Here is a 56480-nt window from a genome sequence, read left to right as displayed (position 1 = left end):
TCGGCATCGGAACCGAGGTCACGGGAGGAGCGGGAGAGGCGGAAACCGAGCGAGGCGACGACGGCGAGGGTGATGACGGCGACCGCGCACACCAGGGCGGTGTCGACGGCGGCGCTGAACATGGCACCACAGTAGCGTCCGGGGCACGGACGGCCTCGACCGTTCGGCGCGCCCTGTAACCGTTCACCGCACCTCGCCGCTCACTCACCGACGCGTCCGCGCGGTTCGCTGGTGGGGCCCGACGACGTCGTCCACAGTGATGGGTGTCACACCGACGTGCCTCCCTGCGCGGCAAGGATGCCGCCGTCGCGGTCGGTGGGGCGCCCGAGAAGGAGGAACCATGGGTTCGCACCCAGTAGAGCCGGACGCCGGTTCCGGTGCTGCCGTCGACTTCACCGAAGTCCAGCAGACCGAGCAGTTCAAGGAACTGCGCAAGCGCCACCGCAGTTTCGTCTTCCCCATGGCAGTGTTCTTCCTGCTCTGGTACTTCGCCTACGTGCTGCTGGCCGACTACGCCCACGAGTTCATGGCCACGCCCGTGTTCGGCAACATCAACGTGGGCATCATCCTGGGCCTGCTGCAGTTCGTCAGTACGTTCGCCATCACCATGTGGTACGTGAGCTACGCCAACCGCCGCCTCGACCCCATCGCCGCGAACCTGCGGCATGAACTCGAGGAAGCAGCCCCCGAGGTATTCGTCGACCCGTCAGGTGGAAAGAAATGAGCACCATCACCGCCGGGGGCATCCACGTCCCCCTGCAGACCGCCGAGGTCACCACCGTCGGCTCGCCGGTCCTGAACATCGCCATCTTCGGCCTCTTCGTCGCGATCACGCTCGTGATCGTGCTCCGGGCGAGCCGCAACAACAAGACCGCGGCCGACTACTATGCCGCCGGACGCTCGTTCACGGGTGGCCAGAACGGTACGGCCATCGCCGGTGACTACCTCTCGGCGGCGTCCTTCCTCGGGATCGTCGGAGCGATCGCCATCAACGGGTACGACGGCTTCCTCTATTCGATCGGCTTCCTCGTCGCCTGGCTGGTGGCCCTGCTCCTCGTCGCGGAGCTGCTCCGCAACACGGGCAAGTTCACCATGGCCGACGTCCTGTCCTTCCGGCTCAAGCAGCGTCCCGTGCGCATCGCGGCGGCGATCACCACGCTCGCGGTCTGCTTCTTCTACCTGCTGGCCCAGATGGCCGGTGCCGGTGGGCTCGTGTCGCTGCTCCTCGGCATCAACGACCGTCTCGGCCAGTCGATCGTCATCACGGTCGTGGGCGTCCTCATGATCATGTACGTGCTGATCGGCGGCATGAAGGGCACCACCTGGGTGCAGATCATCAAGGCCTGCCTCCTGATCGCCGGTGCGTTCATCATGACCATCTGGGTCCTCGCGCTGCATGGCTTCAACCTGTCCACCCTGCTGGGTGCGGCGATCGAGACCTCGGGCAACGCAGCGATCACGAGCCCCGGCCTGCAGTACGGGCTGACGTCGATCACGCGCCTCGACTTCCTGTCCCTGGCGCTCGCGCTGGTCCTCGGCACCGCCGCCCTCCCGCACGTGCTCATGCGCTTCTACACCGTCCCCACGGCGAAGGAGGCCCGACGCTCGGTGGTCTGGGCCATCTGGCTCATCGGCGCGTTCTACCTCTTCACGCTGATCCTCGGCTACGGCGCCAGCGCGCTGATCGGCTCTGAGCGGATCCTCGGCGCCCCGGGCGGGGTGAACTCGGCGGCACCGTTGCTGGCGTACGAGCTCGGCGGGTCGATCCTCCTCGGACTCATCTCGGCCGTCGCCTTCGCGACCATCCTGGCGGTGGTCGCAGGTCTCACCATCACCGCCGCTGCATCGTTCGCGCACGACATCTACGCCAGCGTCATCCGCAAGGACAGGGTCGATCCGGACGGCGAGGTCAAGGTGGCACGCCGCACGGTGGTCGTGATCGGTCTCGTCTCGATCGCGGGTGGAATCGGGGCGCAGGGTCAGAACGTGGCGTTCCTCGTGGCCCTCGCCTTCGCGGTGGCGGCCAGCGCGAACCTGCCGACCATCCTCTACTCGCTGTTCTGGAAGCGGTTCAACACCCAGGGCGCCATCTGGAGCATGTACGGCGGCCTCGGCTCGGCCATCCTGCTGATCGCCCTCTCGCCCGTCGTCTCCGGTGGCGAGAAGTCGATGATCCAGGGTGCCGACTTCTCCGTCTTCCCGCTCAGCAATCCCGGGATCGTCTCGATCCCGCTGGCCTTCTTCCTCGGCTGGCTCGGGACGGTCCTCTCCCGCACCACGGAGGACCCGATGAAGCAGGCGGAGATGGAGGTCCGCTCGCTGACCGGCGTCGGAGCCGAGAAGGCCACCGACCACTAGGCCCACGACGCGTAGGACCGACGAGGCCGCCCCACCCGCTGGTGGGGCGGCCTCGTCCGTCCGGTGATCCCGCGCTTTCAGGGGCAGGCGGGGCCGGGCGGGACACGAGGGGGTCCTGACGGGCGTGGAGGCCGGAGGTCGGCCCGTGTCTCCTCACCCCAGCGCATCGCCGAGGCACTGCAGCCAGGTCCGGAAGTGCTCGGGACCGTCGAAGTGGGAGCCCGGCACCGCCGCGACCTCCGGTGCCGCGTCGGCTCCGTCGACGACGAGGCAGTGGCCGCCGGCGGCGGCCGCCGCTGCGAAGGCGGGCAGGTCGCCCCGGTCGTCGCCGGCGTAGGCCTCGACGACCAGACCATGCCGCCGGATGATCGACCGCAGGGCGGTGCCCTTGTCCTGGTCCACGGGCATGCGGAGTTCCTCGACCATCTTCCCGGGCTCACGCCTCAACCCGAAGGTCTCCGTCGCCCGACGGAGGACGGGCGTGATGCGGCTGATCGCAGCTTCCTGGTCCGGGGCGCGCCGCCAGTGGACGGCGACGGCGAGGGACTTGTCCTCGACGTGGATGCCCTCGATGCCGTCGAACTCCTCGTGCAGGAGCGCGGTGGCCTGCGCCACGGCGTCGTTCCACCGATCCGCCTCCGGCACCTGCTCGACGCCGCCGGCCGTCAGGCGCTCGAGGCCGTAGGAGCCGTGGAGCTCCACGCCGGGGATGCCTGCACGGTCCGCGAGGAAACGCACGGGCCGGCCGGAGAGCAGGGCGACGAGGGGGAGTCTCGTGGCGAGATGCGCGAGGATGGCCGCTGTGTCCGGCAGGAGGTCACTCGCTGCGGGATCATCGGTGATGGGGGAGAGGACCCCGTCGAAATCCATCACCAGCCCGGCCTTCGGTCCGCTCGTCAGTGCGCTGATGACCTGGTTCGCTGATTCCATGCATCGACCCTAGCGGGACGTGCGAGGCAGCGGTCGGCGTCGTGTGCGACCGGTGCGCCCCACGCCGTCGCCGCACCGGGCGCGCCCGTGCCGCCGGCGTCGGCCGCGCCGCTGCCTCCCGGTCAGGACGCCTGCTGCGGTCCGCGCGCGAGGAGGGGCTCCACCCGAAAGGGGATGAGCTCGCCCATCGCCAGGGACGTGTCGCAGCGCTCCACGCCGTCGCAGGCCAGGATCTTGCCGTTGATGCGGAAGAGGTCCTCGGCATCGACGGCGACCACGCGCACCAGGATGTCCGCCTGGCCCGTCACGCCGAAGGCCTCGATGACCTCGGGCACGGCCGCGATGCTCCGCGTGATTGCTGCCAGCTTCTGCTGCTGGACGTGCACGTGGATGAAGGCGGTCAGCGGGTAGCCCAGCGACACCGTGTTGATACGCCGCTCGAAGGACAGGAAGACGGACTTCTTCTCGAGCTGCGCCATCCTCGCCTGCACCGTGTTGCGCGAGAGCCCGAGCTTCTGGGCGAGCGCGACGACGGTGCGCCGAGGGTCCTTCGCCATGGCCTGCAGGAGGCGCGTGTCGGTGAGGTCGAGGGGTTGCATAGTGCGCAACGCTAACACGGCCGCTGCGCCCGGAATAGTGCACTCTGCTCAGTCGATCAGGAATCGGTTGTGCCTCCTGTGCTGTGTGAGTAGGGTCACAACCACTCCGGGTAAAGGCGCCCGGAGCCCTTCCATCTGCTGATCGCGGGGGGAGGGTCTGTCTGCCAACGCGGAGGTAGCGTGCAATGACCGAGGACTCCACGCAGCCGGGAGCAGGACCCGACAGCGGGTCCGACCCGCAGGGGGCGGCGCCGTCGGGTATCGGCGGAACGGTCCATCCGGGACCGGGCCGCGAGGGTGCGGACGACCTCGTGCGGCTGGTCGACCACCACGGCGTGCGCCACCCGAACCGCCACTACGACGCGCTCGTCGCGGACGTCGACGGCGCCGCGCTGCAGAAACTCTACGAGGACATGGTGGTGGTGCGGCGCATCGACGCCGAGGCCACGGCCCTGCAGCGCCAGGGCGAACTCGCGCTCTGGCCGCCGCTGCTCGGCCAGGAGGCCGCGCAGATCGGCTCCGGGCGTGCGCTCCGCTCCGACGACTTCGTGTTCTCCAGCTACCGGGAGAACGCCGTCGCCTACTGCCGCGGCGTGGACCTCGCCGACATCCTGCGCGTCTGGCGGGGCAACGCGTCCTCGGGGTGGGACCCCTACACGATCAACATGGCCACCCCGCAGGTCATCATCGGTGCGCAGACGCTGCATGCCACCGGCTATGCGATGGGCATCATCAACGACGGCGCCGATTCCGTGGCCGTCACCTACTTCGGCGACGGCGCCACGAGCCAGGGCGACGTCAACGAGGCCATGGTGTTCGCCGCCAGCTACCAGGCGCCCGTCATCTTCTTCTGCCAGAACAACCACTGGGCCATCTCCGAACCGGTGGGACTGCAGGCCCACGTGCCGATCGCCCGGCGGGCGCCCGGGTTCGGCATCCCCTCGGTCCGGGTGGACGGCAACGACGTCCTCGCCTGCCTCGCCGTCACGCGCGAGGCGCTGGCGCGGGCCCGTTCCGGCGGTGGCCCCACCTTCATCGAGGCCGTGACCTACCGGATGGGCCCGCACACGACGGCCGATGATCCGACCCGCTACCGCGACGCCAACGAGCTCGAGGACTGGGCGGCCCGCGACCCGCTGGCCAGGATCGCCACGCTGCTCGACTCGCTCGGACTGCTCGGTGCGGACTACTCGGACGCGGTGAAGGCGAAGGCCGACGCCGTCGCCGCCGAACTGCGCGAGGGGTGCCTGTCCATGCCGGAACCGGCGCCGTCGGACGTCTTCCGGCACGTCTACAGCGAACCGAACTCCTGGCTGGAGCGCCAGCAGGACCACTACGAGCGCTACCTCGCCTCCTTCGCCCCGGCACCCCAGGAAGGGACCCGCTGATGTCCACCATGACCTTCGGCCGCGCGATCAACGCCGGCCTCCGCCGTGCCATGGACGAGGACCCGAAGGTGATCCTCATGGGGGAGGACATCGGCAAGCTCGGCGGTGTCTTCCGCATCACCGACGGCCTGCAGAAGGACTTCGGGGCCCACCGGGTCCTCGACAGCCCGCTGGCCGAGGCGGCCATCATGGGTACCGCCGTCGGGATGGCCTACCGGGGGTACCGGCCGGTCGTGGAGATCCAGTTCGACGGCTTCATCTACCCGGCCTTCGACCAGATCGTCTGCCAGGTGGCGAAGCTGCACTACCGCACGCAGGGCGCCGTCAGGATGCCCATCACCATCCGCGTGCCCTTCGGGGGTGGCATCGGTTCGCCCGAGCACCACTCGGAGTCGCCCGAGGCCTACTTCACGCACACCTCCGGCCTGCGGGTCGTCAGCGTCTCGAACCCGCAGGACGCCTACACGATGATCCAGCAGGCCATCCGGTCCGACGACCCCGTCCTGTACTTCGAGCCCAAGAGGCGCTACCACGTCAAGGGCGAGGTGGACGAGGCGGTCGATCCGGCGTCGTCGGACATGGGCGCGGCGCACGTGGTGACCCGCGGGACCGACGTCACCCTCGTGACCTACGGCCCGCTCGTGCCCACCGCGCGTGACGCCGCGATCGCGGCGTCCGACGACGGCGTCTCCATCGAGGTCATCGACCTGCGGTCCCTGGCGCCCATCGACTTCGCGACGGTCGAGGCGTCGGTGCGCAGGACCGGCCGCCTGGTGGTCACGCACGAGGCGGCGCAGTCCGGCGGGCTCGGCGCGGAGATCGCCGCGAGCATCACGGAGCGCTGCTTCGACTTCCTCGAGCACGCACCCGTCCGCGTCACCGGATTCGACATCCCGTACCCCTACTCGAAGCTCGAGTTCCACCACCTCCCGGACCTCGACCGGATCCTCGACGGCGTGGACCGGGTGCTCCGCCGACCGAACTCCCTGAGCGGACCCGCAACCGAAGGGGCGGCACTGTGAGCGCACCCGCGACCGACGCGTCGCCGACCACCGTCCGGGAGTTCCGGCTACCCGACCTCGGGGAGGGGCTGACCGAGTCCGAGATCGTGCAGTGGCACGTCACCGAGGGTGACACGGTGGAACTCAACCAGATCATCGCGGACGTCGAGACCGCCAAGGCCGTCGTCGAGCTGCCGTCGCCGTACGCGGGCGTCGTCGTCCGCCTGCACGAGCCCGCGGGCACCGTGGTGGACGTCGGAGCGCCGATCGTCTCGTTCCGGATCGCCGGTGAGCCCGAGGCCGTCGTCCGTCCGGTTCCCGAGGACGAGGTCCCGGCCCGGCGTGAGCCCAACCTCGTGGGGTACGGGGCCGCTGTCGAGAAGGGCGGACGGCCGCAGCGGCGGAGCCGATCGACCGTTCCTGCCGCGGGAGCCCCCGTCCCGCAGGTGCCGGCGCTCGAGGCGACCGTCCTCCCCGCAGCGATCCCTGCGCCGACCTCGGCCCCGGAGCGAAGGCCGGCCCCTGTCCAGACCCCCGCGCAGGCCCGGACCGCGGTTCCCAGTGCGGCCCTCGCGCCCGGCCGGCCGCACCCGGCCGTTCACGACGTGTCCGCGGCGTCGTCGCGGACGGTCGTCGCACCCACCGACGAGCGGCCGCGCTCCACTCCGCCCGTGCGGAAGCTCGCACGGGACCTCGGGATCGCACTCGAGGACCTCGCGGGAACCGGTCCGGGAGCACTCATCACCCGGGCGGACGTGCTGGCCGCGCTCGCAGGCGCAGCCGGGCCCGCCGCGGCAGCGCTCGACGCGGGCACGGCACCCGTCGGTTCCCCCGAGCCGGCGCGGGCCGAGCGAGCGGCGGCGGCGCCGGGAGAGATCCGCACACCCATCAAGGGGATGCGGAAGCACACCGCGGCGGCCATGGTGGCCAGTGCCTTCACCGCGCCGCACGTCACGGAGTTCCTCACCATCGACGTCACGCCGACCATGGAGCTGCTGGCGGAGCTCAAGGGTTCCAGGGCGTTCGAGGGTACGAAGGTGACGCCGCTGACCCTGGTGGCCAAGGCCGTGTGCATCGCGGTGGCACGCAACCCCACCCTGAACTCGTCGTGGGACGAGGCGGCGCAGGAGATCGTGCAGTACTCCGCGGTGAATCTCGGCATCGCGGCGGCGACGCCGCGTGGCCTGCTCGTGCCGAACATCAAGGGCGCCCAGGGGCTTGCCCTGGTCGAGCTCGCCCGCGCGCTCAACGGCCTGACCGAGACGGCCCGTGCGGGCCGGACCCCACCGGCGGATCTTGCGGGCGGCACCCTCTCGATCACCAACATCGGTGTGTTCGGGATCGATGCGGGGACGCCGATCCTGAACCCGGGGGAGGCGGCGATCCTCGCGATGGGCGCAGTGCGCAGCATGCCCTGGGAGTACCAGGGCACGGTGGCCCTGCGGTCCGTCATGACGCTCAGCCTGTCCTTCGACCACCGGTTGGTGGACGGTGAGCAGGGCTCGCGCTTCCTGGCCGACGTCGGCACCATCCTCCGGAACCCGGCGATGGTCCTGACCATGGTGTAGCAGGAGGTCCGGGACTCCAGGAGGTCCGGGACTCCGGGACGTCCCGCTCGGACGTGTCGGGCGGTCCGACCGGTTGCCCGCCCTGTCGGATGTATCAGGGCGGGTGCCTCGCGGTCGGCGGCGGCGGTCAGACCAGTTCGAGGATGAGTTCCCGGACCACGGCGCCGCGCGCGGGTGCGAAACCCTGTGCCTCGCCGACCTGCTGGAAACCCCACCGCTCCAAAATGCGGATGGAGCTCACGTTGTCCGCGACGGCCCGCGCGCGGATCGGCCGCTCGGTCACCTCGTTCAGGAACTGCCCGACGGCGGCCGTGGTGATGCCCTGACCCCAGCGTGACCGGTCGATCCAGTAGCTGATCTCCGGGGCGTCACCGTCGTTGTACGCGAGGATGCTGCCCACCACCTGGCCGTCGGACAGGATGGTCCGCACCGTGATCCTCGAGTCGTTCAGGATGTCCTGCCAGTGGTGGTCGAAGACGCCGCGATCCGACGGGTTCTTCGCGCCGAAGGCCGCCATGTGGTTGGCGCTGGGGTCCAGCTGGTGCGAGAAGAACTCGTCGAGGTCGGTGGCTTCCACGGGACGTAGCGTGATCACGGCGGTACTTTCAGTTGTGGGCGACCCCGGCCGCTCCGCGCGACCGGGACTTCTCGTGGTTCAGCGTACTAGGCGGCCGGGCCGGCCGCTGGGCACAGCTGCGCTGCCCCGGCCCGGTGTCCGGCCCGGACGTCAGACGGTCAGCGCGGCCCACGCCATGTCCTGCAGCAGCTCCCGCAGGGCGCCGAGTTCGCGGCCCGTCCCCGTGCCGTGCGCCGTGTGGGGGGTCGAGTTGATGAGTCCGAACACGGCGTGGACCCGGCGGCGCAGCAGCGACCGCTCGGAGTCCGGCCGGTACGCGGCGAGCTCGTCCACCCAGACCTGGACGTAGCTCCGCTGGAGCGACCGCACGGCGCGTTCGTCGTCGTGGGCCAGTGAGCCGAGATCACGGTCCTGGACCCTGATGACGTCCGCGTGCCTGAGGGCGAACTCGACCTGGAAACGGATCAGTCCCCGCAGCGCCTCCTCGTGCGAGGGGGCGGAGTCGGCGACGGCCCTGCCTCCCTCGAGGAGGTCCTCGCTCACCCCGGTGAGCAGGGACGAGAGCACGGAGGGCTTGCCGGTGAAATGCCGGTAGACGGCCGGACCGCTGACGCCCGCGGCGGCGCCGAGGTCCTCGATGGACACGCCGTTGTAGCCGCGTTCCGCGAACAGCTGCGCCGCTGCGTCGAGCAGGGCTGCGCGTCGGGTGGCCTTCGCGATGCTCCGGCCGGTCACGCGGTCCTCGGTGGGCAGTGCCTCCATGCATTCCTCATCATCCCGGGGGTCTTCCCCTCATTCTGATGGACATTCAGGTTAATGACCACTAACCTGATCTCGGTTAGCGAATGCTAACTGAACACTGCGCGAGGAAGTAGTCGATGGAGACACTGACGTCGAAGGTCGACCCGCTCTCACCGGTCTTCGCGGCCAACGCTGCCGCGCAGCGGGAGCTCGTCACCGATCTCCGCTCCCGGCTCGCCACGGCGGCCCTCGGCGGCCCCGAGCGCTCCCGTGAGCGGCATGTGGCCCGCGGCAAGCTGCTTCCGCGCGAGCGCATCGACCAGCTGCTCGACGACGGCAGCCCCTTCCTCGAGATCGCACCCCTGGCGGCGAACGGCATGTACGACGACGAGTGCCCGGGTGCCGGGGTGATCGCAGGCATCGGCCTGGTGCACGGGCGCCACGTCCTCGTCATCTCCAACGACGCCACCGTCAAGGGCGGCACCTACTACCCGATGACCGTGAAGAAGCACCTGCGTGCGCAGGAGATCGCCCTCGAGAACAACCTGCCGTGCGTGTACCTCGTCGACTCCGGCGGTGCGTTCCTCCCGCGGCAGGACGAGGTGTTCCCGGACCGGGACCACTTCGGCCGTATCTTCTACAACCAGGCCTCCATGTCCGCCCGCAGGATCCCGCAGATCGCCGCGGTCCTGGGCAGTTGCACCGCCGGTGGCGCCTACGTGCCGGCGATGAGCGACGAGACCGTGATCGTCCGCAACCAGGGCACCATCTTCCTCGGCGGACCGCCCCTGGTGAAGGCCGCGATCGGCGAGGTGGTCACGGCCGAGGAGCTCGGGGGCGGCGACGTCCACTCCCGCGTCTCCGGCGTCACCGACCACCTCGCCGAGAATGACCAGCACGCCCTCGAGATCGTCCGGGACATCATCGCCACACTGCCGCCGGACCCGCACGCGGGCGTGCCGAAGGTGGCGGAAGCCGCGGAGCCCGCCGAGCCAGCCGTCGCCCCCGACGAGCTCTACGGCGCCGTGCCCACCGACGTGAACGCCGCCTACGACGCGCGGGAGGTGATCGCGCGGATCGTCGACGGCTCGCTCTTCCACGAGTTCAAGCGCGAGTACGGCACCACGCTGGTCACGGGCTTCGCGACGATCCACGGGCACCGGGTCGGCATCGTCGCCAACAACGGCGTGCTGTTCAGCGAGTCGGCGCTGAAGGGCGCGCACTTCATCGAACTCTGCGACCAGCGGGGCATCCCGCTCGTGTTCCTGCAGAACCTCTCGGGCTTCATGGTCGGCAAGGACTACGAGGCGGGGGGCATCGCGAAGAACGGCGCCAAGATGGTGACCGCGGTCGCCACGTGCCGCGTCCCCAAGCTGACCGTGGTGATCGGTGGATCCTTCGGCGCGGGGAACTACTCGATGTGCGGCCGGGCCTACTCGCCGCGGTTCCTCTGGATGTGGCCCGCGAGCCGGATCTCGGTGATGGGCGGCAACCAGGCCTCGTCGGTCCTCGCGACGGTCAAGCGCGACCAGCTCGAGGGTCGGGGCGAGGAGTGGTCCACTGCGGCCGAGGAGGCCTTCCGTGCGCCGATCCGCGACCAGTACGAGGCGCAGGGCAACCCCTACTACTCCACGGCGCGCCTGTGGGACGACGGCGTGATCGACCCCGCCGACACCCGGACCGTCCTCGGGCTGGCCCTGGACGTGTGCGCCGGTGTGCCCCTGCCCGACTCCTCCTTCGGCCTCTTCCGGATGTGACCCGATGACCCTCTCCTCCCACACACCCAGCGTCCCCGCGGCAGACGACTCCACCGGCGTCCCGGACCGGCCCTTCGACACGGTCCTCGTCGCCAACCGCGGCGAGATCGCCTGCCGCGTGATCCGGTCGGTCCGCGCCCTGGGTCTGCGTTCCGTCGCGGTCTACAGCGACGCCGACGCCGGAGCACGCCACGTGCTCGAGGCCGACGTCGCCGTGCGCATCGGGGGAGCAGCGCCCTCCGCGAGCTACCTCTCCATCCCCGCCGTCGTCGAGGCCTGCCGGCGCACGGGCGCGGGCGCCGTCCACCCCGGCTACGGCTTCCTGAGCGAGAACGCGGCCTTCGCCGAGGCACTCGAGGAGGCGGGGATCGTCTTCATCGGACCGTCCGTGCACGCACTCGGGATCATGGGTGACAAGATCCGCTCCAAGAACCACGTCGCCGGCTTCCAGGTGCCGATCGTGCCCGGGATCGCCGAGCCCGGACTCACCGACGAGGCACTCCTCGCCGCCGCGGACGACGTCGGTTTCCCCCTGCTGATCAAGCCCTCCGCAGGCGGTGGCGGCAAGGGCATGCACGCCGTCCACCGCTCCGAGGACCTCCCCGAGGTGCTCGTCACGGCGCGCCGTGTCGCCGCCCGTGCCTTCGGGGACGACACCCTGTTCCTCGAGCGGCTGATCGAACGCCCCCGCCACATCGAGGTGCAGGTCCTCGCGGACGGCCACGGCAACGTCATCCACCTCGGCGAACGCGAGTGCTCCCTGCAGCGCAGGCACCAGAAGGTCATCGAGGAAGCGCCCTCCGCGCTGCTCGACGCCGCGACGCGACACCGCATCGGCGAGGCGGCCTGCAACGCCGCCCGCAGTGTCGACTACACGGGGGCCGGCACGGTCGAGTTCCTCGTCTCCGACGCCGCCCCCGACGAGTTCTTCTTCATGGAGATGAACACGCGGCTCCAGGTGGAGCACCCCGTCACGGAGCTGGTCACCGGGGTGGACCTCGTCGCGTGGCAGATCCGCATCGCCGCCGGTGAGGAGCTGTCCCTCAGGCAGGAGGACATCGTCCTCACCGGACATGCCGTCGAGGCACGGGTCTACGCGGAGGACCCCGAGGCCGGCTTCCTGCCCTCCACCGGCACCGTCGTCGCGCTCGGCGAGCCGACGGGAGAGGGCATCCGGGTGGACAGTTCGCTCCTGCCCGGCGGGACCGTCTCGTCGTCGTACGACCCGATGCTCGCCAAGGTCATCGCCTGGGGCACGGACCGGCGCGAGGCGCTCGACCGCCTCGACGCCGCGCTCGCGGACACCGTGGTGCTCGGGGTGGACACCAACATCGAGTACCTGCGCCTGCTGGTCACGGACGACGACGTCCGCGCCGGACGGCTCGACACCACGATGATCGAGCGGAAGCTCCCGGACCTCTCCTTCCGGCGCGTCGCGCGCGAGGAGCTCGCGTTCGCCGCCGTCCTCCTCGTCGAGGCGGAGCCCGTCATCCCGGGTGGCTCGCCGTGGCATCGCGCCGACGGCTTCCGCCTCGGCACCCCGAGGCCCCGCGCCGTCACGCTCGAGGTCGGGAGCGTCACGGAGACCGTCCTGCTGCAGCGAGCCGAGCACGGCTGGATCGCGACGGTCGGGGAGACCCGCGTCCACCTCGAGGTCGTGGGGAACGGGGTGATCCTCGACGGGATCCGTTCGCCACGGTCCTTCGCCGTCGACGGCGACACCGTGTGGCTGGGCGACGCCGGCTGGTCCGCCAGCGTGCGGCGTCCCTCGCGCCGGGAGCTGCTGGATGCCGCCCTCGCCCGCATCAGCCGCGAGGACGGTGCGGCGGACCCGCTCGTCCGCAGCCCCATGCCCGGCACGGTCGTGTCCGTGTCGGTGGAGGACGGCGCATCCGTGCAGGTCGGCGACGTCCTGCTCGCCGTCGAGGCCATGAAGATGGAGCACCAGCTCACCGCCGCCGTCGCCGGCGTCGTCCGCCTGTCCCTGAAACCCGGGGACCTCGTCAGGGCGCAGCAGGTCGTCGCGAGCATCGACGCCGCCGACGCGGCACCCGATCAGACAGCCAGTCCCGCAGAACAGCCCACGGAAGGGAACGCAGCATGAATTTCGAACTGAGCGAGGAGTACCAGGACCTCGTCGACACCGTCCGCGAGTTCGCGGACGAGGTCGTGGCCCCGGTGTCCGCCAAGCACGACGCCGAGCACAGCTTCCCCTACGAGGTCGTCAAGCAGATGGGCGACATGGGCCTCTTCGGCCTGCCGTTCCCCGAGGAGTACGGGGGAATGGGCGGCGACTACTTCGCCCTGTGCCTCGCGCTCGAGCAGCTGGCCCGCGTGGACCAGTCCGTGGCGATCACCCTCGAGGCCGGGGTGTCCCTCGGCGCCATGCCCGTCTACCGCTTCGGCACCGAGGAGCAGAAGCAGCAGTGGCTGCCCTCCCTCGCCTCCGGTGCGGCGCTCGGCGGCTTCGGCCTCACGGAGTCCGAGGCCGGTTCCGACGCCTCGGGGACCAAGACGACGGCGAAGCTCGAGGACGGCGCCGGCGGATCCGAGTGGGTCATCAACGGCACCAAGGAGTTCATCACCAACTCCGGCACCGACATCACCTCGCTCGTGACGGTCACCGCCGTGACCGGGACGAGCGAGCGCCCGGACGGCACGGTGAAGAAGGAGATCTCCACCCTCCTCGTCCCGTCCGACACGCCGGGCTTCACCGCCGAGAAGGCCTACAACAAGGTGGGCTGGAACGCCTCGGACACGCATCCGCTGACGCTCAAGGACGTCCGGGTCCCCGAGGCGAACCTCCTCGGCACCCGCGGTCGCGGCTACGCCAACTTCCTGCAGATCCTCGACGAGGGCCGCATCGCCATCGCCGCGCTCGCCACGGGCGCCGCCCAGGGCTGTGTCGAGCAGTCCGTCCGGTACGCGGGGGAGCGCATGGCCTTCGGCAGCACCATCGGCGCCTACCAGGCCATCCAGTTCAAGATCGCCCGCATGCAGGTCCGTGCCCATACCGCGCGCCTGGCCTACTACGACGCCGCCGCGCGGATGCTCGCCGGGAAGCCCTTCAAGACCCAGGCCTCGATCGCGAAGCTCGTCGCGGGTGAGGCGGCCATGGACAACGCCCGGGATGCGACACAGATCTTCGGCGGCTACGGGTTCATCAACGAGTTCGTGGTGTCCAGGCACTACCGTGACTCCAAGATCCTCGAGATCGGCGAGGGGACCACGGAGGTCCAGCTCATGCTCATCGCGAGGGACCTCGGACTCTGACCGCAGCGCGGACGGCGACGGCGACGTGAAGGAGAAGCAGTGATCAACAAGGTGGTCGGCAGTGCGGCGGAGGCCGTGGCGGACATCCCGGACGGCGCCTCGCTCGCCGTCGGCGGGTTCGGTCTGTGCGGGATCCCGGTGACGCTCATCGATGCCCTGCACGCGCAGGGGACGGCGGAGCTCGAGACGGTCAGCAACAACTGCGGCGTGGACGGCTGGGGCCTCGGGATCCTCCTGTCCGATCACCGCATCCGACGGACCATCAGCTCCTACGTCGGCGAGAACAAGGAGTTCGCGCGCCAGTACCTCTCGGGCGAGCTCGAGGTGGAGCTGACGCCGCAGGGCACGCTCGCCGAGAAGCTCCGGGCGGGCGGCGCGGGCATCCCCGCCTTCTACACGACGGCGGGGGTCGGCACGCAGGTCAGCGAGGGCGGCCTGCCGCAGCGGTACGACGCCGAGGGGAACATCGCCGTCGCCTCCCAGGCCAAGGAGGTGCGGTCCTTCGACGGCGTCGACTACGTGCTGGAGGAGTCGCTGCGGCCCGACTACGCCATGGTGCACGCCTGGAAGGGGGACCGGCACGGCAACCTCGTCTTCCACGCGACCGCGATGAACTTCAACCCGCTCTGCGCGCAGGCCGGGCGGATCACCATCGCGGAGGTCGAGGAACTCGTCGAGCCGGGCGAGCTGGACCCCGCACAGGTCCACACACCCGGTATCTTCGTGCAGCGCGTCGTCGTCGCCGGCGATGTTCAGAAGCGCGTCGAGAAGCGGACCGTCTCGATCGCCGGCAGCCCCGATCCGCAGGCCGGCCTCAACGCACCCGAAGGAGCATGACGATGGCGCTCACCCGCAACGACCTCGCCGCGAGGGTCGCCCTGGAGCTCGAGAACGGCCAGTACGTCAATCTCGGCATCGGCATGCCCACGCTCATCCCGAACTACATCCCCGACGGCGTCGAGGTGGTGCTGCACTCGGAGAACGGCATCCTCGGCGTGGGACCCTACCCCGCGGAGGACGCCGTCGATCCCGACCTCATCAACGCCGGCAAGGAGACCGTCACCGCGAACGCCGGTGCCGCCTACTTCGACTCGGCCGCGTCCTTCGGCATGATCCGCGGTGGCCACGTGGACGTCGCCGTGCTCGGCGCGATGGAGGTCGCCCGGAACGGCGACCTCGCGAACTGGATGGTGCCGGGGAAGATGGTCAAGGGCATGGGCGGTGCCATGGATCTCGTGTTCGGTGCCAAGCGGGTGATCGTCATGATGGAGCACGTCGACCGTGCCGGACGCCCCAAGATCGTCGAGGCGTGCTCCCTCCCGCTGACGGGCAAGGGCTGCGTGAACCGCATCGTCACCGACCTCGCCGTGATCGACGTCGAGGCGGACGGCCTCGTGCTGCGCGAGACGGCGCCCGGTGTCACGGTCGACGACGTGGTGGCGGCCACGGGCGCACCGCTGCGGATCGCCCTCACGGACGCCGCGGCGTGACCGCTCCCGCCGCCCCGTCGGGCGACACCGACGGGACAGCCCCCGACCGCCGCGTCATCGAGCAGCGTGGTCTCTACCTCGACGAGCTCGACGTGGGTGCCGTCTACGCCCACCGGCCGGGCCGTACCCTCACCGAGGCGGACAACGTCCTGTTCACGACCCTCACCATGAACACCCAGGCCCTGCACCTCGACGCCGCCTGGTCCGAGGGCCAGCCGTTCGGCCAGCGGCTCGTCAACTCGATGCTGACCCTCGCGACGCTCGTCGGCCAGTCGGTCTCGCAGCTGACGCAGGGCACCATCGTGGCGCAGCTGGGCCTGACCGACGTCGCCTTCCCGAAGCCGCTCTTCCACGGGGACACCCTGTACACGGAGACGGAGGTCACCGGTGTCCGCGCGTCCTCGTCCCGCCCCGGCCAGGGCATCGCGACCATGACCCACACCGGACGCAACCAGCACGGCGACGTCGTCGCCACCGCCACCCGCTCGGTGCTCATGTGGTCCTCGGCGGCGGCCCCGACCACAGCACGGACGACGGCCCCGACGACGGTCGCGCAGGAGCGAGTATGAGCGGCATCCAGCTCGGACCCGCACTCCTCTTCTGCCCGGCCGATCGCCCCGAGCGCTACGCGAAGGCGGCCGAGCGGTCGGACACGGTCATCCTCGACCTCGAGGACGCCGTCGCTCCCGCCGCGAAGCCGGCCGCCCGGCAGGCGCTCGCCGCCTCGTCGCTCGATCCCGCCCGGACCGTGGTCCGCCTGAACGCCGTCGGCACGGCCGACTTCGCCCTCGACTGCGAGGCCGTCCGCGGCACGCCGTACCGGACGGTCATGCTGGCCAAGACCGAATCACCGGAGGACGTCGACGCCGTCCGCTCGGCCCTCGGCGAGGTCGACGTCATCGCCCTCTGCGAGACCGCGCGCGGCGTCGTGAACGCCGTGGGGATCGCCCGCGCGGAGGGTGTCACCGCGCTCATGTGGGGCGCGGAGGACCTGGTCGCCTCCCTCGGCGGCACGTCCAGCCGGTCGCCGGACGGCATGTACCGCGCCGTGGCCCTGCACGCGCGCTCGCAGGTGCTGCTCGCCGCCGGGTCGGCGGGCCGCACCGCCATCGACGCCGTGTACGTGGACATCGCCGATGCCCGCGGCTTGGGCCTGGAGGCGGAGGATGCCGTCGCCTCGGGCTTCGGCGCCAAGGCCTGCATCCACCCGGGCCAGGTCGCAGCCGTGCGCACGGCATTCGCGCCCGCCGCCGCCGACGTCGAGCACGCGCGGGCGCTGCTCGCCGCCGCCGAGCACGAGCGCGGGGTCTTCACCCACGAGGGGCGCATGGTCGACGAGCCCATCCTCCGGCACGCCCGGAGCGTGCTGGCCAGGGCCCGCGCCTGACGGTCGGGCTCCTGCGGGATACTGGTCCCATGGATTTCAGCAACCCGACGCGGGAGCACCGGCGCGTCACCATCCTCGGTTCCACCGGCTCCATCGGCACGCAGGCCCTCGACGTCATCGCCGCCGCACCGGACCGGTTCAGCGTCGCCGGGATCAGCGCGGGCGGGCGGGATCCGGAGCTCCTCGCACGCCAGGCCGTCGCCGTCCGGGCCCCGGCGGTCGGCGTCGCCACCGGCAGCGAGGCCGTGCTCGAGCAGGCCATCGGCACGGCAGCGGACGAGGCCGGCGTGTCCGGCTACGCACCCCGGCTCTTCGTGGGGGACCGGGCGGCCTCGGACGTCGCGGCGTGGCCCGACGCGGACGTCGTCCTCAACGGCATCACCGGGTCCATCGGCCTGGAGCCGACGCTGGCGGCGCTGGGTGCCGGGCACCTCCTCGCGCTCGCCAACAAGGAATCGCTGATCGCCGGGGGAGCCCTCGTGCGCGCGGCGGCCGCCCCCGGCCAGCTCGTCCCCGTGGACTCCGAGCACTCCGCCATCGCGCAGGCCCTGCGCGGCGGGACTGCGGACGAGGTGGACCGGCTCGTGCTGACGGCGTCCGGCGGTCCGTTCCGCGGCATGACGCGGGCACAGTTGCAGGACGTCACGCCGGCGCAGGCCGTCGCCCACCCCACCTGGGACATGGGCCGCGTGATCAGCACCAACTCCGCGTCGATGGTGAACAAGGCCCTCGAGGTCATCGAGGCGCACCTGCTGTTCGACATCCCGCTCGAGCGCATCGACGTCGTCGTGCACCCGCAGTCCATGATCCACTCCATGGTCCAGTTCATCGACGGATCCACGCTCGCCCAGGCATCGCCGCCGGACATGCGCCTGCCCATCGCCCTCGGCATCGGCTGGCCGTTCCGCGTGGCCGGGTCCGCCCGCGCCTGCGATTGGAGCCGGCCGTCGGAGTGGACGTTCGAGCCGCTCGACGAGCAGGCCTTCCCCGCGATCGTGGAGGCCAAGCGGGCGGCAGCCGAGGGCGGCACGCGCATGGCGGTGTTCAACGCCGCGAACGAGGAGGCCGTCGAGGCGTTCCACCAGGGAGCCATCGGCTTCACGGACATCGTGGACATCGTGTCCGCCGTCGTCGACGAGCAGCGCCGCCTGGACGCGGATGCAGGAACTGCGCTGACCCTGGCTGCCGTGCTCGAGGCGGAGCGCTGGGCACGTACGCGGGCGCGGATCCGTTGTGGGGTGGTGGAACCAGCGGCCGGGGCGGCCGCTGCCGAAGACCTGAAGGACACGTTATGACCGTTCTGCTGTTCATCGCCGGCGTCCTCGTCGTCGTCGTCGGCATCGCCGCGTCGATCGCCCTGCACGAGGTGGGGCACCTGGTCCCCGCGAAGCTGTTCCGGGTCCGGGTCACGCAGTACATGGTGGGGTTCGGGCCGACCGTCTGGTCCCGCCGCCGCGGGGAGACCGAGTACGGGTTCAAGGCCATCCCGGCAGGCGGCTACGTCTCGATGGTGGGCATGTTCCCGCCTGCCTCGACGGCGGCCGGAGCCGTGCGGCGGTCCAGCACGGGCGTCTTCCAGCAGCTCACCGACGACGCGCGCCAGGCGGCCGCCGAGCAGCTGCAGCCCGGCGACGAGGACCGCGTGTTCTACAAGCTGCCCATCTGGAAGCGCATCATCATCATGCTCGGTGGTCCCCTGATGAACCTGCTGATCGGGACCGTGCTGTTCGCCGTCCTGATCATGGGCTTCGGCACCGCGCAGCCCACCACCACGCTGTCCTCCGTCTCCGAGTGCGTCGTCCCCGCGAGCCAGCAGGCCGCCACGGGCCAGACCGAGTGCACGCCGGCCGACCCGGCCGCTCCCGGCTCCGAGGCGGGCCTGCTGCCCGGGGATCGGATCGTCGCCTTCGACGGCCGGGAGGTCGCCGACTGGGACTCCTTCTCGGGCTGGATCCGCGAGGCCGCGGGCCGCGAGGTGTCCATCAGCTACGTGCGCGACGGCGAGACCATCGAGTCGACCATCACGCCCCTCCTGACGGAGCGGCCCGTCGCCTCGGAGGACGGCACGCCTCTGGTGGACGACGACGGCGTGGCGGTGACGCAGGAGGTCGGCTTCCTCGGCGTCGGGTCCACGCAGGAGCTCGTCCCGCAGCCCGCGGGTGAGGTGCTGCCCGCCGTGGGCGATTCCCTCGCCCGGGTGGCCGGGGTGGTGCTCAACCTGCCGCAGCGTGTCGTCGACGTCGGTCAGGCAGCGTTCTCCGACGCGCCGCGTGATCCCGAGGGGCCCATCAGCGTGGTGGGTGTCGGGCGGATCGCCGGCGAGATCTCGGCGATGGAGGAGATCCCGGTGGCGTCCCGGACCGCGACGCTCATCGGCCTGGTGGCCGGCGTGAACCTGGCCCTGTTCGTCTTCAACCTGATCCCCCTCCTCCCGCTCGACGGCGGACATGTGGCGGGCGCCCTGTGGGAGGGACTGAGGAGGACGTTCGCCCGCCTGGTCCGGCGTCCCGATCCGGGGCCGTTCGACATGGCGAAGCTCCTCCCGCTCACCTATGCGGTGGCGATCCTGCTGATGGGCATGGGCGTGCTCCTGATCTACGCCGACATCGTGAAGCCGGTCGACTTGTTCGGCTGATCGGTTGTAAATCGTATTTCAACCCCATAAGGTTGATGAATGTTCGTCCTCACCATCGACCAGATCGGCAGCCGGAGCTCGACCGACCGGATTCCCGAGCTGCTCGCGCTCCTCCGTCCGGTCCCCACGGTCCTGCCGTGGGAGCGATCGGTCGGCGACGAGGCCCAGGGCGTCCTCGCCGGGTCATCCGACGTCGTCCAGGCCGTGCTCCTGTGCCTCCGCGCGGGCGGCTGGTACATCGGTATCGGCGTCGGGGAGATCGACACGCCGCTGCCCACCTCTCCCCGGGAGGGACGCGGTTCGGCCTTCGTCCACGCCCGGGCCGCCGTCGACCGTGCGAAGAAGACGGGGGAGCGCGCGCCGCTCGCGGTCGAGGGGCCCGACGGCGCAGCCGAGGCGGAGGGCGTCCTGGCTCTCCTCGGACGCCATGTCCTGGCGCGGTCGGAGGCCGAGTGGCGCATCCTCGACCTCCTCGAACCGGGAGTGCGCGGCACGCAGACCGCCGTCGCCCGGACGCTGGGCATCACGCCGCAGGCCGTGAGCAAGGCCGCCGCCAGGGCGGCCTGGCACGAGGAGCAGGCGGTGCGACCCGCGGCGGCGCGGCTGCTGACGTGGGTGGACCGTGACGCGGTGACGCCGTGACGAGGTGACGCCGTGACGAGGTGACGCCGTGACGCCGTGACGCGGTGACGCGGTGACGCAAAGACGCCGTGACGCCTGTCCCGCGGGCGGGGCGCAGCGGTGGCCGCGATCGTGGGTGCCGTGCGGTAGACATGGAGCAGGACGGTCGGGCCGGGCGTCCGGCCGGTCGCGGAAGGGGAATCGATGGAGGCTCTGTGGATCGTCGTGGCCCTGCTCGCCGCGGGCGGCGTCGGACTACCCGTGACCATGCTGGTGCTGCGCCTGGCCCGGTCGGTCGACACCGCGGAGCGCCGCCGCGCAGAACCGCCCGAGCCCGCCGACCAGCCCCAGTTCGAGCTGCCGGCACCGCCCGCCGAGCCTCCGAGGGCGCCGGTGGACGCCCTGCCGCCGGGCGTCCTGCGCGGCGGGCTGGTGATCGGGGTGCTCGAGCGCCTCGCGGTCACCGTGGCGATCCTCGGCGGTCAGCCGGTCGCGATCGCCTACGTCGTGGCGGTGAAGGCCCTGGGCAGGTACGCGGAGCTGAAGGAGTCACCCGCGGCCTCCGAGCGCTTCATTATCGGGACCCTGGCCTCCATGCTGTGGGCCGCGGGTGTCGCGTCGGTCGTCAAGGTCTACCTGCTGTGATTCACGTAGGGTGAGGCCATGAGTATCTTCGCCGTCGAATACGTGTACAACCCCGATCACGAGGAGCTCCGCGCGGAGCACCGCCCCGCGCACCGCCAGTGGCTCGAGGAGCTCGTCGGGCAGGGCCGCGTCCTCGCCGCAGGACCCTTCACGGACGGCAGCGGCGCGCTCCTGATGTTCTCCGCCGAGACGGAGGCGGACCTCAACCAGCTCGTCAGCGAGGACCCCTTCGCGCGGGTCGGTGCCATCTCGGCCGTGCAGACCACGGAGTGGAACCCGGTCATCGGGGCGTTCCGCGACCGCGTGTGAGCACCGTGTGAGATGGATCGCGGGCGGCCCGCGAAGCCCCGGGTCGGGTGGATAATGAAATCAGGAATCTCGTCACACGAGCGGTTCAGGCCGCCAGCATGGAGGATGTTTTGACCTCGGTCAGCCTAGGAATGCCAGCAGCACCGCCGCCCGTCCTCGCCCCCCGGCGCAAGACCCGCCAGATCAAGGTCGGATCGGTGGGTGTGGGCTCGGATTCGCCGATCAGCATCCAGTCGATGACCACCACGCCGACCACGGACATCAACGGGACGCTGCAGCAGATCGCGGAGCTCACGGCCACGGGCTGCGACATCGTCCGTGTCGCCTGCCCCTCCGCCGACGACGCCGCGGCGCTGCCCATCATCGCGAAGAAGTCGCAGATCCCCGTGATCGCGGACATCCACTTCCAGCCCAAGTACGTGTTCGCCGCGATCGACGCCGGCTGCGCCGCGGTCCGCGTCAATCCGGGCAACATCCGCAAGTTCGACGACCAGGTCAAGCAGATCGCCGCGGCGGCGAAGGCCGCCGGGACCTCGATCCGCATCGGCGTCAACGCCGGCTCGCTCGATCCCCGGCTGATGGAGAAGTACGGCAAGGCGACGCCCGAGGCCCTCGTCGAGTCCGCCGTGTGGGAGGCATCCCTCTTCGAGGAGCACGACTTCCACGACTTCAAGATCTCCGTGAAGCACAACGACCCCGTCATCATGGTGCGGGCCTACGAGCTCCTCGCCGAGCGCGGCGACTGGCCGCTGCACCTCGGCGTCACCGAGGCCGGCCCCGCCTTCCAGGGCACCATCAAGTCCGCCACGGCCTTCGGCGCCCTGCTCTCCAAGGGGATCGGCGACACCATCCGCGTCTCGCTCTCCGCCCCGCCGGTCGAGGAGGTCAAGGTCGGCAACCAGATCCTGCAGTCCCTGAACCTCCGCCCCCGCAAGCTGGAGATCGTCTCCTGCCCGTCGTGCGGCCGCGCCCAGGTGGACGTCTACACGCTCGCCGAGGAGGTCACCGCCGGCCTCGAGGGCATGGAGGTGCCCCTCCGCGTCGCGGTGATGGGGTGCGTCGTGAACGGTCCTGGAGAGGCCCGCGAGGCCGACCTCGGCGTCGCGTCCGGCAACGGCAAGGGACAGATCTTCGTTCGGGGAGAGGTCATCAAGACCGTCCCCGAGGACCAGATCGTGGAGACACTCATCGAGGAAGCGATGCGGCTCGCAGAGGAGATGGGTGAGGCTGATGGCGAAACTGCTGGCCAGGGTGGCCCCATGGTTACCGTTAGCTAGACCCCAGGCCGATCCCGAAGGACCGTGGTCCTTCCGCGTCCTCGGCGAACAGGACACCCGGGACCTCTGGGCGATCGTCAACGACGACCCGGTGGCGAACGTGTTCGTGGCGTCGCACCTCGACTCGAGGGGGAGTGCCGCGCCGTCGCTCGCGGGCGGGGAGATCATCGGCATGTTCCGGCACAACGAGCTGCGCGCCGCCTGCTGGGCGGGCGTGAACCTCGTACCGGTCGGCGTCACGGACGAGACCGGGGCCATCTTCGGCGACCATCTCGGGCGCTCCGGCCGCACCTTCTCCTCCATCTTCGGACTCTCCGAGGGCGTCATGGACCTCTGGTCCACCCTCGAGGACTACAGCGGAGAACCCTTCGACGTGCGCCCCACCCAGCCGCTCATGGCGATCCACTCGGACCCGCTCATCGCACCGGCCGAGGACCTGCGCTTCACCCGGCCCGAGGAGCTCGACCGGCTCCTGCCCGCCTGTGCGGCGATGTTCGAGGAGGAGGTGGGCTACTCACCGTTCATCGGCGGATCGGACCACTACCGCCGCCGTGTCGCCTCCCTCATCGGACGGAAGCACTCCCTGGCGGCGTTCGACGACGGCGGCACGGTGGTCTTCAAGGCCGAACTGGGCACCGTGTCCTCCCAGGCCGTCCAGGTGCAGGGCGTGTGGATGAACCCCGACCACCGGGGCGAGGGACGCAGCGCGGCCTACATGGCCGCAGTCGTCGTCGCCGCCCGCTCCCTGGCACCGACGGTGAGCCTCTACGTGAACTCGTATAACGCGCGCGCCATCGCCGCGTACAAGCGCGTGGGGTTCGATCAGGTGGACACCTTCGCGACCATCCTCTTCTGAGGAGCCGCCAGCGGGGCGCCCGTCGCGTGCCCGTCCCGGCGGGCCGACCCGCTAGATTGGTACCTGTTGTCTCCCGCCGGACGGCGGTGGGACCGATGGCAGCGCACCACCCAGACGAACGGACACCCGCGTGGTCTTACGACTCTCGACCCTCTTCCTGCGCACCCTGCGCGAGGATCCCGCCGACGCCGAGGTGGCGAGCCACCGCCTGCTCCTCCGCGCGGGCTACATCCGGCGAGCGGCCCCCGGGATCTACAGCTGGCTGCCGCTGGGACTGAAGGTGCTGGCGCGCGTCGAGGCGATCGTCCGCGAGGAGATGGAGGCGATCGGAGCGCAGGAGGTCCACTTCCCGGCGCTGCTCCCCAAGGAGCCCTACGAGGCCACCAACCGCTGGACCGAGTACGGCGACGGCATCTTCCGCCTCCAGGACCGCAAGGGCGCGGACTACCTCCTGGCGCCCACGCACGAGGAGATGTTCACGCTGCTGGTGAAGGACCTGTACACCTCCTACAAGGACCTTCCCGTCAGCCTGTTCCAGATCCAGACCAAGTACCGCGACGAGGCGAGGCCCCGCGCGGGACTCCTCCGCGGCCGCGAGTTCATCATGAAGGACTCCTACTCCTTCGACATCGACGACGAGGGCCTCGAGGCGAGCTACCAGCTGCACCGGGGAGCCTACCTGCGGATCTTCGAGCGTCTCGGGCTCGACGTCGTCCCCGTCACCGCGACGGCCGGGGCCATGGGCGGGTCCAGGAGCGAGGAGTTCCTCCACCCCACCCCGATCGGCGAGGACACCTTCGTGCGCTCCGCCGGCGGCTACACCGCCAACGTGGAGGCCGTGACCACGGTGGTCCCGGAGCCCGTGGACTTCTCCGCCGCCCCCGCGGCCGAGGTGCGGGACACGCCCGACACCCCCACCATCGACACGCTCGTGGCCCATGCCAACGCCTCGGCACCGCGTGAGGACCGTGCCTGGACGGCGGCGGACACGCTGAAGAACGTGGTGCTCGCCGCTGTGCTGCCGACCGGCGAGCGGGAGATCGTCGTCGTCGGCGTTCCCGGTGACCGGTCCGTGGACCTCAAGCGCATCGAGGCGACCATCGCCGGCCACCTCGAGACGGGCGGGGAAGTGACCGTTGAGGCTGCGAACGAGGACGACCTGAAGAAGAACCCCGGACTGGTCAAGGGCTACATCGGCCCCGGCCTCACCCCCGGGGACGCCGTGCTCGGGGCCGACGCGTCGACGGGCCTGCGCTACCTCGTGGACCCACGGATCGTCAGCGGTACCGCCTGGATCACCGGCGCCAACGAGCAGGGCAGGCACGTGTTCGGACTGGTGGCCGGCCGCGACTTCACCTGGGACGGCACCATCGAGGCCGTGGAGGTGCGCGAGGGCGACGAGGCCCCCGACGGATCCGGCCCGCTGGTGGCCGCCCGCGGCATCGAGATGGGCCACATCTTCCAGCTCGGCCGGAAGTACGCGGAGGCCCTCGGCCTCAAGGTCCTGGACCGGAACGGGAAGCTCGCCACCGTGACCATGGGCTCCTACGGGGTGGGTGTCACCCGCGCCATCGCGGCCCTCGCGGAGGCCAACCACGACGATCGGGGACTGATCTGGCCCCGCCACGTCGCCCCCGCCGATGTCCACGTCGTGGCGACGGGCAAGGGCGCCGAGATCTTCGAGGCGGCCGAGAAGCTCGCCGTCGATCTCGAGGCGGCCGGTCTGACGGTGCTCTACGACGACCGTCCGAAGGTCTCTCCCGGCGTGAAGTTCGGAGATGCGGAGCTCATCGGCGTCCCGACGATCGTCGTCGTGGGCCGTGGGCTCGCCGAGGGGGTCCTCGAGGTCAAGGACCGCCGCACGGGCGAGGCGCAGAACGTCGCGGTGGCCGACGCCGTCGCGCTGGTGCGCGGCATCGCCGCAGACTAGCGGCGATGTTCCCCGTGGGCTCGGGACTCGAGGAACTGCACCTCGCGACCATCCTGCTGGTCCTCGTCGCGGGATTCGCAGCGGGCTGGGTCGATGCCGTCGTGGGCGGCGGAGGCCTGCTGCAGCTCCCGGCTCTGCTGCTGGTGCCCGGCATCACGCCCGTCGAGGCCCTCGCCACGAACAAGCTGGGCTCCATCTTCGGGACGACGACGAGCGCCGTCACGTACTACCGGCGCGCGCATCCCGACCTGCGGACGGCGCTGCCCATGGCGGCGATCGCCCTCGGAGGCAGCTTCGGCGGCGCCATCCTGGCCGCGTCGCTGCCGTCGTCGGTCTTCAAGCCGATCATCGTGGCCGCCCTCGTCGCCGTCGCGATCTTCACCGCGCTGAAGCCGTCCGTGGGGACCCTCACGCAGCTGCGCCACCACGGCGCACGCCACTACGGCACGGCGGCCGGCATCGGACTCGTCATCGGGTTCTACGACGGGCTGATCGGCCCGGGCACGGGATCCTTCCTCATCATCGCGATGGTCACGCTGCTGGGGTACAACTTCCTCGGCGCCAGCGCGAAGGCGAAGATCGTGAACATGGCGACCAACTTCGGTGCCCTCATGTTCTTCCTGCCCAACGGGTCCATCCTGTGGGGCCTCGGCCTGCTGCTCGGCGTCGCGAACATGGCCGGTGGCTACACGGGCTCCCGCATGGCGATCAGCCAGGGCAGCAGGTTCATCCGGATCGTGTTCCTCGCGGTCGTCGGCGCGCTGATCGTCAAGCTGGGCTACGACGTGTGGGTGGAGAACATCCGACCGCTGATGGCGTCCGACTAGTCCCTGCCGGGTGGTCCCTGCCGGGTGATTCCCTCCGGCCGCTCCTGGCGGGCGCCGCCTACAGGGCGGGCAGGTCGCCCACCGCAGGCAGGCCGTCGAGGGTCCTGCCGAGCACCGAACTGGCGACCCAGAGCGAGCGCTCGGCATCGCCGGTCCGCCCGTGACCGAGGTAGGAGAGTGCGTTCCTGACCTCCCGCACCACCGTCCAGCCGCGCGCCAGCTCCCCGTCGAAGCCCGCTGCCGCGGCGAGGGCGGAGCAGTGTGCCCGGAGATGGCCGGCCGGATCCGTCCCGTCGAGCTCGCCGAGCCTGTTCCACAGCATGGGCGCGACGGCGTACTCCGCGTCACCGAGGACGAGTTTGGGGTCGATCGCGGTGAAGTCGCGCAGCTGTCCCGGTGTCGACGGCAGGAGATTCCCGTAGTGCAGGTCGGTGTGCACCAGCACGTCCCGCTCTGACCGCCGGCCGAGCACCCCCCGCGACTGGCACACCTCGAGGGCGGACTCCATCAGCCACCGCGGGAAGGGTTCGCCGAGTTCGTCCCAGCGTGCCGGCAGCGTGTCCGTCCACTGCTCGGCCTCGGAGGCCAGATGCGGGAAGGACGCCCAGAGCGGGCTGTCGCCCGGCGTGATGGACAGCCGGCGGACCACATCGGCCCAGGGCCCCGGGGTCTCGTCGAGGGGTACGTCACGCAGGGACCGGTCGCCGTCGAGCCGGTCGAGCAGCAGGGTGAAGTCAGGGCGTGAGGCCGCGAGCAGGGTCACCGCGCCGTGCCCGTCCCACAGCTCCAGCGCGTCCGGCTCGGGACGGGCCTCCTCGTGCGGGATCGTGATCTTGAGGACCGCAGCCGCGGGGCCGGTCGCCCTCCGGCGGGTCACCGGCACGACGACGGCGCACTGTCCGGCCCAGGCGGGCTGCCCCGGCGGCAGATCGAGCTCCAGGTCCCAGGCGGCGAGACGATCCATCAGGACGGTGCTCCACTCCCGCATCCACCGTGCACCACCCTCGATGGTGCGGGCGCTGGCCACGAGCTGCGGGGGCAGGTCCGGCGGCCCGGCGACGGACTGTCGAGGCGGATGACCGTGCTCAGCCATCACCGGGCTCCGGTGCGACGGAGGGTGCAGTGGTGCCGGGTGCGGCGCCGCCGGCCGGATCCGCGGCATCCTCCAGGCCGGGGAGCGCCGTCAGCGGCGTCCCGGCGTCGAGACTGCGCTGCGCGGCCGCGTTGTACGAGGTGACGGCCCAGGCGCGAGCCTCGGGTCCGACGGTGGCGAGGAGGTCGACGTAGAAGACGGCGTGGTCCTGCTCGAGCTCCCGCACGGCGCCGGCGGGATCGGCGCGGAACCCCGTACCCAGCGCGTGACCGGCAGGGGCGGGGCCGGCCGGTGCGCAGAGCAGGGCCAGGCGCTCGGCTGCGGCGTCTGCCGCAGCCCGGTGGACACCCGACCGCGCCAGGGCGTCGCCCGGTTCCGGGAGCAGGGCGGCTGCGACGTCGTAGGCGTAGGCGGCGCGCTCCTCGGCGGCCTTGGCCTCCAGCAGGGCTGCGCGATCCGCGTCCGGGCCCAGGGGAGTGTCCGTGCACTCGACATCGGGGTCCACCGTGCCCGCTCCGCCGGGACGCGCCCCCGACGGACCGGGGCCGGCTCCGGGCGCCCCCGTCGGCGGGATCGCGGTGGCCGGACCGGACGGCACGGAAGGAGGGGATGAGGGGCCGTCCGGTCCGCCGGGCAGCCCGGAGAAGAGACCGGTCCCGGCCGCGAGATCGGTCGCGGGGACGGCATCGGCCGGGGGGAGACCGGGGTCGGCGCCGAGGAGCACGGACAGCAGCACGGCGTTCCGCCACTGGTTCGCCCCGGCTGCGGCGAGCACGCGGCCCGGACCCGGCTCGGCCTGCGCGGCATCATGGAGGCTTCGGAGCGCACTCTCCCGGAGCCCGGCGAGGACCGCACGGCCGTCGGCCGTCACCGCCGGGCCGGGCGTCGAGGACGCTTCCGGAGACGGCAAGAGGGGTTCCGATCCCTCGGGGTCCTGCGTCGGCGCTGCGGGAGAGCGCGGCAGCGCGACGGCGTCCGCCTGCACCTCGAGGTCCTCGGCGAGGGCGGTGAGGACGTCCGCGGCGGCCGGATCGAGGGCCGCGGCAGACCGCGCGTCCGCCGCCAGCGCGGTGTAGCCCGCCTCGGCGTCGAGCTGTGCCTGTTCGGTGGGGGAGGAGGACGGCCCGTCGGGTTCGGGCGGCCGCACGCCCAGGCCGAGGCCGACGACGAGGAGCACGGCGACGAACAGGCCGACCAGCCGGACGGCCCAGCCGGCGGCCCGACGCAGGCCGGAGGTCCGGCGCCCTTCGCGCGCCCGATCGCCGCCCTTCCGCCCCCGCACAGTCACAGTCCCCGATGATGCCACGGAGGGCCGCGTTCCCCCCGGTCACACACCGGGCGCCACGGAATGTCGGTACTCTTGGTGGACAACATCATCGAGTGGGAGGCAGCCATGGCGGTCCGGTCCGGGAACGAAAATCAAGCCTCGACCCGCAAGACGGCCGTCGAGGCCGAACTGCAGGCCGAGGCACAGCGCCTGCGGACCAGGCTGCAGCCCGTGGTGGAGCAGCACAACCTCTATCTGGAGGATGTGGACATCAAGGTCGCCGGCTCGCACCGCACTGTGCACGTGGTCGTCGACCTCCCCGAGGAAGCCTCCGGCAGCGTCGGCCTCGATGTGATCTCCGCCATCTCCACCGACCTCTCGGCCGCCATGGACAGCGACCCGGACGACGACGACCGCCCGTACAGCCTCGAGATCTCCTCGCCCGGTGTCTCGCGGCCCCTCACGGAACCGCGGCACTGGCGACGCAGTGTCGGGCGCCTGGTGGAGGTCAAGCCGGTCACCGGCGACGTCGTGGTCGGCAGGCTGCAGGAGGTCACCGCCTCCGGTATCCGGCTCCTCCCGCAACTGCCCGTCAAGAAGGGCATGAAGCCGAAGCAGGGCGACCCCCTCGCGCTCGAGTTCGCCAAGATCCGCACGGGGACCGTGCAGGTCGAATTCGCGCATCTCGATGATGAACACACCGACCACACCGATGGGGCCGAACCGGATTCCTCCGGCGCCGAGCACCACGCGTAAGGAGATCCACATGGACATCGACATGAGCGCCCTGAGGCTGCTCGAGCGCGAGCGGGAGATCCCGCTCGACAAGCTCATCCCGACGATCGAGCAGGCACTGCTCATCGCCTATCACCGCTCCCCGGGGGCGCAGGAGACCGCACGCGCGGAGCTCGATCGCCGCAACGGCCACGTCACCATCTGGGCGACGGAGAAGAACGACGACGGCGAGAGCGTCGGCGAGTTCGACGACACCCCGAGCGGCTTCGGCCGTATCGCGGCGAGCACGGCGCGCCAGATCATCCTGCAGCGGCTGCGTGACGCGGAGGACGAGAACATCCTCGGCGAGTTCCGCGGCAAGGAGGGCGAACTCGTCGCCGGCATGATCCAGCAGGGCAACAACCCGCACATGATCCAGGTGAACCTCGGGTCCGTCGAGGCCGTCCTGCCGCCGCCCGAGCAGGTCCCCGGCGAGAAGTACCTGCACGGCACCCGGCTCCGTGCCTTCGTCGTCGATGTCCACCGTGGGATGAAGGGCCCCTCGATCACGCTGTCGCGGTCCCACCCCGGCCTGGTCAGGAAGCTCTTCGAGCTGGAGGTGCCGGAGATCGCGGACAGGACCGTCGAGATCGTTGCCCTGGCACGCGAGGCGGGTCACCGGACGAAGATCGCGGTCAAGGCCAACGTCCCGGGCGTCAACGCCAAGGGTGCATGCATCGGGGAGATGGGGACGCGGGTCCGTGCGGTCATGAACGAGCTCAACGACGAGAAGATCGACATCGTGGACTACAACGACGACGCCGCGGCCTTCATCGCCAGCTCGCTGTCGCCGTCGCGCGTCACCTCCGTCACGATCACGGACGAGGCCACGCGCTCCGCCCGCGTCGTCGTGCCCGACTACCAGCTGTCCCTGGCCATCGGCAAGGAGGGCCAGAACGCGCGCCTCGCGGCGAAGCTGACCGGATGGCGGATCGACATCGTGTCCGATGCCGCGCAGCCCGCGCAGGCGACGAAAGCCTGATCCGTCCGGTCTCCCGGAACGGTCGGAAGGGGTAGAATGGAAGGGACTGCTGTCGAGTCGCGCCCGGACGACGTCGGTTCACGACGAGGATCCGGGCACCATCCGGCGGATGCCCATCCCGTACGCACCTGCGTGGGATGCCGCCGGCGGGACCGCCAGTCACACGTGATGCGGGTCGTTGCACGACCGATGGACGGACAGATCGTCGCCGTCATCGATGAGCGGCGCCGGCTATCCGGACGGGGTGCTTGGCTGCATCCCGACCCGGCATGCATGGACACGGCCATCAAGCGGAGGGCCTTCAGCAGGGCCTTCCGCGGACCGGTCGACACTGCGCAGTTGGCAGTGGACTTCCAGGCATACCTGGGGCGTCTGAACCGAGGCCCCGATTCACCACCGTCCTCCCTGAAAGCGGGTCAGAACCCTCATGGAAACCCGATGAGAACCCAGCGATGAGTGCGCAACGATGACCCATCCGTTGCGCTCTGCATTCGATCTGCCAGCCGCCCTCGCGACTGGGATCAGCAGTAGGAAATAGACGGTTCGTGCCTGACTCGGTGCGGACCGAGACAGGAGAAATGTGGCCAAGGTCCGCGTACACGAGCTCGCGAAAGAGCTCGGTATAACCTCGAAAGACGCAGTCGCAAAACTGCAGGAACTGGGCGAATTCGTTCGTTCAGCCTCGTCCACCATCGAGGCCCCCGTCGTGAAGAAGCTTCGCGGCGCATTCCCCGATGCCGGTGGCGCCAAGACCGCCCCGGCACCCGCACCCTCACGTCCCTCGGCGCCCACGCCGTCGGGCCCGAAGCCGGGAGCTGCCCAGGCGGCACCCGAAGCGCCAGCACCCGCAGCGCCGGCAGCACCCGTTGCGCCGGCAGCGCCGGCGGCAGCAGCCCCGGCCGCTCCGCAGGCATCGCCGTTCTCGAACGGTGCCGCGCCCGCTGACGTCCCCGCCCCCGCCGCCCAGGCGACTCCCGCGCCGACCCAGCAGGGTTCGCAGGAGGAACCGGGCCGTCCCGGCCCCCGTCCGGCCACGCCGCCCGCGGCGCCGTCCGCAGGGACGACGCGTCCGTCGGGAGCCCGTCCCGGTGGCGCTCCCCGCCCGGGCAACAACCCGTTCGCGCCCTCGCAGGGCATGGGTTCGCGCCGCGGCGACACCGACCGTCCCGAGCGCACCTCGCGTCCGGGCAACAACCCGTTCGCGCCCTCGCAGGGGATGCCGCGCCCGGGCCGTCGTGACGATGCGCAGCAGCGCCCCGCCGCCGGTCCCGGTGGACCCCGTCCCGCAGCCGGTGCGGGCGGACCCCGTCCCGCGGCAGGTGCCGGCGGTCCCCGTCCGGGCGCACCCCGTCCCGGCGCCCCCCGTCCCGGTGGCGCACCCGGATCACGCCCCACCCCGGGCATGATGCCCAACCGCACCGAGCGTCCCGCTGCCCCCGGCCGCGGAGCACCCGGCGCGGGAGCCGGTCCGCGCCGCGGTCCCGGTGGAGCCCCCAACAGCCCGAGCGGTGCACCCGCCGGCGGCGGCTTCGGCAAGGGCGGCCGCGGACGCGGCGGCACCGCCGGTGCCTTCGGCAAGGGCGGCGCCGGTCGCGGCAAGCAGCGCAAGTCGAAGCGTGCGAAGCGGCAGGAACTCGAGCAGATGTCGGCTCCCTCGCTGGGCGGCGTCAGCGTACCCCGTGGGGACGGCAACACCGTCGTCACGATGCGCCGTGGCTCGTCCATCACGGACTTCGCCGACAAGATCGAGGCGAACCCCGCAGCACTGGTGACCGTGCTCTTCCACCTTGGCGAGATGGCCACGGCCACCCAGTCGCTGGACGAGGACACCTTCGAGGTCCTGGGAACCGAGCTCGGCTACAAGATCCAGGTCGTGTCCCCCGAGGACGAGGAGCGCGAACTCCTCAGCAGCTTCGACATCGACTTCGATGCGGAGCTCGAGGCCGAGGGTGACGATGACCTGGAGGCCCGCCCGCCGGTCGTCACGGTCATGGGCCACGTCGACCATGGTAAGACGCGACTGCTCGACGCCGTCCGCAACACCAAGGTCGTCGAGGGCGAGCACGGTGGCATCACCCAGCACATCGGTGCCTACCAGATCCAGCACGTCCACGAGGACTCCACGCGGGCCATCACCTTCATCGACACCCCCGGTCACGAGGCGTTCACCGCCATGCGTGCCCGTGGTGCGAAGGTCACGGACATCGCCGTGCTCGTCGTGGCCGCCGACGACGGCGTCATGCCGCAGACCGTCGAGGCGCTGAACCACGCCCAGGCAGCCAACGTGCCGATCGTCGTCGCCGTCAACAAGATGGACAAGGAAGGCGCGAACCCGGACAAGGTCAAGGGCCAGCTCACCGAGTACGGCCTGGTCCCCGAGGAATACGGTGGCGACACCATGTTCGTCCACGTCTCCGCGCTCCAGGGCATGGGGATCGACGAGCTCCTCGAGGCCGTCCTGCTCACGGCCGATGCCGCGCTGGACATGCGGGCCAACCCGAACAAGGACGCCCGCGGTATCGCGATCGAGGCCAACCTCGACCGCGGCCGGGGTGCTGTCGCGACGGTGCTCGTGCAGTCCGGAACGTTGAACGTCGGCGACACGATCGTGGCCGGTACGGCTCACGGCCGTGTGCGCGCGATGTTCGACGAGAACGGCGACGTCGTCACGAAGGCCGAGCCGTCCCGCCCGGTCCAGGTGCTGGGCCTATCCAACGTGCCCCGCGCCGGTGACACGTTCTTCGTCACGGACGACGAGCGCACCGCCCGTCAGATCGCCGAGAAGCGTGAGGCAGCGGACCGCAATGCGGCCCTCGCCAAGCGCCGCAAGCGCATCAGCCTCGAGGACTTCGACCAGGCCGTCGCCGACGGCAAGGTCGACACCCTCAACCTCATCCTCAAGGGTGACGTCTCGGGTGCCGTGGAGGCCCTGGAGGACTCGCTGCTCAAGATCGACGTCGGCGAAGGCGTGCAGCTGCGCGTCATCCACCGCGGCGTCGGTGCGATCACGCAGAACGACGTCAACCTGGCGACGGTCGACAACGCGATCATCATCGGCTTCAACGTCAAGCCGGCCGAGCGCGTCGCCGACCTGGCCGAGCGTGAGGGCGTCGACATGCGTTTCTACTCGGTCATCTACGCCGCGATCGACGATATCGAGCTCGCCCTCAAGGGCATGCTCAAGCCGGAGTACGAGGAGGTGCAGCTCGGTACCGCAGAGGTCCGCGAGGTGTTCCGTTCCTCCAAATTCGGCAACATCGCCGGTTCGATCGTCCGGTCGGGCATCATCCGGCGGAACTCGCGGGCCCGTGTCCTGCGCGACGGCAAGGTCATCGGGGACAACCTCTCCGTGGACTCGCTCAAGCGCTTCAAGGACGATGCCACCGAGGTCCGGACGGACTTCGAGTGCGGTATCGGCCTGGGGTCGTTCAACGACGTCAAGGAAGGCGACACCATCGAGACCTTCGAGATGCGGGAGAAGCCCCGCGTCTAGGCCGTAGGTCAGCACAGGCGCTCCGGTCCTCCGGGGCGCCTGTGCCTGTCGCACCACCGGGACCCGCCGGCCGGGTCCCCCCACCAGACCAGCTTCAGTAGGAGTATCAGCAATGGCAGATCCGGCCCGCGCCGCGCGGCTCGCGCAGCGCATCAAAGTCATCGTCGCCGAGGCGCTCCGGCGCCGCGTGAAGGATCCCCGGCTGGAAGCCGTGACCATCACCGACGCGCGCGTCACGAACGACCTCCAGCACGCCACGCTCTACTACACGGTGCTGGGCGATCCGGAGGAGCAGCAGGCAACGCGCATGGCGCTCGAATCCGCCCGGGGCGTCCTTCGCTCGGAGGTCGGCAAGAACATCACCGCCCGGCTGACGCCCACGCTGGAGTTCGTCCCCGACGAGGTGCCGGTCAACGCCAGCCACCTCGAGGAATTGCTGCAGAAGGCGCGGGAGCGTGACGCGGAGGTGGCCGCGATCGCCCAGGGCGCGGACTTCGCCGGGGACGCGGACCCGTACCGCACCTCGGAGGACGACGAGGCGGCCCGCTAGGCTCCTCCTCCCGTCCGTTCCACGGATGGCCTGTACGACAACGGCAGCCGACCTCCGGGTCGGCTGCCGTTGTCGTATCCGGGGCATCGGAGCTCGTCCGGAACCGCTTCGGACGTCGTCGGCGGGAGCCGGGGGACCGTTTGTTCCCCTACCCGAGGAGGGCTGACCCTGCGGGCAGCACGGCGTCGACCGGATCAGGACCGACGCGGCGGTGCGGGCAGCCTGGACAGGCCCTCGACGAGATCCGCGGTCCGTCCGCAGAGGGCGATCCGCACCCAGCCCTCACCCATCGAACCGAAGGCCGTACCCGGTGCGAGGGCCACTCCGTGCTCGGCGAGGAAGGACCGCGTCCAGGCGCGGACATCCCCGCCCGTCGCGTGGCGGAGGTCCGCCCACAGATAGAAGGCGCCCCGGGCGTCGAGGTAGTCGATGCCCAGCCGGTCCAGCACGGCGGTCGCCTCGTCGCGATTGGCCCTGTAGTGATCCAGGGCGGTCCTGACGTAGTCCTGCGGACCCGTGAGCGCGGCGAGCCCGGCGTACTGGGAGGCGGCCGAGACGCAGGAGACCGTGGACTCCATGACGTTGCTGAGGACGGCCTCCATCCCGGGCGGAACCACGAGGGCGCCGATGCGCAGCCCGGTGAGTCCGTAGGTCTTCGAGAGGGTGAGGGAGGTGATGATCCTGGCCTCCGTGGCCTCGGCGACGGCCTCGGGGCCCCCGGCGTCGAACCGCGCGGGGCTGACGTGCGGCACGTCGTAGGTGAAGGCCTCGTAGCATTCGTCGGAGATGATCCAGAGATCGTTCCGATGCGCGAACCGGACGAGCGCGCGCGTCAGGTCGTGGCTGAACACCGAGCCGAGCGGGTTCGACGGGGAGTTGAGCATGAGCACGCGTGTCGTCGGCGTCACGAGGCCCTGCAGATCCTCGATGCGCGGCTGGAAGCCGTGGCCCGGCACCAGGGGATAGGGCACCGGCCGGCCGCCCAGGAGTCCGACCGTCATCGCGAAGGTCGGGTACCCGGGATCGGGGACGAGGACCTCGTCCCCCTCGCCGATGAGGGTGCTGAGCGCCAGGTGGAGGCCCTGCTGAGCTCCGGCGACGATGAAGATGCGTGACGGGTCGTCGTCCACGCCCGCGAGGCTCGCGAACCTGGACGCGAAGGCCGCACGGACCGGGCCGATGCCCGCGTTGGGTGTGTAGTTGGTGTCGTCCCGGTCGAGCGCGGCCATACCGGCCTCCAGGACGTGGCGGGCGACGGGGAAGGCCGGTTCGCCGATGCTCAGGACGATCGAGTCCGGGACCGCCCAGGCCGCCTGCGTGATCTCGCGGATCTGGTTGACCGGGACATTCGCCACGCGGGCGGGAGCGGAGGGCATAGGCAGTAGGGTATCGCGGCGGGCTGCGGGAGTCCGGGCAGGCGTCCTGGGTCGGCGACGACAGCAGGGACCGTACTGCCGCGCCCATATACTGGGAGGCGTGAATGCAGGGCAGGTCCACTCAGGGCTCATCATCGTGGACAAGCCACAGGGCTGGACCAGTCATGACGTCGTCGGCCGGATGCGACGGCTCGCCGGCACCCGCAAGGTGGGCCACGCGGGCACCCTCGACCCGATGGCCACCGGGGTGCTCGTGATCGGCATCAACCGCGCGACGCGTCTCCTCACCTACATCGTCGGCACGACCAAGACCTACACGGCGACGATCCGCCTGGGCCAGTCCACGATCACCGACGACGCCGAGGGCGAGATCACCGGTGGCAGCATCGCGGCGGCCGTGACCGAGGACGAGATCCGGTCCGCGATCGCGGACCTCACGGGCGACATCGAGCAGGTGCCGAGCAGCGTCAGTGCCATCAAGGTCAAGGGCGAGAGGTCCTACGCCCGCGTCCGGGCCGGCGAAGACGTCGACCTGCCGTCCCGACCGGTCACCATCCACCGCTTCGACGTCCATTCGATCCGCCGCGTGAACAACGGGCGGCTCCAGGACGTCGACGTGACGGTCGAGTGCAGTTCCGGCACGTACATCCGCGCCCTCGCCCGCGACCTCGGCTCCGCGCTCTCCGTCGGCGGGCACCTGACGGCGCTCCGCCGCACCCGCGTCGGCCCCTACTCCATCGAGCAGGCACGCACGCTCGAGCAACTCGCGGAGGACCTCTCCGTCCTCCCGCTGGACGACGCGGGCCGGGCGCTCTTCCCCGTCCGGGACCTGTCCGAGGCCGAGACCGCGGACGTGTCCCACGGGCGGAGGATCGAGCCCAGTGCCCGGACCGACGTCCCCGTCGCGGCGTTCGCCCCCGATGGCACCCTCGTGGCGCTGCTCGAGAACCGCGGTGCTGCCGCACGGACCGTGCTGGTCTTCGCGCCCGGCGGGAAGGAGTGACCATGGACCCGTTCTTCCTCGTCGGCGTCATCGTCTGCGCCGTCGCTGCCCTCCTGTGCATAGGTGCCGGCCTCCTGCGCCAGCCCCCGAACGACATCACCATCCTGTCCACCGCGGCCGTCGAACTGTTCCTGCTCGCGTACACGGTGGGTGCGGTGATCCGGCAGGTGACGGGGGAACCGGTGCTCGGTGAGGCCTGGGAGTTCTGGGGCTACCTGCTGACCGCGCTCCTCGTGCCCGTCGGCGCCTTCTGGTGGTCCATCCTCGAGAAGACCCGCTGGAGCAACTTCGTGCTCGCGGCCTCCGCGCTCACGGTGTTCGTCATGCTCTTCCGCATGGAGCAGATCTGGGACGGGGTGGCAGGACTGTGACCGACGATCGGAACCATGAGGACCGCGCAGGCGGCCTGGACCCCTCGCGTCCGCCACGGGGCTCCGGCGCCGGGAGGTCGGCGGCAGCATCAGGCGCGCCCGGGCCCGCGCCGGTGACCGGTCGCGCCACCGGTCCCGGACGGCTGCTGGTGGCCGTGTACGGCGTCTTCGCACTCGCCGCGACCGCGCGGGCCGTGTTCCAGATCGCGACCAAGTTCGACGAGGCGCCGATCGCCTATCTGCTCTCCGCGGTCGCCGCGGTGGTCTACATCGTCGCCACGGTGTCGCTGGCCCGACCTGGCATCCGCGCCTACCGCCTGTCGGTCGTCGCCGTCACCACCGAACTGGTGGGCGTCCTGGTCGTGGGCCTGCTCAGCATCGTCGACGCGCAGGACTTTCCGCACGAGACCGTCTGGTCCGGATTCGGGCGCGGGTACGGGTTCGTCCCGCTGCTCCTTCCCGTGCTGGGGCTCCTCTGGCTGCGGCGCACCCGCCCGGACCGCGCGGTGCGTTGACCGGTCCGCGTCGGCGGATCGGAACGGCCGGTGCGCTCCGCCAGGTCCCGCCCGGGTCCTGACCGGAGTACGTCCGCCCGGGCCCGGGCGACTGCTCACGCCGGACCGGCAACCGACCGTCCCGGTCGCGCGGCATCGTGAGACGATGGCGCTAGGTATCAACCAGCACCTAGGAGCGACATGACCAGCAACAGCCCCGATCACGACGGACCCTCCGTGCCGGGCCGCCGCCCGACGTCGGGCGAGCCCCTCCGCGCCGGGGGCAGCGATGGTCGGCTCTCGCCGGACAGCGCGCGGTCCTCCGCCGTCGATGGCCCGGCACCGATGAGCGCGCCGCGGGGCGCGGACAAGGCTCGCGCATCGGCAGGGGAAGCCACAGAAGCCACGAAGGCCGGACAGGGCACTCCCGGGAAGAAGGCCGGCGCAGCCAGGACATCGGGGAAGGCGTCGGGCGGGGACTGGAACGTCTTCCGCACCGTCGTCGTCCTCGTCGGCCTGGTCATCGCGGGCTTCGGCGCCTACTACCTGATCCTCGGCACCGCGGGCCTGCCGGACACCGAGGGCACGCCGGTCAACCCGACGCTGGAGAACCAGTTCCGGTTCTTCTCCGCCATGATGGTCGGCGTCGGCGCCGCCTTCATCACGATCGCCATCAAGTTCCAGTGGGCCAACATGCTCTGGCTCGTCTGCCTCATGGTGTTCGTCGGCGGCATCGGCCGGGTGCTGTCCTGGGCCTTCTCCGGCACACCGAACTACATCATGATCATCCTCATGGTCGTCGAGCTCGCCTTCCCGCCGGCCCTGCTCGTGTGGCACAAGTACATCGCCAAGACGAGCCAGATGCGCCAGGAGTTCGCGCAGCGCGGCTAGGAGTCCGGGGGAGCGGCGCGTCCACGAGGATGTGGTGACCGGATCCCGCAGGCAGCACGTCCACACCGACGGGTCGGAGGACGGACCCGGGGGAGCTGTGGCCGTCGGTCCGGGGCTTCGGCGATGGCGGGAGCGGGGGGTGCGGTCGGCCATAATGGGAGCGGCGCACAACCCGCCGGGCGACGTCCGAGGTCGCGGGACGCAGCCGGATCACAGAGGAGATGCGTGTTCTACTGGAGAGACCTGGACAGCGTGCCCGAGGACTTCGGGCCCTCCGTTCTGACGCTGGGCAACTTCGACGGCGTCCACCGGGGCCACCAGCGCGTCCTGCAGCAGGTCGTCGAAGCCGCCCGGCAGCGCTCGGCCGCCGCCGTCGTTGTCTCCTTCGACCCGCACCCCGCGCAGGTCCACCGTCCGGACTCCGCGCCGGAACTGATCATGGGCCTCGCCGACCGCGTCGAGACGCTCGCCGAGACCGGTATCGACGCCCTCCTGATGATGCACTACACGCTCGATCTCGCCGCGAACTCGCCGGAGGAGTTCGTGGAGCGCGTCTTCGTCCGGGCGCTGAAGGCGAAGGCCGTCGTCATCGGCCACGACGTCCGCTTCGGGGCCGGCAACAGCGGCGACCTGGACACCATGCGCGAGCTCGGCCGGAAGCTCGGTTTCGAGGTCATCGCGATCGACGATTTCGGCGCCAGCTTCCCCATGGACGCCACGGACGACGACGGCGACCGCCGGTGCTCCTCGACCTGGGTGCGCGAGGCCCTGGAGTCGGGGGAGGTCGGCACCGCCGCCAGGGTGCTCGGACGCCACCACCGCATGCGCGGAGACGTCGTGCACGGGGCGGCGCGCGGACGTGAGCTCGGCTACCCCACGGCGAATCTCGCGGCGTCCTCACAGGGCTATATCCCCGCGGACGGAATCTACGCCGGATGGCTCGTGGACGAAGCCGGGACGCGGTGGCCCGCCGCCATCTCGGTCGGCTCGAACCCCACGTTCGACGGCGTGGACCGGCAGGTCGAGGCGCACGTCATCAACCGCCCGCCGGAGCGCGTGCAGGACTTCGACCTGTACGGCCAGGCGGTTGTCGTCGAGTTCGTCGAGCGGCTCCGCGGGCAGGTCACCTACCGTGGGCCCGAAGCGCTCATCGAGCAGATGAAGCTCGACGTGGAGCAGGCCCGCGGCGTGCTTTCGACAGAACAACAGCCCAGACGCTAAACTTCGGGGAGATCCGGCTGCAGTCCGTGGTGGCTGGATTTTTCTGTGTCGTCGCGCAAGCGACGCTCAGCACCTGTTCACGGTACAACTCTAGGAGTTACTCGTGGCCCTTGACGCCGCCATCAAGCAGGAAATCATCAAGGAATACGCTCTCGCCGAAGGTGACACCGGTTCACCCGAGGTGCAGATCGCGATGCTTTCCCGTCGAATCCTCGACCTGACCGAGCACCTGAAGATGCACAAGCACGACCACCACACGCGTCGTGGCCTGCTTCTTCTCGTCGGTCGCCGTCGTCGCCTGCTGGACTACCTGCGGGACACCGACATCTCGCGGTACCGGTCGCTCATCGAGCGCCTCGGCCTGCGTCGATAAGCAGTACCTGAAGGCGGCACCTTCTCCACGGAGAGGGCGTCGCCTTCTCGCACTGACGGACCCCGTCCGGCCGTGCGACGCACGACAGCACCACCCTGCACCAGCAGGGGCAAAGACCGCACAACGATGGAGTCAACCGGCACCGCGCATTCGCGGTCCTCGGTAGTGATCCCCGGAAAGCGCCGGACCGGCGCCTCCGTGGATCTCGATCGAAGACCGGGTGCTGTGGCCGTCCAGGACGGACGAGACCACGACGGGTGCCGGCTGCCTCCGATACTCCTACAGATACAGAAACGGAGGTGACTCTCTTGGAGGGTCCCGAAATTCAGTTCGCCGAAGCAGTGATCGACAACGGTCGCTTCGGAACACGCACCATCCGGTTCGAGACCGGGCGCGTCGCCCAGCAGGCCGCAGGGTCCGCCATGGTCTACATCGACGAGGACACCGCGCTGCTCTCGGCCACCACGGCCGGCAAGCACCCGCGCGAGGGCTTCGACTTCTTCCCGCTCACCGTCGATGTCGAGGAGCGCATGTACGCCGCGGGCCGCATCCCCGGCTCGTTCTTCCGTCGCGAGGGCCGCCCCTCGACCGAGGCGATCCTCGCCTGCCGCCTGATGGACCGCCCCCTGCGTCCGGCCTTCGTCAAGGGACTGCGCAACGAGGTCCAGGTCGTCGTGACCATCCTCGCGATCAACCCGGACGTCCGCTACGACGTCGTCGCCATCAACGCGGCCTCGATGTCCACGCAGCTCTCCGGCCTGCCCTTCTCGGGTCCGATCGGCGGCGTCCGTGTCGCGCTCGTGTCCGACGGCAGCGGCAACGACCAGTGGATCGCCTTCCCGAAGCACTCCGAGCTCGAGAACTCGGTCTTCGACATGGTCGTCGCCGGCCGCATCGCCGGTGACGACGTCGCGATCATGATGGTCGAGGCCGAGGCCACCGACAACTCCTGGAACCTCATCAAGGAGAACGGTGCCACCGCGCCCACCGAGGAGATCGTCGCCGACGGCCTCGAGGCGGCCAAGCCCTTCATCCGGGCGCTGTGCGAGGCGCAGTCGGATCTCGCGGGCCGCGCGGCCAAGCCGACCGTCGAGTTCCCCGTCTTCCTCGACTACCAGGACGACGTCTACTCCGCCGTGGAGTCCGCGGGCTCCGACAAGCTCGCGCAGGTCTTCCAGATCGCCGACAAGCAGGAGCGCGAGAGCGCGTCCGACGCCCTCAAGGCAGAGCTGATGGAATCCCTCGGGGCCCAGTTCGAGGGTCGCGAGAAGGAGCTGTCCGCAGCGTTCCGCTCGCTCACCAAGGCCGTCGTCCGCCAGCGCATCCTGAAGGACCAGGTCCGCATCGACGGCCGCGGTCTCAGCGACATCCGCAAGCTGACCGCCGAGGTCGAGGTGCTGCCGCGCGTGCACGGTTCGGCGATCTTCGAGCGCGGCGAGACCCAGATCCTGGGTGTCACCACGCTGAACATGCTCAAGATGGAGCAGCAGATCGACTCGCTGTCGCCCGTCACGCGCAAGCGCTACATGCACAACTACAACTTCCCGCCGTACTCCACCGGTGAGACCGGCCGCGTCGGTTCGCCGAAGCGCCGCGAGATCGGCCACGGAGCACTCGCCGAGCGCGCCCTCGTGCCCGTGCTGCCCACGCGCGAGGAGTTCCCCTACGCGATCCGCCAGGTGTCCGAGGCACTGAGCTCCAACGGCTCGACGTCTATGGGTTCGGTCTGCGCCTCGACGCTGTCGCTGCTCAACGCGGGTGTGCCGCTGCGCGCACCGGTCGCGGGCATCGCCATGGGCCTCGTGTCCGACGTCGTCGACGGCCAGACGCGCTACGCGGCGCTGACGGACATCCTCGGCGCCGAGGATGCCTTCGGCGACATGGACTTCAAGGTCGCCGGTACGTCCGAGTTCGTCACGGCCATCCAGCTGGACACGAAGCTCGACGGCATCCCCGCGTCGGTCCTCGCGGCCGCCCTGAAGCAGGCCCGTGAAGCACGCCTGCACATCCTCGGCGTCCTGCAGGCCGCGATCGACACCCCGGACGAGCTCTCCGAGTTCGCGCCGAGGATCATCTCGGTCAAGATCCCCGTGGACAAGATCGGCGAGGTCATCGGCCCCAAGGGCAAGATGATCAACCAGATCCAGGAGGACACCGGCGCCGACATCTCGATCGAGGACGACGGAACCGTCCTCATCGGTGCGACCAACGGTGAGTCGGCCGAGGCTGCGCGTGCCGCGGTCAACGCCATCGCGAACCCGCAGGTCCCCGAGATCGGCGAGCGCTACCTGGGCACGGTCGTCAAGACCACGACCTTCGGCGCCTTCGTCTCGCTGACCCCGGGCAAGGACGGCCTGCTGCACATCTCCGAGCTGCGCAAGCTCGCCGGTGGCAAGCGCGTCGACAACGTCGACGAGGTCGTCTCCGTGGGCCAGAAGGTCCAGGTCGAGATCACCAAGATCGACGACCGCGGAAAGCTCTCGCTCTCACCCGTCGTGGCGGACGAGGCCGGGGACTCCTCCGAGGATGCCGGCATCGAGCTGCCCGAGGCAGCAGACGCCGAGTAGCCGCATGCCCCGCTCCTCCTGAGCGACGTACGGCCCCGGCGCCCACCGATCACCTCGGTCGGCGCCGGGGCCGTCTGCCTTTCCCGAACAGCTCGAGAAGAAAGACCAGGATGTCCCTGTCCTCCGTAGTGTCCCTGCCCCTGCTGCCCACGCCGCGTGACGGCGGTGGCTCCGACCACTCGTTCGTGGCGGGCGACCCGGGCGGTAACGTCGTCCGGCGCAGCGTCCTGCCCGGCGGGGTCCGCGTGCTCACGGAGGCCATGCCCGGCCAGCGGTCCGCCACGATCGGCTTCTGGGTGGGCGTCGGCTCCCGCGACGAGGCCGAGGGCCAGCACGGCAGCACGCACTTCCTGGAGCACCTGCTCTTCAAGGGCACGGCGCGCCGGAGCGCCATGGACATCGCGTCCGCCTTCGACGAGGTGGGCGGCGAGTCCAACGCGGCGACCGCGAAGGAGAACACCTGCTACTACGCGCGGGTGCTCGACTCCGACCTGCCCATGGCCATCGACGTCATCGCCGACATGGTGACCTCCGCCGTGCTGGACCCCGAGGAGCTCGAGCAGGAGCGCGATGTCATCCTCGAGGAGATCGCGATGGACAGCGACGATCCCGGGGACGTGGCGCACGAGAAGTTCGTGGAGCTCGTGCTGGGGGACCACCCGCTCGGCCGCCCCATCGGCGGGACCCCGGAGGCCATCATGGCCGTCCCCCGGGACTCCGTGCTCGCACACTACCGGCGCTACTACGTCCCCTCGGAGATCGTCGTCACCGCGGCGGGCGGTCTCGACCACGACGTCGTCTGCCGGCTCGTGCAGGAGGCGCTCGAGACGGCGGGCTGGTCCCTGGCCGAGGGTGCCCTGCCCGTGGCCCGGCGGTCGACGACGGCGACACCCGTCCACGGTGCGACCGGCACCCACGTGATCCGCCGCGCCGTCGAGCAGTCGAACATCCTGATCGGCTGCCCGTCCCTGACCGCGACCGACGAACGGCGGTTCGCGATGAGCGTGCTGAACGCCGTGCTCGGCGGGGGGATGTCCTCCAGGCTGTTCCAGGAGATCCGCGAGAAGCGCGGGCTCGTGTACTCCACCTATTCCTTCTCCGCGGCGTACGCGGACGCCGGCTACTTCGGCATGTACGCGGGCTGCTCGCCGGCCAAGACCGGCCAGGTGATCCGGCTCCTCGGCGCCGAGCTCGACCGGCTCGCAGCGGACGGCATCGACGCCGAGGAGCTCCGCAAGGCCGTGGGCCAGCTCTCCGGCGGACTCGTGATGGCGCTCGAGGACAGCAGTTCCCGCATGTCACGCCTCGGCCGCTCGGAGCTCGTGTCGGGGGAGTTCGTGGACATGGATGCCTCGCTCGAACGCATCAGGGCCGTCACGGCGGAGGACGTCCGGGACCTGGCCCGCGCGCTGGCCGCAGCGCCCCGCACCACCGTCGTCGTCGGTCCCTTCGACACGGAGGCCGACTTCACCGAGCAGGAGGGCTGAGGCGCAGACAGGCTGTCAGGACGTGCCGACGCGGCACTGCGGTGCTCCCGGCTAGCCGCCGGCGAACGGGGGCAGGATGTCGAGGACGTCGTCGGGCCGGAGGACGGTGGCGTGGTCGCGCACCGCGATCTCGTTGAGCAGGTAGCTGCTCCGGTCGAGGACCTTCGCGAGCGAGGGGGAGCCGGGTGGGCCGGACCTGCCGCGGAGATCCGCCAGCAGCTCCGCCAGGGGACGTCCGGCGGGCAGCTGCTCCTGGTCGACGCCGGACGCGGCCTTGGCCGCCCCGAAGTAGCGTACGAGGACCTCATCCACCGATGGCACTCATCGACCGGTCGGGCTGGACGAAGCCGTCCGCCCCGAGGCCCGTGTGCCCCATGCCGTGCGCCTTGGGCTTCAGCCACATGGCGTCGCGCCAGCGCTGAGCGACGGCGTCGTCGTCCGCGTCCGAGCGGAGCAGGTCACGGAGGTCGGTCTCCTCGCGGGAGAAGAGGCAGCTCATGATCTTGCCCTCCGCGGTGACGCGCGTGCGGCGGCAGTCGGCGCAGAACGGCTCGGTGACGGACGCGATGATGCCCACGGTCCCCAGGACGACGTCGGGTGCGTCCTTCGATCTGACCTCCCACCGCTCGGCAGGGGCGCCGTCCCGGTTGCGCGGATCCGGGGTGAGGACGAAGCGGGTCTCGACGAGCTCCCGCATCTCCGCGGCCGTCACCATGCCCTCCTTGGTCCAGCCGTGGTCCGCATCGAGCGGCATCTGCTCGATGAAGCGCAGCTCGAAGCCGCGGCTCACCGCCCACTCGACCAGATCGGGTGCCTCGTGGTCGTTGATGCCGCGCATGAGGACGGCATTGATCTTGACGAGGCCCAGTCCGGCGTCCGCTGCGGCCTCGATGCCCTTCAGGACACGGTCGAGGAAGGGGCGGCGCGTCAGCTGGGCGAAGGTCTCCGCGTGGAGGGAGTCCATCGAGACGTTGATACGCGTCAGCCCGGCCTCCTTGAGCTGTACGGCGCGCCGGTCCAGGCCGAGCGCGTTGGTCGTCATGGAGATGGGCAGATCCGGATGGTTCGCCCTGATCTCCCGGATGATGTCGAGCAGGTCCGCCCGGACGAGGGGCTCACCGCCGGTCAGCCGGAGCTCCCTGATGCCGAGGCGGTCGACGCCGATGCGGACCAGCCTGACGATCTCGACCCGGGACAGGACCTGGTCCTTCTGCAGCCAGTTCAGGCCCTCCGCGGGCATGCAGTAGGTGCAGCGCAGATTGCACTTGTCGGTGAGTGAGAGGCGCATGTCCGTGGCCTGCCGGCCGTGGGTGTCCATCAATCCCGCTGCCGGGACGACGGGGGCGGCGCTCGGCATGCCCAGGTCGGTTCCCATGGTTCGAGGGTACGCCCTCGCCGCCTCCGGACCCTACCCGGCAGCCCGTGCGGGACGGGCCTTCCGCGGCCACCTCCGGGGAGGTAGGGGACGGCGGCGGGGGCCGGGGAACCCGGCGACGGCGGCACGCGTGTATCGGGAGGACCACAGCGGGCGGCACCCTGCCGCCCGGGGCCCGGACGGAAGGCACCGGTATGCGGCGGCGGACATGGGCAGCAGTCTCCGGAGCGCTGGCGGTGGGGCTGGGCGTGATCGGCGGGGAGCTGTCCGCAGCGGCGCTGAGCCCCTCCGTCACGCCCGTCAGCGCCGTCGGGTCCGCGGTGATCGACGGCCTTCCGCCCGGGGTGAAGGACTGGGCCATCGCCTGGTTCGGTACCGCCGACAAGGCGGTGTTCCTCGTGACCATCGCGGTCCTCATCGCGCTGCTCGCCCTCGCCGCCGGTGTGCTCGAGTACCGCAGGCGCTTCGCCGGACGGGCGGTGATCGCCGGCTTCGGCGTGGTCGGCGCACTGGCGGTGGCGTCCCGCCCGCAGTCCTCCCCGGTCTCCTTCGTCGCGCCGGTCGTCGCGGCACTGGTGGCCGTCCTCGTGCTCGACGCGCTGGTCCGCGCCCTCAGGGCGTGGCAGCAGGGCGCCGACGGAGCAGCCACGACCGACAGGTCCCCGGCCCGACGCCGGTTCCTGCAGGGTGCGGGCGGCACGGCCGTCGTCGTGGCCGCCACCGGTGCCGCGGCGACCGGAGTCCGGTCCTCGCAGTCGACCGTGACCCAGCAGCGCTCGTCCATCACCCTGCCCGCGCCGGCGGAACCGGCAGTACCCCCGCGCCCCGAGGGATCCTTCATCCCGGAGGGCGCGGACCTGGAGATCCCCGGCATCAGTGAGCTGGTGACCGATGCCGACGACTTCTACCGGATCGACACCGCGCTCGTCGTCCCCGTGGTGGATCCCGCCGGGTGGACACTCCGGGTCACCGGTCTCGTGGACCGGGACGTGGAGATCACCTTCGACGAGCTCCTCGCACTGCCGCTCATCGAGCGCCACATCACCCTGGCCTGCGTCTCGAACACGGTGGGCGGAGGCCTGACCGGCACTGCACGGTGGCTGGGCTGGCCGGTGCGGGAGCTCCTCGCGCGCGCGGGCGTCCGGCCGGAGGCGGACATGGTGCTGTCCCGCAGCGTCGACGGCTTCACCGCGGGCACCCCGCTGGAGGCGCTCACCGATGGCCGCGACGCGCTGATCGCCGTGGGCATGAACGGCGCGCCGCTGCCGGTCGAGCACGGCTTCCCGGTCCGCCTCGTGGTTCCCGGGCTCTACGGCTACGTCTCCGCCACGAAGTGGGTGAGCGAGCTGCGGGTGACCCGGTTCGCCGACGAGAAGGCCTACTGGTCCACACGGGGCTGGTCCGAGCGCGGCCCCGTGAAGACCTCCTCGCGGGTCGACGTGCCGCGCCCGAACGCCGATCTACCGGCGGGGGACGTCGTCGTCGCGGGGGTCGCCTGGGCCCAGCACCGCGGCGTCGAGGCCGTCGAGGTGAGGGTCGACGGCGGTCCCTGGCAGCGCGCGGTCCTCGCGACGGCGATCTCCGCGGACACGTGGTGCCAGTACAGCGCGACGCTGGCCCTGGCCGCCGGCTCGCACACCGTCCAGTCGCGGGCGGTGGATCGTGAGGGCGACGTGCAGTCGGACGCCGATGTGGCTCCGGCGCCTGACGGGGCCGAGGGCCTGCACACGGTAACGTTCACGGTGACCTAGACCACCCGCCTCCCCGGCGCCCGACCGCTCCCCGTGGCTCTTGCAGGGACAGCGGTTCCGCACGGGACGGCGTCCGGCTCAGCGGAGGCACTGATGAAAAGAACCGTCGCCGAACACCAGGCCGCCGTCGCCGGCCTCCTCCGCTGGAGCAGCGGGTACGACGCCGGAGCGCCGGAGATCCTCCCGCTCGCCGACGCCCTCGGCCGGTCCCTGGCCGCCGACGTCCCGGCTCCGGTCAGCCTTCCGCCGTTCGACAACTCACAGATGGACGGGTACGCGGTCCATGCCGCCGATCTCGAGGATCCGTCCCGGCTCGCCGTCACCGACGCGATCGCGGCCGGTTCCGTGCCGGCCGACCTGCGGCCCGGCACGGCCGCCCCGATCATGACGGGGGCCATGCTGCCCACCGGCGCCGCCGCCGTCGTGCCCATCGAGCGGGCGGTCCCACCCCGGTTCTACGCTGCAGCCGATCTCGCCCGGCCCGGTGCCGCGGTGACGGTCGCCCTCCCGGCAGGCATCCCTGCCGGACAGTACGTGCGACGGGCCGGGAGCGACATCGCCGAGGGGGCCACCGCGCTGACCGCCGGAACGCTGCTGGGGCCCGCACACCTCGGACTGCTCGCGGCCTGCGGCGTCGGACGCGTGCCCGTCCGGCCACGCTTCCGGGTCCTGCTGCTGTCCACCGGCGACGAGGTTGCGGAGCCCGGGACACCGCTCGCTCCCGGCACCATCTACGACGCCAACAGCACCCTGCTGGAGTCCGCCCTGACCGAGGCCGGGGTCGCGGTCACCCGCCACCGCCCCCTCGGTGACGACCCCGCCGTCCTCCGGGAGGCACTCGCCGGTATCGCCGCGGGCAGCACCAACCTGGTCCTCAGCACCGGCGGCATCAGCCAGGGGGCCTACGAGGTGGTGAAGCAGGCCCTGGTCGACAGCAGCGTCGAATTCTCGTCGGTCGCGATGCAGCCCGGAGGGCCGCAGGCGCACGGGACGCTCTCGGGGATCCCCTTCCTCGGCTTCCCCGGCAACCCGGTCAGCGCGCTCGTCTCCTTCGAGATGTTCCTGCGGCCCGCCCTGCAGCAGCTCACCGGCCTCCCGGCAGCACGGCCCGTCCTCGACGCCGTCCTGACCGAGGGACTCACCAGCCCCGAGGGCAAGCACCAGCTGCGGCGCGGGCTGTTCCGTGGAGGCCGGGTGGCACTCATCGGCGGACCGGGCTCCCACCTCCTCCACGCCCTCGCGGCGTCGAACTGCCTGGTCCACGTGCCCGAGGGAGTGGACATCCTGCAGGAGGGGGACAGGGTGCAGGTGACCCTCCTGGGACCCGTCCCCACGGACCCGTTCGCCGTCGAGGACGTCCTCGTCCTCGAGGACGCCGAACCGGCGAGCGTCACGGACTGATTGAATGGGATCCGCAGAAAGGACTCCTCGATGAGCACACCAGCACCTCCCGATGCCGGAGGCCCACCGGCCGCGTCCCCGGCCCTCTCCCACGTGCGGGCCGACGGGACCGCCCACATGGTCGACGTCTCCGGCAAGCAGCCGACCGTCCGCGAGGCCGTCGCCGAGTCGACGCTCGAGACCACGGCCGAGGTCGTGGCCCTGATCGCGGACGGGACCCTGCCGAAGGGTGACGCCCTCGCCGTCGCCCGCGTGGCCGGCATCATGGCGGCCAAGCAGACCTCCACCCTGATCCCGCTGTGCCACCCGTTGCCGCTGTCGAAGGTGACGGTCGACTTCGAGCCGGACGGCGGCACCGTCAGGGTCGTCGCGCTGGTCAGGACCACGGCGCTCACCGGGGTCGAGATGGAGGCGCTCACCGCCGCGTCCGTCGCGGCCCTCACGCTCTACGACATGGTCAAGGCCGTGGACAAGCGCGCCGTGATCAACGGGACGCGCGTGGTGGCCAAGTCCGGCGGGAAGAGCGGGGACTGGACGGCATGACGGGTCTCCGCACCGCAGCCGTGGTCATCGCCTCCACCCGCGCCGCCGCCGGCACCTACGAGGACGAGTGCGGCCCCGCCATCGCCGCGTGGCTCTACGAGCACGGGTTCGCCGTCGCGGACGCCGTGGTGGTCCCGGACGGCGACGCCGTGGGGACCGCCATCGGCGCGGCCCTGGAGGCGCGTCCCGCCGTCCTGATCACGAGTGGCGGGACGGGCCTCAGCCCCGACGACGCCACGCCGGAGCAGACGGCGCCCTACCTCACCCGCAGCCTCCCCGGCATCGTCGAGGCCATCCGGCGTGCCGGTGAGCCGAAGGTGCCGACGGCCGTGCTGAGCCGTGGCCTGGCAGGCACCGCCGGCAGCACCTTCGTGCTCAACCTGCCCGGTTCGCCCGGCGGGGTCCGCGACGGACTCTCCGTGCTCTCGCCGCTGATCGACCACATCTGCTCCCAGTTGGAGGGCCGCAATGACCACCGGTGACGTCGTCCACGCAGCCGTCGCAGCATCGCCGATCGCCCCCGAGGAGGCCTACGCCGCCGTCGATTCTCCGTTCTGCGGTGCCGTCGTCGGCTTCAGCGGTGTGGTGCGGGACCACGACGGCGGCAAGGGCGTGACGTCCCTGAGCTACTCCGCGCACCCGAGCGCGGAGCGCATCATCCGCGAGGTCGCCGAGGAGATCGCGTCCCGGCACGAGGGCATCCGCGTCTGGGTGGCGCATCGCGTGGGTCCCCTCGACATCGGCGACCAGGCCCTGGTGGCCGCCGTCGGGGCCGCCCACCGCGGTGAGGCGTTCCGGGCGTGCTCGGACCTCGTGGACCTGGTCAAGGAGAAGGTGCCCATCTGGAAGGAGCAGTTCTTCACGGACGGCACCGTGGAATGGGTCGGCGCCGGCGCGTGACAGTAGGCTGGAGGGCATGACCGAACTCCTGCCCGTCGCCGTCCTCGGCGCCCGTGGTCGCATGGGTTCCGAGGCGGTCCGCGCCATCGGGGCGGCGCCCGACCTCGACCTCGTGGCCGCCCTCGGCAGCAGCGACCCGCTCGAGTCCCTCGTCTCCGCCGGTGCCGCCGTCGTCGTCGACCTGACCGTACCCGAGGCCACGGCGTCCAATGTGCGCTTCATCGTCGACCACGGCATGCACGCCGTGGTGGGGACCACGGGCTGGACCGTCGACCGGCTCGCCGAACTCGAGGCCCAGCTGGCCGGCAGCCCCGCGACGGGAGTCCTCATCGCGCCGAACTTCGCCCTCGGATCCGTCCTCGCATCGGCGTTCGCCGCCACCGCGGCCCGGTACTTCGAATCCGTCGAGATCATCGAGCTGCACCACCCGGACAAGGTGGATGCGCCGTCGGGCACGGCCGCGCGGACCGCGCAGCTCATCGCCTCGGCGCGGGCCGCCGCTGGGGTTTCCCGGGCGCCGGACGCGACGCGCGACGAGCTCGACGGGGCCCGCGGGGCCCGTGTGGACGGCGTCCCCGTGCACTCCGTCCGGCTCCGGGGACTCACGGCGCACCAGGAGGTGCTGCTCGGCAGTCCGGGGGAGCAGCTGACCATCCGGCACGACTCCTACGACCGCGCGTCCTTCATGCCGGGCGTCCTCCTCGGCATCCGCTCCGTGGCCGGGCATCCGGGGTTGACCGTCGGACTCGACGGCTACCTCGACCTGCAGACCGGCGGACGATCGTGAACGCCGTGGACCTCTACCGCCGGCACAAGGTCAAGCTCGGCGTCCTGCTGGTGACGGCCCTGCTCGTGTTCTGGCTCGCGGTCGCCTTCCAGCGCAGCTTCCTGCTGCTCGGCGACCCCGAGCCCGTGGCCAAGGCGATCGGCGCGGGGTACCTGCTCCTGCCGTGCATCGGGGCGTGGGCACTGATCCGCGAACTGCTGTTCGGTGCGCAGACCCAGCGCATGGCGCGGCAGCTCGACCGCGAGGGCGGGCTACCGGTCGACGACCTGCCGAGGACCCCTGCCGGGCGTATCGTCCGCTCCGCGGCGGACGAGTCCTTCCCCGCCTACCAGGCCGAGGTCGAGTCCGACCCGGAGAACTGGCGCAGCTGGTTCAGGCTCTCCTGCGCCTACGACGCGGCCGGGGACCGCAAGCGGGCCCGGCGGGCGATGCGTGAGGCCGCGAAGCTCCACCGGCAGGACGGCGCGGCCAGCACGCCCTGACGGCGTCGCCTGCACGGACCGGGACCGGGTCGCCGGAGCCCCAGCGGCTCAGCGGCGGGCTTCGATGCGACCGTCGCGTGCCGCGTTGGCCGCGCCCGACGCGATGAGTTCCAGGGGCCCCCGCGAGCGCACGCGCTGGAAGAGGATGCCGATGGCGACGGCGGCCGCCAGCTGGAGCCAGAAGAGCTGCACGGGATCCGGGAGCGGAGTCAGCTGGTCGGCCCAGCTCATGACGCAGACGTGGAGGCTGTAGAGGGTCAGCGTCATGGCCCCCGGCGCCGAGAGCGGCAGGAGCGCCTGCGGGAAGCGGCGCGTCAGCAGGAGGCAGACGGCGACGACGGCGGCGGACGCTCCGGACACGTGCACGAGGTCGAGGGTCGAGCCGGAGTGGGGGGCACTGACTGCGAGCCACCACCAGGAGCCGGACTGGTCGATCCCCGCGAGGCCGACGTCGAGCATGGCCTGCAGCGGATACCGGGAGCCGTCCGGTGTCGCGAGGATGGCGTCGAGGCCGCCCGCCCGGAGCAGTTGCGCGCTGAGGAGCTTGGCCCCGATCGCCGCGGCGACGCCTCCCCCGAGGAGGCCCAGCTGCACGGGCAGCCGGCGGAGGTCCAGCCGCCCGACGACCAGCCCCACGAGGATGAAGCCGAGCCACTGCAGTGCCGGGTAGTAGCCGGTGAGCATGATGTCCGCGGCGAGGGTCTGCGGAACGAGGAGGTGGTCGAAGACCGGATTGCCGCCGAGGGTCGGGGGGTCGATCCCCGCCGTGACGACGGGCCGCAGCAGGTAGGCCGCGACGGGCGCGAGGACGAGCCACCCGACCGTCCAGGCGGCCAGCGCACGCAGCCGGAGGCCCACGAAGGGAAGGGCGAGGAGGAACAGTACGCCGTAGTGGACGAGGATGATCGCGATGTTCGTCTCGACGCCGCCCAGGATCAGGCCGGTCAGCGCGATGAGCAGGGCGCGCACCGCGATCCCGGTCCGGTCCGCGGAGAGCGTGCGGTCGCGGTGCGGCGATCGCCCGCCGGTGAGCAGCGCCAGCCCGATCCCGGCGATGACCGCGAACAGGCCGGAGGCGCGTCCGGAGAAGACCAGGGCGGTCCAGGTGGCGGTCGTGCTCCCGGGTGCGTACAGCGGCAGGATGTGCGTGCTCATCATCCCGAACAGCGCCACGCCGCGGGCCGCGTCGATCCCGGTGAGGCGCCGCGGCGCGGCCGTCGTCTGCATGCTGTCATGGTCCCACAGGGATCGTGACGGTCACGCCGGGTCCCACCGGGTGCCGCCCGAACGGGTAACGTTTCATCCATGGCTGACACCCCCTCGAGCACCCCTCCCTTCGGGACCCTCGTGACCGCCATGGTCACGCCGTTCACCGCCGACGGCGCCGTCGACCTCGACGCCACCGCCGTCCTCGCCTCGAAGCTCGTGGACGACGGCTGCGACGGTCTGGTGGTGTCGGGGACCACGGGGGAGACCTCGACACTGGAGGACTCCGAGAAGGAGGACCTCTACCGCGTGGTCGTGGAGACCGTCGGGGACCGCGCCCGCGTGATCGCCGGGACCGGGACCAACCACACCTCGCACTCGGTGGAGATGGCGCGCCGTGCGGAGCGGGCAGGGGCCCATGCGCAGCTCGTCGTGACGCCGTACTACAACAAGCCCACCCAGGCCGGGGTGATCGCGCACTTCGACGCCGTCGCGGCGGCATCGGACCTCCCCATCATGATCTACGACATCCCCGGCCGTTCGGCCATCCCGATCACCACCGAGACCATGATCCTGCTCGCGGAGAATCCGAGGATCGGCGCCCTCAAGGACGCCAAGGCCGACTTCGCGGCGATCACCCGGGTCCTCGCCTCCACCGACCTCGACGTGTACTCCGGCGACGACGGCCTGACCCTGCCCTGGATGGCGGCCGGAGCGGTCGGCGTCGTCAGCGTCAGCGCCCACGTCGCCACGGCGGCCTTCCGGGCGCTGGTGGACGCGGCGGCCGCCGGGGACTTCGTGGAGGCCCGGCGCATCCATTTCGAGCTCGACCCCGTGATCCGCGCCGTCATGACGCACATCCCCGGCGCGGTCTCCGCCAAGCACATCCTGCACCTGCAGGGGGTCCTGGCGAACGCCGTCGTGCGCCTGCCCCTGGTCCAGGCCGACGAGCAGGAGCTCGCCCCGATCCTCGCGGATCTCGCCGAGGCGGGGTGGGACCTGTCCCCGACCGGAGCGCACCGGGGCGCAGGCGCATGAGCGACGCGGCCGGTGTCGGGCCCGCCCTGCGCACCCTGCCACCGGCACTCGAGGCCGGCACGCTGAGGATCGTCCCGCTCGGCGGGCTGGGGGAGATCGGCCGGAACATGGCCGTGTTCGAGATCGGCGGCAAGCTGCTGATCGTCGACTGCGGCGTCCTCTTCCCCGAGGAGACCCAGCCCGGCGTGGACCTGATCCTGCCGGACTTCTCCTACATCGAGGACAGGCTCGACGACGTCGTCGGGCTGGTCCTCACGCACGGCCACGAGGACCACATCGGCGCCGTCCCGTACCTGCTGCGCCTCAAGGCCGACATCCCGGTCATCGGCTCGCAGCTCACCCTCGCGCTCGTCGAGGCCAAGCTGCAGGAACACCGGATCCGCCCCTACACCCTGACGGTGTCCGAGGGGCAGATCGAGCAGTTCGGCCCCTTCGAGTGCGAGTTCGTGGCGGTCAACCACTCCATCCCGGACGCGCTGGCGGTCTTCATCCGCACGGAGGCCGGCAACGTCCTCCATACCGGTGACTTCAAGATGGACCAGCTGCCCCTCGACGGCCGCATCACGGACCTCCGCGCCTTCGCCCGCCTCGGCGAGGAGGGCGTGGACCTCTTCATGGTGGATTCCACCAATGCGGACGTCCCAGGCTTCACGACGGCGGAGCGCGAGATCGGCCCGGTCCTCGAGAACCTCTTCGGGCAGGTCCGCAAGCGCATCATCGTCGCGTCCTTCTCCTCGCACGTGCACCGCGTGCAGCAGGTCATCGACGCCGCCCACGCCCACGGCCGCTTCGTCTGCTTCGCCGGCCGGTCGATGGTCCGGAACATGGCCATCGCCGCGAAGCTCGGCTACCTCAAGGTCCCGGACGGGATCCTCGTCGACATCAAGAACGTCGACGACCTGCCGGACGACCGCGTGGTCCTCATGTCCACCGGCTCCCAGGGTGAACCCATGGCCGCGCTGTCGCGCATGGCCAACGGGGACCACCGCATCACCGTCGGCAAGGGCGACACCGTGATCCTCGCGTCCTCGCTGATCCCGGGCAACGAGAACGCCGTCTTCCGGGTCATCAACGGCCTGCTGAAGCTCGGCGCGGACGTCATCCACAAGGGGAACGCGAAGGTGCACGTCTCCGGGCACGCCGCAGCGGGCGAGCTCCTCTACTGCTACAACATCCTCCGGCCGAAGAACGTGATGCCCGTGCACGGCGAAACGCGCCACCTCATCGCGAACGGGAAGCTGGCGCAGCAGACCGGCGTCCCCGCCTCCAACGTGCTCCTGACGGATGACGGCTCCGTGGTCGATCTCGTGGACGGCAGGGCGCGGGTGGTCGGCGCCGTGGAGTGCGGCTTCGTGTACGTGGACGGCTCCAGCGTCGGAGAGATCACGGACGCGGACCTCAAGGACCGGCGGATCCTCGGCGAGGAGGGGTTCATCTCGATCATCACCGTCGTGAACCGGACCACGGGGAAGGTCGTCTCCGGCCCCGACATCCACGCGCGGGGCTTCGCGGAGGACGACTCCGTGTTCGACGAGATCAAGCCGAAGATCAACGAGGCGCTCGAGGAAGCCGTGATGAACACCACGGACCACACCACGTACCAGCTGCAGCAGGTGGTCCGGCGCATCATCGGGACCTGGGTCAATCGCCGGTACCGCCGCAGGCCCATGATCATCCCGGTCGTCCTCGAGGCCTGACGGCAGACGGGTCCACCGCGGCGACGCTCGACCGGGTGCCGGGTGCCGGGTGCCGGGTGCCGGGTGCCGGGTGCCGGGTGCCGTGGGTGCCGGGTGCCGTGGGTGCCGGGTGCCGTGGGTGCCGGGTGCCGTGGGTGCGGGAATCCGACGCTTCGGCGGCGCGGTCCGGTACCGTGAGGATCATGGCCACTCGAACGTCCCCTGCCCCGCGGGGCCAGCACCAGACCCGCGGCAAGGGAGCCTCCGCCGCTGCGGGGACCGGCCGGGCCAAGGCGCCCGCCAAGGACACCCAGCGCGCGACGGCGAAGACCCGGCAGGTGCCGGTCGCTCCGGAGCCGCAGCACGAGGACCGCCTGGCGCTGCCGCTGCGGGCCGTCCGGGCCGTCTGGATGGGCACGGCGCGCCTCGTGGGGTCGGGTGTCCGCACGTTCGGGCACCACGTCGAACCGGAGCGTGACCTCCGCCGTGACGGCACCGGGTTCTTCCTCCTCCTGCTGGCACTGGCCGTCGCGGCCGTCGAATGGTGGGCCCTGACCGGGACGCCGGCCGACATCGTCCACGCGGCCGCCGGAGGGACATTCGGCTGGATGGCCCTGCTCGTGCCCTTCATGCTCGGTGTCGGCGCCGTCAGGCTCTTCCGGTACCCGGAACGCCACCGGGCCAACAACCGCGTCGCCATCGGACAGCTCGTCATCCTCGTCGCCGGCTCGGGCATCGCGCACCTCGTCGGTGGCCAGCCCGGCCTCGCGGCAGGACTGGACGCCCTCTGGCGCGCCGGGGGAGTGGCCGGCTTCGTCGTCGCCGGACCCCTCAGCAGCGTCCTCACGGCCTGGCCCGTCGCCCTCGTGCTCACCGCGGCGATCTTCCTCGGCCTGCTGATCGTCACCGCCACACCCTTCCGCCACATCCCCTCGCGCCTGCGGACCCTCTACGAGCACCTCATGGGCCAGGACCCGGACGCGGCCGACCACCGGCGAGAGGACGGCCACGACCAGAGCTACCTCTACGAGACGCACGGGGCCACCGCCGCACAGGAGCCGAAGAAGCGCAAGCGCCTGTTCGGCAAGGACCGGCAGTCCGCCGCAACCGGGGACCACGGCGAGGACGACGTCGACGGCTACGTCGGCGACGAGGCGTTCGAGCGCGCTGTCATCGAGGACGAGGAGCGCCGCGCCCGCGAGGCCGAGGC

55 protein-coding genes (2 of these 55 running past the window's edge) are annotated in these 56480 nt (G+C 71.0%); 44 read left to right on the top strand and 11 right to left on the bottom strand.

Annotated features, from left to right (window positions below):
- Positions 1 to 122: the 5' end (the start) of a sensor histidine kinase gene (locus ACTIMO_RS11125; RefSeq protein ID WP_055772636.1), read on the bottom strand. 1066 nt of this gene lie to the left of the window's left edge; 122 of the gene's 1188 nt are visible here — the first part of the coding sequence; it begins with the start codon at positions 120 to 122; the stop codon falls past the left edge of the window.
- A 218-nt stretch (positions 123 to 340) separates the two neighbouring features.
- Here ACTIMO_RS11125 and ACTIMO_RS11120 point away from each other — a divergent pair, with 218 nt between their 5' ends.
- Both ACTIMO_RS11120 and ACTIMO_RS11115 read left to right on the top strand, forming a co-directional pair.
- On the top strand, positions 341 to 724 hold the full coding sequence (locus tag ACTIMO_RS11120; protein WP_055772633.1) for a DUF485 domain-containing protein: 384 nt from the start codon (positions 341 to 343) through the stop codon (positions 722 to 724).
- Positions 721 to 2358, top strand: a complete 1638-nt coding sequence (locus ACTIMO_RS11115) for a solute symporter family protein (protein ID WP_082471596.1) — start codon at positions 721 to 723, stop codon at positions 2356 to 2358. Before ACTIMO_RS11120 ends, ACTIMO_RS11115 begins: the two co-directional genes overlap by 4 nt.
- Before the next feature lie 153 nt (positions 2359 to 2511).
- On the opposite strand, the gene otsB is transcribed toward ACTIMO_RS11115, so the two are convergent.
- Together otsB and ACTIMO_RS11105 are read right to left on the bottom strand one after the other, a co-directional pair.
- Positions 2512 to 3288 carry a trehalose-phosphatase gene (gene otsB / locus ACTIMO_RS11110; RefSeq protein WP_448182450.1) on the bottom strand — a complete coding sequence of 259 codons (777 nt, stop codon included), beginning with the start codon at positions 3286 to 3288 and terminating at the stop codon, positions 2512 to 2514.
- A gap of 122 nt (positions 3289 to 3410) precedes the next feature.
- Positions 3411 to 3887, bottom strand: a complete 477-nt coding sequence (locus ACTIMO_RS11105) for an Lrp/AsnC family transcriptional regulator (RefSeq protein WP_055772626.1) — start codon at positions 3885 to 3887, stop codon at positions 3411 to 3413.
- A 185-nt stretch (positions 3888 to 4072) separates the two neighbouring features.
- Between ACTIMO_RS11105 and pdhA the strand changes: the two genes are divergently transcribed.
- Genes pdhA through ACTIMO_RS11090 form a run of 3 tightly spaced genes read left to right on the top strand, consistent with a single transcriptional unit; the run spans position 4073 to position 7844 of the window.
- Complete coding sequence (gene pdhA / locus ACTIMO_RS11100) at positions 4073 to 5275, top strand: pyruvate dehydrogenase (acetyl-transferring) E1 component subunit alpha (protein ID WP_448182449.1); 1203 nt, start codon at positions 4073 to 4075, stop codon at positions 5273 to 5275.
- Entirely contained in the window at positions 5275 to 6297 is a 1023-nt protein-coding gene (locus ACTIMO_RS11095; RefSeq protein ID WP_422391610.1) for an alpha-ketoacid dehydrogenase subunit beta, read from the top strand. The genes pdhA and ACTIMO_RS11095 overlap by 1 nt, the downstream gene beginning before the upstream one ends.
- Entirely contained in the window at positions 6294 to 7844 is a 1551-nt protein-coding gene (locus tag ACTIMO_RS11090; protein ID WP_448182448.1) for a 2-oxo acid dehydrogenase subunit E2, read from the top strand. The genes ACTIMO_RS11095 and ACTIMO_RS11090 overlap by 4 nt, the downstream gene beginning before the upstream one ends.
- 127 nt (positions 7845 to 7971) lie before the next feature.
- On the opposite strand, the gene ACTIMO_RS11085 is transcribed toward ACTIMO_RS11090, so the two are convergent.
- Together ACTIMO_RS11085 and ACTIMO_RS11080 are read right to left on the bottom strand one after the other, a co-directional pair.
- Entirely contained in the window at positions 7972 to 8439 is a 468-nt protein-coding gene (locus ACTIMO_RS11085) for a GNAT family N-acetyltransferase (RefSeq protein ID WP_082471594.1), read from the bottom strand.
- 132 nt (positions 8440 to 8571) lie between these two features.
- Positions 8572 to 9183, bottom strand: a complete 612-nt coding sequence (locus tag ACTIMO_RS11080) for a TetR/AcrR family transcriptional regulator (protein WP_055772616.1) — start codon at positions 9181 to 9183, stop codon at positions 8572 to 8574.
- A 116-nt stretch (positions 9184 to 9299) separates the two neighbouring features.
- Between ACTIMO_RS11080 and ACTIMO_RS11075 the strand changes: the two genes are divergently transcribed.
- The 16 genes from ACTIMO_RS11075 (at position 9300) to ACTIMO_RS11000 (ending at position 26169) form a co-directional block, all read left to right on the top strand.
- Complete coding sequence (locus tag ACTIMO_RS11075; RefSeq protein WP_448182447.1) at positions 9300 to 10919, top strand: carboxyl transferase domain-containing protein; 1620 nt, start codon at positions 9300 to 9302, stop codon at positions 10917 to 10919.
- A 4-nt stretch (positions 10920 to 10923) separates the two neighbouring features.
- Entirely contained in the window at positions 10924 to 13023 is a 2100-nt protein-coding gene (locus ACTIMO_RS11070) for an ATP-binding protein (protein ID WP_448182446.1), read from the top strand.
- Complete coding sequence (locus tag ACTIMO_RS11065) at positions 13020 to 14192, top strand: acyl-CoA dehydrogenase family protein (protein ID WP_055772607.1); 1173 nt, start codon at positions 13020 to 13022, stop codon at positions 14190 to 14192. Before ACTIMO_RS11070 ends, ACTIMO_RS11065 begins: the two co-directional genes overlap by 4 nt.
- 39 nt (positions 14193 to 14231) lie before the next feature.
- Entirely contained in the window at positions 14232 to 15029 is a 798-nt protein-coding gene (locus ACTIMO_RS11060) for a CoA transferase subunit A (protein ID WP_448182445.1), read from the top strand.
- A 2-nt stretch (positions 15030 to 15031) separates the two neighbouring features.
- A complete protein-coding gene (locus ACTIMO_RS11055; RefSeq protein WP_055772603.1) occupies positions 15032 to 15682 on the top strand; it encodes a CoA transferase subunit B in 651 nt (216 codons plus the stop codon).
- Positions 15679 to 16251 carry a MaoC family dehydratase gene (locus ACTIMO_RS11050; protein ID WP_448182444.1) on the top strand — a complete coding sequence of 191 codons (573 nt, stop codon included), beginning with the start codon at positions 15679 to 15681 and terminating at the stop codon, positions 16249 to 16251. The genes ACTIMO_RS11055 and ACTIMO_RS11050 overlap by 4 nt, the downstream gene beginning before the upstream one ends.
- A complete protein-coding gene (locus ACTIMO_RS11045; protein WP_448182443.1) occupies positions 16248 to 17069 on the top strand; it encodes an HpcH/HpaI aldolase/citrate lyase family protein in 822 nt (273 codons plus the stop codon). The genes ACTIMO_RS11050 and ACTIMO_RS11045 overlap by 4 nt, the downstream gene beginning before the upstream one ends.
- A 29-nt stretch (positions 17070 to 17098) precedes the next feature.
- A complete protein-coding gene (gene dxr / locus ACTIMO_RS11040) occupies positions 17099 to 18364 on the top strand; it encodes a 1-deoxy-D-xylulose-5-phosphate reductoisomerase (RefSeq protein ID WP_448182442.1) in 1266 nt (421 codons plus the stop codon).
- Entirely contained in the window at positions 18361 to 19704 is a 1344-nt protein-coding gene (locus ACTIMO_RS11035) for a M50 family metallopeptidase (RefSeq protein ID WP_448182441.1), read from the top strand. The genes dxr and ACTIMO_RS11035 overlap by 4 nt, the downstream gene beginning before the upstream one ends.
- A 39-nt stretch (positions 19705 to 19743) precedes the next feature.
- On the top strand, positions 19744 to 20346 hold the full coding sequence (locus ACTIMO_RS11030; protein ID WP_448182440.1) for a MarR family transcriptional regulator: 603 nt from the start codon (positions 19744 to 19746) through the stop codon (positions 20344 to 20346).
- A gap of 183 nt (positions 20347 to 20529) precedes the next feature.
- Positions 20530 to 20970 carry a hypothetical protein gene (locus ACTIMO_RS11025; protein ID WP_422391619.1) on the top strand — a complete coding sequence of 147 codons (441 nt, stop codon included), beginning with the start codon at positions 20530 to 20532 and terminating at the stop codon, positions 20968 to 20970.
- An 18-nt stretch (positions 20971 to 20988) separates the two neighbouring features.
- Positions 20989 to 21279 (top strand): YciI family protein, encoded by a 291-nt coding sequence (locus ACTIMO_RS11020; protein WP_055772584.1) that lies wholly within the window; start codon positions 20989 to 20991, stop codon positions 21277 to 21279.
- 110 nt (positions 21280 to 21389) lie between these two features.
- Positions 21390 to 22556, top strand: coding sequence for a flavodoxin-dependent (E)-4-hydroxy-3-methylbut-2-enyl-diphosphate synthase (ispG, locus tag ACTIMO_RS11015; protein WP_055772581.1), 1167 nt, complete (start codon positions 21390 to 21392; stop codon positions 22554 to 22556).
- Positions 22510 to 23412 (top strand): GNAT family N-acetyltransferase, encoded by a 903-nt coding sequence (locus ACTIMO_RS11010; protein WP_448182439.1) that lies wholly within the window; start codon positions 22510 to 22512, stop codon positions 23410 to 23412. The genes ispG and ACTIMO_RS11010 overlap by 47 nt, the downstream gene beginning before the upstream one ends.
- A gap of 130 nt (positions 23413 to 23542) precedes the next feature.
- Complete coding sequence (locus tag ACTIMO_RS11005; protein WP_422391620.1) at positions 23543 to 25342, top strand: proline--tRNA ligase; 1800 nt, start codon at positions 23543 to 23545, stop codon at positions 25340 to 25342.
- Positions 25343 to 25356: 14 nt separating this feature from the next.
- Positions 25357 to 26169, top strand: a complete 813-nt coding sequence (locus ACTIMO_RS11000) for a sulfite exporter TauE/SafE family protein (protein WP_422392000.1) — start codon at positions 25357 to 25359, stop codon at positions 26167 to 26169.
- Between the two features lie 58 nt (positions 26170 to 26227).
- Here the strand turns inward: ACTIMO_RS11000 and ACTIMO_RS10995 are convergent, their stop codons facing one another.
- Positions 26228 to 27262 (bottom strand): aminoglycoside phosphotransferase family protein, encoded by a 1035-nt coding sequence (locus ACTIMO_RS10995; RefSeq protein WP_448182438.1) that lies wholly within the window; start codon positions 27260 to 27262, stop codon positions 26228 to 26230.
- Positions 27255 to 28550, bottom strand: coding sequence for a DUF4439 domain-containing protein (locus ACTIMO_RS10990; protein WP_422391621.1), 1296 nt, complete (start codon positions 28548 to 28550; stop codon positions 27255 to 27257). Before ACTIMO_RS10990 ends, ACTIMO_RS10995 begins: the two co-directional genes overlap by 8 nt.
- A 105-nt stretch (positions 28551 to 28655) precedes the next feature.
- On the opposite strand from ACTIMO_RS10990, the gene ACTIMO_RS10985 reads away from it, so the two are divergent.
- The 5 genes from ACTIMO_RS10985 (at position 28656) to rbfA (ending at position 34328) form a co-directional block, all read left to right on the top strand.
- Positions 28656 to 29285 carry a ribosome maturation factor RimP gene (locus tag ACTIMO_RS10985; protein ID WP_055772818.1) on the top strand — a complete coding sequence of 210 codons (630 nt, stop codon included), beginning with the start codon at positions 28656 to 28658 and terminating at the stop codon, positions 29283 to 29285.
- Between the two features lie 10 nt (positions 29286 to 29295).
- The gene (nusA, locus tag ACTIMO_RS10980; RefSeq protein ID WP_448182437.1) at positions 29296 to 30285 is read left to right on the top strand and encodes a transcription termination factor NusA; all 990 of its coding nucleotides are present in this window, start codon (positions 29296 to 29298) and stop codon (positions 30283 to 30285) included.
- A gap of 36 nt (positions 30286 to 30321) precedes the next feature.
- Positions 30322 to 30741 (top strand): YlxR family protein, encoded by a 420-nt coding sequence (locus tag ACTIMO_RS10975; protein WP_448182436.1) that lies wholly within the window; start codon positions 30322 to 30324, stop codon positions 30739 to 30741.
- 124 nt (positions 30742 to 30865) lie between these two features.
- Complete coding sequence (infB, locus tag ACTIMO_RS10970; protein WP_448182435.1) at positions 30866 to 33778, top strand: translation initiation factor IF-2; 2913 nt, start codon at positions 30866 to 30868, stop codon at positions 33776 to 33778.
- Between the two features lie 112 nt (positions 33779 to 33890).
- Positions 33891 to 34328, top strand: a complete 438-nt coding sequence (gene rbfA, locus ACTIMO_RS10965; protein ID WP_055772560.1) for a 30S ribosome-binding factor RbfA — start codon at positions 33891 to 33893, stop codon at positions 34326 to 34328.
- Positions 34329 to 34522: 194 nt separating this feature from the next.
- On the opposite strand, the gene ACTIMO_RS10960 is transcribed toward rbfA, so the two are convergent.
- A complete protein-coding gene (locus tag ACTIMO_RS10960; protein ID WP_448182434.1) occupies positions 34523 to 35704 on the bottom strand; it encodes a pyridoxal phosphate-dependent aminotransferase in 1182 nt (393 codons plus the stop codon).
- A gap of 100 nt (positions 35705 to 35804) precedes the next feature.
- Here ACTIMO_RS10960 and truB point away from each other — a divergent pair, with 100 nt between their 5' ends.
- From truB to ACTIMO_RS10920, 8 genes are all read left to right on the top strand, one after another.
- Positions 35805 to 36707 (top strand): tRNA pseudouridine(55) synthase TruB, encoded by a 903-nt coding sequence (gene truB, locus ACTIMO_RS10955; protein WP_448182433.1) that lies wholly within the window; start codon positions 35805 to 35807, stop codon positions 36705 to 36707.
- A 2-nt stretch (positions 36708 to 36709) separates the two neighbouring features.
- Positions 36710 to 37078 carry a hypothetical protein gene (locus ACTIMO_RS10950; RefSeq protein WP_055772554.1) on the top strand — a complete coding sequence of 123 codons (369 nt, stop codon included), beginning with the start codon at positions 36710 to 36712 and terminating at the stop codon, positions 37076 to 37078.
- Positions 37079 to 37191: 113 nt separating this feature from the next.
- Positions 37192 to 37593 (top strand): hypothetical protein, encoded by a 402-nt coding sequence (locus ACTIMO_RS10945; RefSeq protein WP_055772812.1) that lies wholly within the window; start codon positions 37192 to 37194, stop codon positions 37591 to 37593.
- Positions 37594 to 37773: 180 nt separating this feature from the next.
- On the top strand, positions 37774 to 38463 hold the full coding sequence (locus ACTIMO_RS10940) for a DUF4345 domain-containing protein (protein WP_448182432.1): 690 nt from the start codon (positions 37774 to 37776) through the stop codon (positions 38461 to 38463).
- 225 nt (positions 38464 to 38688) lie between these two features.
- Positions 38689 to 39684: a bifunctional riboflavin kinase/FAD synthetase gene (locus tag ACTIMO_RS10935; RefSeq protein WP_055772548.1), complete on the top strand. Its 996-nt coding sequence runs from the start codon at positions 38689 to 38691 to the stop codon at positions 39682 to 39684.
- Positions 39685 to 39787: 103 nt separating this feature from the next.
- Complete coding sequence (rpsO, locus tag ACTIMO_RS10930) at positions 39788 to 40057, top strand: 30S ribosomal protein S15 (protein WP_055772546.1); 270 nt, start codon at positions 39788 to 39790, stop codon at positions 40055 to 40057.
- Positions 40058 to 40365: 308 nt separating this feature from the next.
- Positions 40366 to 42624: a polyribonucleotide nucleotidyltransferase gene (locus tag ACTIMO_RS10925; protein WP_448182490.1), complete on the top strand. Its 2259-nt coding sequence runs from the start codon at positions 40366 to 40368 to the stop codon at positions 42622 to 42624.
- Between the two features lie 110 nt (positions 42625 to 42734).
- Entirely contained in the window at positions 42735 to 44111 is a 1377-nt protein-coding gene (locus tag ACTIMO_RS10920; RefSeq protein WP_448182431.1) for a M16 family metallopeptidase, read from the top strand.
- Between the two features lie 51 nt (positions 44112 to 44162).
- On the opposite strand, the gene ACTIMO_RS10915 is transcribed toward ACTIMO_RS10920, so the two are convergent.
- Complete coding sequence (locus ACTIMO_RS10915) at positions 44163 to 44423, bottom strand: MoaD/ThiS family protein (protein WP_448182430.1); 261 nt, start codon at positions 44421 to 44423, stop codon at positions 44163 to 44165.
- Complete coding sequence (moaA, locus tag ACTIMO_RS10910) at positions 44416 to 45486, bottom strand: GTP 3',8-cyclase MoaA (protein WP_422391628.1); 1071 nt, start codon at positions 45484 to 45486, stop codon at positions 44416 to 44418. Before moaA ends, ACTIMO_RS10915 begins: the two co-directional genes overlap by 8 nt.
- 194 nt (positions 45487 to 45680) lie before the next feature.
- On the opposite strand from moaA, the gene ACTIMO_RS10905 reads away from it, so the two are divergent.
- From ACTIMO_RS10905 to ACTIMO_RS10875, 7 genes are all read left to right on the top strand, one after another.
- Positions 45681 to 47237 (top strand): molybdopterin-dependent oxidoreductase, encoded by a 1557-nt coding sequence (locus tag ACTIMO_RS10905; protein ID WP_448182429.1) that lies wholly within the window; start codon positions 45681 to 45683, stop codon positions 47235 to 47237.
- A 93-nt stretch (positions 47238 to 47330) separates the two neighbouring features.
- Complete coding sequence (locus tag ACTIMO_RS10900; protein WP_448182428.1) at positions 47331 to 48638, top strand: molybdopterin molybdotransferase MoeA; 1308 nt, start codon at positions 47331 to 47333, stop codon at positions 48636 to 48638.
- A 30-nt stretch (positions 48639 to 48668) separates the two neighbouring features.
- Entirely contained in the window at positions 48669 to 49181 is a 513-nt protein-coding gene (gene moaC / locus ACTIMO_RS10895) for a cyclic pyranopterin monophosphate synthase MoaC (RefSeq protein ID WP_448182427.1), read from the top strand.
- Positions 49178 to 49663 (top strand): MogA/MoaB family molybdenum cofactor biosynthesis protein, encoded by a 486-nt coding sequence (locus ACTIMO_RS10890; RefSeq protein WP_055772530.1) that lies wholly within the window; start codon positions 49178 to 49180, stop codon positions 49661 to 49663. Before moaC ends, ACTIMO_RS10890 begins: the two co-directional genes overlap by 4 nt.
- Positions 49650 to 50081 (top strand): molybdenum cofactor biosynthesis protein MoaE, encoded by a 432-nt coding sequence (locus ACTIMO_RS10885; RefSeq protein ID WP_448182426.1) that lies wholly within the window; start codon positions 49650 to 49652, stop codon positions 50079 to 50081. Before ACTIMO_RS10890 ends, ACTIMO_RS10885 begins: the two co-directional genes overlap by 14 nt.
- Before the next feature lie 16 nt (positions 50082 to 50097).
- Positions 50098 to 50868 (top strand): 4-hydroxy-tetrahydrodipicolinate reductase, encoded by a 771-nt coding sequence (gene dapB, locus ACTIMO_RS10880; RefSeq protein WP_055772524.1) that lies wholly within the window; start codon positions 50098 to 50100, stop codon positions 50866 to 50868.
- The gene (locus tag ACTIMO_RS10875) at positions 50862 to 51350 is read left to right on the top strand and encodes a hypothetical protein (protein WP_448182489.1); all 489 of its coding nucleotides are present in this window, start codon (positions 50862 to 50864) and stop codon (positions 51348 to 51350) included. The genes dapB and ACTIMO_RS10875 overlap by 7 nt, the downstream gene beginning before the upstream one ends.
- Positions 51351 to 51398: 48 nt before the next feature.
- Here the strand turns inward: ACTIMO_RS10875 and ACTIMO_RS10870 are convergent, their stop codons facing one another.
- The gene (locus ACTIMO_RS10870; RefSeq protein WP_448182425.1) at positions 51399 to 52577 is read right to left on the bottom strand and encodes a heparan-alpha-glucosaminide N-acetyltransferase domain-containing protein; all 1179 of its coding nucleotides are present in this window, start codon (positions 52575 to 52577) and stop codon (positions 51399 to 51401) included.
- Between the two features lie 78 nt (positions 52578 to 52655).
- On the opposite strand from ACTIMO_RS10870, the gene dapA reads away from it, so the two are divergent.
- The 3 genes from dapA to ACTIMO_RS10855 all read left to right on the top strand — a co-directional run.
- The gene (gene dapA, locus ACTIMO_RS10865; protein ID WP_448182424.1) at positions 52656 to 53594 is read left to right on the top strand and encodes a 4-hydroxy-tetrahydrodipicolinate synthase; all 939 of its coding nucleotides are present in this window, start codon (positions 52656 to 52658) and stop codon (positions 53592 to 53594) included.
- Positions 53591 to 55291: a ribonuclease J gene (locus tag ACTIMO_RS10860; protein ID WP_448182423.1), complete on the top strand. Its 1701-nt coding sequence runs from the start codon at positions 53591 to 53593 to the stop codon at positions 55289 to 55291. The genes dapA and ACTIMO_RS10860 overlap by 4 nt, the downstream gene beginning before the upstream one ends.
- 182 nt (positions 55292 to 55473) lie before the next feature.
- A protein-coding gene (locus ACTIMO_RS10855; protein ID WP_448182422.1) for a DNA translocase FtsK 4TM domain-containing protein crosses the window boundary here: on the top strand, positions 55474 to 56480 show its 5' portion. The gene runs 1882 nt beyond the window's last position; the window shows 1007 of its 2889 coding nt (coding positions 1-1007); its start codon is at positions 55474 to 55476; the stop codon falls past the right edge of the window.

Source organism: Arthrobacter sp. CP30, assembly GCF_053470025.1.
The sequence above is the reverse complement of the archived record's forward strand: the minus strand, read 5'-3'. Positions and strand labels throughout refer to the sequence as shown.

What these genes read in the sequence shown, in the direction of transcription:
- ACTIMO_RS11120 (WP_055772633.1), top strand. Translation starts at nt 341, where the DNA reads ATGGGTTCGCACCCAGTAGAGCCGGACGCCGGTTCCGGTGCTGCCGTC.
- ACTIMO_RS11115 (WP_082471596.1), top strand. Translation starts at nt 721, where the DNA reads ATGAGCACCATCACCGCCGGGGGCATCCACGTCCCCCTGCAGACCGCC.
- otsB (WP_448182450.1), bottom strand. Translation starts at nt 3,288, where the DNA reads ATGGAATCAGCGAACCAGGTCATCAGCGCACTGACGAGCGGACCGAAG.
- ACTIMO_RS11105 (WP_055772626.1), bottom strand. Translation starts at nt 3,887, where the DNA reads ATGCAACCCCTCGACCTCACCGACACGCGCCTCCTGCAGGCCATGGCG.
- pdhA (WP_448182449.1), top strand. Translation starts at nt 4,073, where the DNA reads ATGACCGAGGACTCCACGCAGCCGGGAGCAGGACCCGACAGCGGGTCC.
- ACTIMO_RS11095 (WP_422391610.1), top strand. Translation starts at nt 5,275, where the DNA reads ATGTCCACCATGACCTTCGGCCGCGCGATCAACGCCGGCCTCCGCCGT.
- ACTIMO_RS11080 (WP_055772616.1), bottom strand. Translation starts at nt 9,183, where the DNA reads ATGGAGGCACTGCCCACCGAGGACCGCGTGACCGGCCGGAGCATCGCG.
- ACTIMO_RS11075 (WP_448182447.1), top strand. Translation starts at nt 9,300, where the DNA reads ATGGAGACACTGACGTCGAAGGTCGACCCGCTCTCACCGGTCTTCGCG.
- ACTIMO_RS11070 (WP_448182446.1), top strand. Translation starts at nt 10,924, where the DNA reads ATGACCCTCTCCTCCCACACACCCAGCGTCCCCGCGGCAGACGACTCC.
- ACTIMO_RS11065 (WP_055772607.1), top strand. Translation starts at nt 13,020, where the DNA reads ATGAATTTCGAACTGAGCGAGGAGTACCAGGACCTCGTCGACACCGTC.
- ACTIMO_RS11055 (WP_055772603.1), top strand. Translation starts at nt 15,032, where the DNA reads ATGGCGCTCACCCGCAACGACCTCGCCGCGAGGGTCGCCCTGGAGCTC.
- ACTIMO_RS11045 (WP_448182443.1), top strand. Translation starts at nt 16,248, where the DNA reads ATGAGCGGCATCCAGCTCGGACCCGCACTCCTCTTCTGCCCGGCCGAT.
- dxr (WP_448182442.1), top strand. Translation starts at nt 17,099, where the DNA reads ATGGATTTCAGCAACCCGACGCGGGAGCACCGGCGCGTCACCATCCTC.
- ACTIMO_RS11035 (WP_448182441.1), top strand. Translation starts at nt 18,361, where the DNA reads ATGACCGTTCTGCTGTTCATCGCCGGCGTCCTCGTCGTCGTCGTCGGC.
- ACTIMO_RS11030 (WP_448182440.1), top strand. Translation starts at nt 19,744, where the DNA reads ATGTTCGTCCTCACCATCGACCAGATCGGCAGCCGGAGCTCGACCGAC.
- ACTIMO_RS11025 (WP_422391619.1), top strand. Translation starts at nt 20,530, where the DNA reads ATGGAGGCTCTGTGGATCGTCGTGGCCCTGCTCGCCGCGGGCGGCGTC.
- ACTIMO_RS11020 (WP_055772584.1), top strand. Translation starts at nt 20,989, where the DNA reads ATGAGTATCTTCGCCGTCGAATACGTGTACAACCCCGATCACGAGGAG.
- ACTIMO_RS11010 (WP_448182439.1), top strand. Translation starts at nt 22,510, where the DNA reads ATGGCGAAACTGCTGGCCAGGGTGGCCCCATGGTTACCGTTAGCTAGA.
- ACTIMO_RS10995 (WP_448182438.1), bottom strand. Translation starts at nt 27,262, where the DNA reads ATGGCTGAGCACGGTCATCCGCCTCGACAGTCCGTCGCCGGGCCGCCG.
- ACTIMO_RS10985 (WP_055772818.1), top strand. Translation starts at nt 28,656, where the DNA reads ATGGCGGTCCGGTCCGGGAACGAAAATCAAGCCTCGACCCGCAAGACG.
- nusA (WP_448182437.1), top strand. Translation starts at nt 29,296, where the DNA reads ATGGACATCGACATGAGCGCCCTGAGGCTGCTCGAGCGCGAGCGGGAG.
- ACTIMO_RS10975 (WP_448182436.1), top strand. Translation starts at nt 30,322, where the DNA reads ATGGAAGGGACTGCTGTCGAGTCGCGCCCGGACGACGTCGGTTCACGA.
- rbfA (WP_055772560.1), top strand. Translation starts at nt 33,891, where the DNA reads ATGGCAGATCCGGCCCGCGCCGCGCGGCTCGCGCAGCGCATCAAAGTC.
- ACTIMO_RS10960 (WP_448182434.1), bottom strand. Translation starts at nt 35,704, where the DNA reads ATGCCCTCCGCTCCCGCCCGCGTGGCGAATGTCCCGGTCAACCAGATC.
- ACTIMO_RS10950 (WP_055772554.1), top strand. Translation starts at nt 36,710, where the DNA reads ATGGACCCGTTCTTCCTCGTCGGCGTCATCGTCTGCGCCGTCGCTGCC.
- ACTIMO_RS10940 (WP_448182432.1), top strand. Translation starts at nt 37,774, where the DNA reads ATGACCAGCAACAGCCCCGATCACGACGGACCCTCCGTGCCGGGCCGC.
- ACTIMO_RS10920 (WP_448182431.1), top strand. Translation starts at nt 42,735, where the DNA reads ATGTCCCTGTCCTCCGTAGTGTCCCTGCCCCTGCTGCCCACGCCGCGT.
- moaA (WP_422391628.1), bottom strand. Translation starts at nt 45,486, where the DNA reads ATGGGAACCGACCTGGGCATGCCGAGCGCCGCCCCCGTCGTCCCGGCA.
- ACTIMO_RS10905 (WP_448182429.1), top strand. Translation starts at nt 45,681, where the DNA reads ATGCGGCGGCGGACATGGGCAGCAGTCTCCGGAGCGCTGGCGGTGGGG.
- ACTIMO_RS10900 (WP_448182428.1), top strand. Translation starts at nt 47,331, where the DNA reads ATGAAAAGAACCGTCGCCGAACACCAGGCCGCCGTCGCCGGCCTCCTC.
- moaC (WP_448182427.1), top strand. Translation starts at nt 48,669, where the DNA reads ATGAGCACACCAGCACCTCCCGATGCCGGAGGCCCACCGGCCGCGTCC.
- ACTIMO_RS10890 (WP_055772530.1), top strand. Translation starts at nt 49,178, where the DNA reads ATGACGGGTCTCCGCACCGCAGCCGTGGTCATCGCCTCCACCCGCGCC.
- ACTIMO_RS10885 (WP_448182426.1), top strand. Translation starts at nt 49,650, where the DNA reads ATGACCACCGGTGACGTCGTCCACGCAGCCGTCGCAGCATCGCCGATC.
- dapB (WP_055772524.1), top strand. Translation starts at nt 50,098, where the DNA reads ATGACCGAACTCCTGCCCGTCGCCGTCCTCGGCGCCCGTGGTCGCATG.
- ACTIMO_RS10870 (WP_448182425.1), bottom strand. Translation starts at nt 52,577, where the DNA reads ATGCAGACGACGGCCGCGCCGCGGCGCCTCACCGGGATCGACGCGGCC.
- dapA (WP_448182424.1), top strand. Translation starts at nt 52,656, where the DNA reads ATGGCTGACACCCCCTCGAGCACCCCTCCCTTCGGGACCCTCGTGACC.
- ACTIMO_RS10860 (WP_448182423.1), top strand. Translation starts at nt 53,591, where the DNA reads ATGAGCGACGCGGCCGGTGTCGGGCCCGCCCTGCGCACCCTGCCACCG.